This is a genomic window from Blautia sp. MSJ-19, assembly GCF_018918125.1.
Lineage (GTDB): Bacteria > Bacillota > Clostridia > Lachnospirales > Lachnospiraceae > Blautia_A.
In genome coordinates this window covers 57672-114648 of record NZ_JAHLQA010000015.1, presented here as the reverse complement: position 1 = coordinate 114648, position 56977 = coordinate 57672, and the positions used below count along the sequence as shown (strand labels likewise).

Here is a 56977-nt window from a genome sequence, read left to right as displayed (position 1 = left end):
AATGTAAACTTCTTGTGTTGGATGATATCGGAGCTCAGGCAGATAAGGAATGGCAGCGGCAGGAAATGTTCCGGCTGATTAATAAGCGCATGGAGGATGGCAATATCACAATCTATACATCCAACATGAGCACTGACAACCTGAACGTGGATGCCAGAACAAGAGACAGAATCATAAAGACCAGCGTAGAGCTTTGGATGCCGGAAGAGGGAATACGAAAGAAAAAGGCAGCAGGCGAACAGAGACAGTTTCTGGCAAGCGTGATGGGATAAGGAGAATAGCACAGCGTGAATACAATTATTGTACCTTATGAAGAAATAATGGAAGCTCACGAAGTTCATACGAGCGGATTTATTTTTGATAAATTTGTTTTGAGATTAATCCAAGATAAAAAAGCACATGACGTCCTGATACAAATAGACGATTCAAAGTCGTGGTTCACAGGGAATATATGGGCTGCTCCTGTTTTTGGAAAGAAGGAAGATGCTTTTTTATTAGAGCTTGTTTATCAAATAAATGTATCACCGGAAACAGGTGAACCAATTGTTCATATGGCACCATTGGATAAAGATATGACACAAGAAGATTGTAAAAGGTATGTAGAAGCAGGATATGGATATGGAGAATGGGTACTGCGTGCATTACTTACAATAATGGAAGAAATTGAAAACCGGAACAAAGTAATTAAAGAAAGCACGGGAGGCAGAACAACCACCAAAAGAAGTAAAAACGTAAAAAAAACCGAAGACAATAAGGTGTTCCTGCTTGATGATTTGGTCGAATATGTTGTGAAAAATAATATATATCCAAAACATTCAGCACATCACTCGATTCAATGTCCTTGCTGGAGTGTAAGAGGTCATTATAGGACATATAAAAGTGGAAAAACAGTATTTGTAAAGCCTCACCGGAAAGGGAAAAAGCGGGAAACAGCAGAACCAAAAGAAAATATTTATATTGTCTAGGAAAATGATACAAGGAGAATAACATGAATAAAATGCGTGAATACGAGCGAGGTCGCGAAGATGGGCTTGACCTTGCTCTCAGGATAGTGAAGCAGGGGGGGATTGAAGCACTGGAGAAGGAGATAAAGTTCCGAAACATTACAGGTGTGCACACATCTCTTGCAACGAAAGATCTGGACAAGGCATCCCAGAAGATCAAGCAGATGACCTTGGACACATTTACGATTCTTGGAATCGCGGTATTGCATGATACTTTTGGTTTCGGTCAGATACGCTGTCAGAGATTTATGGACGGCATGGACAACAGCGCACCGTATCTTGGAATGATGGCAAGCGAGGGTGGTCAGAGAGAGGAAGCACTGATTGAGCATGGTTGCAATTACTATGGTAAGACTGTGATCCGATCAGCACCGTTCGCGATCTTCATGCGGCAGGACATATTGACACTGGCGTTAGAGATGGAACAATGGTACCACGATCATCTGGAATATTTTGAAAAGAAATTCCATGAGCAGCCGTATGGAAGAAACAAAGATGGAAGCCTTAAGGAATATGTACCAGTAGATTCAATCATTCCAATAATCTACGGGGAAATCCAGGAGGATGATCTGGGGATCCTGAGAACAACAGGAGCACAGCGGACAGGCTGCGAGATGTGTGGTTTCGGAATCCACCTGGAGAAACGTCCGCATCGATTTGACAGGTTAAGGGAAAGAAATCCAAAAGCCTGGGAGTTTTGGATGTACCGCTGTTGCACAGATCCGAAGACCGGAGAGAAATATGGATGGGGCAGAGTACTGGATTATATCGGTGTTGAGTGGGAAGACATTCCACCGGTACAGATGACGATCTTCGATTATCCGGAACTGCTGCCAGAGGAGAAACAAGCATGGAGGAGATAAAATTAAAACCTTGCCCGTTTTGCGGAAAAGAGATAGATACAGAGAAAAACACATATATTCCGGAAAGAGACTGGGCGCCGTCTTTTTACGATCCTGACAGTGGAGGATTACCAGTAAGCATTCGGTGCGAATGTGGATTAGAATTTTGTCCGAGCACATGGGATTGGGAAGAAGCTGTGAAAGCATGGAACAAGAGGAAGGAATGAACCAGTTAATGTTGATCTTGGACACTCCGGAGAATTGCGAATGCTGCTTATGTCTGGGAGGCATCACACTTGCATGTACTGTATGCAGAGCCAAGGGGAGAATTATTGAGGATACTTTCAGTAAGCCGTGGTGGTGTCCACTTATACCATTAAATTCAGAGAAAGAAGGTAAATAAATGAATAGTGTAAAAATGATCAAACTTGAAGACGGGGATTATGCTCCGGAAGAATGCTGTACATTTGGCAGGAACTTCGAGACGGGCGAAATGGAAGTAGATGATGTCAGCCTGCCTTGCGGCGGTGACTGCTCGTGCGGAGGCACTTTTGAGGATCCGTGTAAAAACTGTGTGATCCAGAAGATCATGAATGAGTATGGCGAGCAGGAAGAGAACAGGTGGATTCCAGTCGATGAAAAGTTACCGGATCCAGATGAATATATTTTGGTATCATTTGAGAACTTTTCTGTTCCGATGATTGGTCGATACACAGTTGATGATAAAGACAGCGGCACATTTAGAATGGGTGATGAAAATGATAGTTTTATTGAAAATGATTTGTTTGTCAATGCATGGATGCCGCTTCTGAAACCATACAAGGAGGAAACAGACAATGATTAACTTTGCATTAGGCTTTTTAGTTGGTGTTGTAACCGGAGTTGCTGGGCTTATATGCTTCGCTCTCGCATACAGTAAGAACCATTCGGACGATGAGAACTGATAGCATGAAGATACGGTTGATAGATGTCGACGGTCATAATTTTCCGAATCTTCCGCTGATGAAATTATCAGCGTGGCATAAACAACAAGGTAATGATGTTGATTGGTATAATCCACTGATTGAATGGAAGGACCCTCCGGACAAGGTATACATGAGCAAAGTATTTACTTTTACACCAGATTATCAACATCCCGTCTGTGGAGTAGAAATTGTAAAAGGTGGGACCGGCTATGAATACCCATCAGGAGGGAATTCCTTACCAGAAGAAATCGAGCATATTTACCCTGACTATGAATTGTATCCGCAATATAAAGATACAGCTTACGGCTTCCTGACGCGAGGATGTCCAAGGGGATGCGATTTCTGCATTGTAAAGAGCAAAGAAGGGAAGAAAAGCTATAAAGCAGCTGATTTATCGGAGTTCTGGAATGGTCAAAAGAATATCGTTCTGTTGGATCCCAATATGTTTGCTTGTCGCGAATGGAGAGGATTGAGCCAACAGCTTATTGATAGCGGTGCGTGGATAGATTTCTCACAAGGCTGTGACATTCGGATTATGACTGAAGAAAAGGCAGAATACATCCAACAGATGAAGATTAAGCAGATACATTTCGCTTGGGACCGATATGAGGACAAAGACATAATTCTTCCAAAATTACGGATGTTTCAGGAATTGACCGGATGGGACAGGCGGAAAATGACAGTATATGTTCTGTGCGGGTTTGACACGACGCTCGAACAGGATCTTGACAGAATATATGCGCTAAGAAATTTGCGATATTCGCCATATGTGATGATATACGATAAATACAAATTAAAGAAGCGTGATCCGCTGAAACGGATGCAGAGATGGGTGAATTCCAGATTTGCATTTATGGCGTGCGAACGGTTCGAAGATTATACAGGATAGAGAGGAGAAAGTCATGCTGACAAGGCACAAGCACTTGAGAGATTACGGGATCCCGACAGAAGATATCGAAAAACTGAATAGCATGCTCAAGGATTTCCCGGAAGAATACACAGACATCCTCTATAGTGCCGCCCTGTCAGCCTGCCCTAAAGGGCTTGCGGAGCTGATAAGTTACGGCATCCTACACCAGAAGGGGTACGACGGTATGACACTCGAGAGATATGTTCCGATCAACCGCAGAGACTTTTATGCATACAAGCGGAAGACACTTGCGGAGTTATATGACCAGATGCGATTGTTGGGAATGTGGAAAGGGGAATGAAGATGAGATTAATTGATGCAAACAAGCTGAAAGAAGTAATTCACAAATTATATTCTGATGATTTAGAAATTCTTGAAAAGATTGACGAACAACCAACTGCCTATGATTTGGACAAGGTTGTAAAACAGATTAAGGTCATCAAGGAAAAAGAATGTACAGCTTGCACAGACGAAGACTGCGGATATTGCAAATATTTCAATGATTGCAAAAATGGAGATATGAGTGACAAACTTGCACTGGACAAAGCAATCGAAATTGTGGAAGGCGGTGGAGATGAATGTATAGCACAGGACACTGATACAAATTTCGAAGCAGATACATGGGATGAGCTAAAAAGAGGATGCCCGCTTATGGATTTTCCGGAAAAAGATAATGGAGATTATCCGGCAAATACATTTGACGCTGGACATGCGGAAGGCTAGAACGCTTGCATTGATGAGATTACAGGAGGTGTGGATTAATGGCATGTGCAAAGAAATGCGATAGATGCGGAAAACTATACGAACAGTATAATACCCCAAATAATAGAAAAAATCCTAATGGGATTATGACATTAAATCTGGATAGTCAGAGAAAATACTTTTCGCATGATGCTATGGATTTATGTCCTGAATGCATGAAAGAATTTCAGGACTGGTTCGGGAAGGTGAAGTAGATGGAGAGATTAACAATTGAAAAAGCTATTAAGTATGCCGAAGAAGTAGCACGAAAGAACAGAAAAAATAAAAAAAAGGACACTATTGTTATTCCCAATAGCTTTATCAGCAGCGATGACTGTGCAGAAAAATATGGACAAGTCGCAAAATGGTTGGAAGAGTTGAAAGCATATAAAGACGCAGAAGAACAGGGCTTGCTGGTGAGATTGCCGTGCAAGGAAGCGTATACGCAGTCTGGAGATTACGTTTATCTTATTGATGATTATGAAATCGTTAAATGCGTGCATTGCGGGTTGGGAATTGACCCGTTGAGCGGAAAAGCCTACATTACGCTTGCGACAGATGAAAAGATATTTCCTCGTAGAAGTCCAGACCCAGAACAGGATTTGGAGCCTGCTGATTGGTGCACTAATACAACAGATGCCGAGGTGAGCGAAATTGGCGAAACACTGTTTTGGACTCGTGAGGAAGCTGAGAAGAAGTTGGAGGAGATGAAGAATGAATAATAAAGTCTTATTAGCATTTGCGGTAATCGGAATTATGTTCACAGTGCTTGTGATTGAAGAAATTCTGTCAAACTTATGGACAAAAATCAAGCTCTGGCGTAGAGACGGCTGCAAGATCAAATGCCTTTGCAAGCCACATATATACGAATTTGATTTTTGCTGGCCAAATTCAGGAGAATTGGGACTTAAATGTAAGAAATGCGGTAAACGCAAAAAGCTCTACATTGATACAGAATCATTCAAGGAATCTCACACAGGAAGAGTTTTATGGACGCGAAAGAAGTAATCGAAAGATTAAAAGGACCAGAACTTCCGGACGGATTGGTTATGATCAATACAGAAACTAGGCAGGAAGCTATTAAGGCACTGGAAAAACAGATCCCGAAGGAACCAATCGAAAGATTTACTGGTGATGAATGGATATGTGCCGCAAAAAGTCAATGCTTTGTGCGAATTAATAGATAAACAGCCTACCGCCTATGATGTGGACAAGGTTATCAATGAATTGAAAAGAGACAAATTTATTGACAGCGAATGCATTTTGTCGGATGCCCATCAAGGATATAATGCTGGATTGAGCAAGGCAATTGAAATCGTGAAAGGTGGTGCAGCTGGTCTTGACGAAATAGCAGGAGAAAAAACTCAAAATCAGGAAAAGGATGCAGTTTGTCAGAAAGCAATAGCAACAATTAATGCTTTTATTGCATATCCGGACAGAAATGTATTAACAACTCAGTTTATGGAATACCTGAAAATGGCAAGAGATGCACTTTGCGAGGTGAGCAAATGACATATAAAAACAGTGAAGGATATCCGGATCCGACACCAGGAAAGGCGATCAAGGCAGCAGGGCATATGCCAACACATATTTACAATGCATACACAGTCCTGAATAACACTGCTGGGCTACTGGGATTAGAGATAACCGGTATAAGGGACAAGAAAACTAAGAAGGAATGGAAACGAAACGGATAAATTCCGCCTGTTACTAAAAATAGAAATTGGGCAAGGGAGATGGTGCCGATGGATCAGAAAGTGCGGGAAGAAAATGAGAAGAAAAAAGAATATCTGAAATCTTATCAAAGGGCCGTAAAGAGAGAACAACACATCTTACAGGAAATTCAGAGATTGAGACTTGATAGGATTTTTCCGGGAGTAGTCAATGATGGAATGCCACACGGCAGCAGTCAGACAGATCTATCGGATTACATCATCCTGGTGGACGAGCAGATAGAACTTTTGAAGCAAGAACGTCTTGAAAAGGCCAAAGCCCGAAAAGATATAGAGAGATGCATTAGAGAATTGCAAGACGATGATGAACAGGAAGTATTGAGAATACGCTACATAGATGGTGTGAGCAAATGGGAAGATGTGGCAAAGGAAATGAACTACAGTCTCAGAAAAATTCATAATCTGCACAGCAACGCATTAATTCACATAAAAATCTAAAAAAGAAAAAGTGTGCACACAAATGCACACTCACATGTGCTACGATGATATCGGACGAATTAGAGATATCCAGTTCATCCACCATGCATATTTTCTCATATAAAGGTTTTTGATGAATGCGCCGCAAAGTTGCTTGTGTACTTCGAGGGTAGGAACAATGTTGCAAGCGTAATAAAAAAGGTCAGCAGAAAGCTGATGAAACCTCCGTGCAATCGGTACAAGCGGCGCGTATGGATTGCAATCTCCCCATGGAAAAGGTTAATGCTTATCCTGATGACTGCAGGGTGGTCCGAAAAGCATATTCCGGAACATAGCTCAATGGTAGAGCAATGGAATGCAAATCCTCATATGGTGGTTCGAACCCATCTGTTCCGATGTGTCTGCTTTTGGTACTCCATCCAGACGTTCCAGGCACGAAAAAGCACCCTCAAATATAGTGAGGGTGCACGTAAAAAAAAATATGATTAGCACTCACCTCTTGACAGTGCTAACAATAAATGCTATTCTTAATTGTAAGAAGACACGTAAAAATAGGAATGTCAAGGGAGAAGATGAAATGGGATATTATGTTTTTGTTGATAATTCAAATGTATGGATTGAGGGCAAATTTCTTTCGGCAGTGAAGAATGGAAGGGCAGAGAATATATTAGATGCACATCAAAATAAAGTTTCTGATGCAACATGGAAGATGGATTTTGGAAAGTTATTAGAATGTGTAGTTGATGGAAAACTAGAAGAAGTAAAAGAGGCTGTTATCGTAGGTTCTAAACCGACTCAGAAAGATAGTTTATGGAAAGCTATGGAAAGAGCAGGATTTAAGGTTGAGACGCAACAAAGAAATGCTTCTAACAGAGAAAAGAAAATTGACACTGGAATCGTACAAAAGATAAATCGTAAGCTTTATAAAGAGTCAGAAGAGGGAGACACATTTGTTTTAGTACTCGGAGATAGCGATTATGTGCCAGTGATTGAAGATATAAAAGAAGAAAAGAGAAAAGTGAAAGTAGCATTTTGGAATAATGCGGCAGGAGAAATAATATCTGCAGCAGATGAGTATATGGACTTAAATGACAGTTTTGAGAAGATAACATTATGATACTTTAATATACAGACAGGCACCCTTCGGGGTGCTTTTCTAATGCCAATTTTCATACAGCGTGCACAGCACCAGCACCTACATACCTTAGGCATAGGATTCACTGTATGTAAGTGTTTGCACCTCCTTTCGTCACGGTAGCAATCGGCTGTCGTGTATGGTGCTGGCAGGACTGTATTTTTGATAGAAAGAAGGTGGGCCTGATGGCAAAAGGAAAATACGAATATTGGTTGACACCGGAGGGCTTGCTTAAACTGGAAGGATGGGCCAGAGATGGATTAACGGATGAACAAATTTCGGAAAAAATGGGAATTCGCAGAGAAACACTATATGCATGGTGTAAAAAGTATCCTAACATTTCTAACACCCTAAAAAAAGGAAAAGAAGTTGTTGATTTGCAGGTGGAAAATGCTTTGCTGAAACGTGCTCTTGGTTATGAATATGAAGAGGTATCCGAAAAATACGAATCAGGAACACTGACTGAAAAGAAAGTAACCAAAAAGCAAGTAATTCCGGATACTACGGCACAGATCTTTTGGCTTAAGAATCGAAGACCTGGCAAATGGAAAGACAAACAAGATGTTCAGGTATCTGGTGAACTTAAAGCAGAAAAGACGAAGCTTGATGATCTGATAAAACAGATGCGTGGTGGTGGATAGTGAGTACTGAACGTCTGGTACTTTCGGATAAATATAAAGCATTTCTGAGATGTGATGCGCCGGTTGAATTTCTGGAAGGAACCACTGCCGCAGGAAAAACGACCGTCGGCTTGTTCAAGTTTATGTGCAAGGTTGCAGAATCACCAAAGAAACTGCATATCCTGGCAGCAGACGATACCGGAGCGGCAGAGAAGAACATCATCAATAAAGATCTTGGTATCTTGGATGATTTCGGAATACTGGCAGAGTATAAGGGAAATGGATCCGGAGAATATAAGATGCCACACATCCTGTTCCATACATCTTCCGGAGACAAGATCATTTTCGTAGTTGGCTATGGAAACAAGAGCAAGTGGAAGGATGCTCTCGGAGGTCAGTATGGATGCCTGTATATTGATGAGATCAACACTGCAAACATAGAATTTGTCCGTGAGGCATCCATGCGCTGCGATTATCTGATAGCAACACTTAATCCGGATGATCCGAGCTTGGATGTGTACAAAGAGTATATCAACTGTAGCAGACCGCTTCCTGAGTGGGCGGACAGCACTCCGCAAGAAATTAAAGATGAGCTGAAGGAAGAACCAAAACCCGGCTGGGTTCATTGGTTCTTTTCTTTTGATGATAATGCCGGTCTTCCAGAAGAAAAGAAACAGAGGATCCTGCAGAACACACCAAAGGGCACTAAGATCTGGAAAAATAAGATCGAGGGACTGAGAGGAAAGGCAACCGGTCTGGTATTCCCGAATTTTGTTAGGAAGAAGCATGTTGTTTCCGAGAAATGGGTTAGATCTCAGATGGCAGCAGGGAAGATTCGATTCAAGAAGTTTACCTGTGGCTTGGATACTTCCTATTCGTCAAAGTCTCCGGATACGATCGCAATGATCTTCCAGGGAATCACAGAAGACCGCAAGTTAATCACACTTGCCGAGAAGGTATACAGCAATAAAGATCTGGATCAGCCGCTTGCCCCATCAGACACAGCGGTGAAATTTATAGAGTTTCTGGAAAGATGCCGCAAAGACTGGGGATTTGCGAAGGATACGTTTGTTGATTGTGCAGATGCAGCGACAATCACAGAACTACGGAAGTATAAGCGATTGCACAGCTGCTTATACAATTTCGTGGAATCCTATAAGAAAGTAGAGATACTGGACAGAATTAAACTGCAGTTAGGCTGGATTCAGCAAGACTGTTATTTGGTAGTAGATACATGTACCGATCATATCTCTGAGATGGAGAAGTATTCCTGGGACGATGAAAAAGACGTTCCAGAAGACAAAAACGATCATACGATTAACGCACAGCAGTATGGATGGATCCCATTCCGGAATATGATTGGATTCGAGGCGGAGGAACAGAAAAGGTGAAATGGATGGAAAGATTAAATGAAAACATGAAAAAGACTGTCAGGAGTTGGCTGAATGTGCAGCCGGCAAATCCTTTTAATTTTCAGATCAATGAGATGATGGATTTTGAAGGATATGCCATCTTGAACCGTATCTGGTACCGCGGCGATGGTAATGAACTGGAACAGATTTATCAACAGAATGCAGAGATTGCAGATAAGTATAAGTTCTGGGCAAGTAAATCAACACCTGGTATGGAGATGAGAAAGATTCATATAGGATTACCAGGAGCGACAGTTAGAGCTCTTTCTTCTGCGGTCCTTCCGGATATGAACGACTTTGAATTTAAACAGCCGGCACAGGAACAACTGTGGAAAAAAATTGCAAAGGATAATAAATTTCATAAAAAGATAAAAAGTGCCCTCAAAGAAACGTTATACATTGGAGATGGGGCTTTTAAAGTTGCTATTGATACATCTATCAGTGAATACCCGATATTGGAATGGTATCCGGGAGACAGAGTAGAATTTGTTTATCAGAGAGACCGACTTCGAGAACTTGTATTTAAAACACCATACAAAGAAAAAGGTAAAACATATGTGCTAAATGAGAGATATGGCTATGGATATATTATCAATGAGCTGTATTTGGGCAATAAGCTGATAGATATAAAAACAATCAGAACCACAGAAAATCTAGTAAATATAGAATTTGATAAGTCGGTGATGCTTGCTGTGCCGCTGATGATTTATGAATCAGCTAAGTACGAAGGTCGAGGCGGAAGCATCTTTGATGGCAAACTAGACAGCTATGATTCACTGGATGAGACATGGTCTCAGTGGATGGATGCTTTAAGAGCTGGCAGAGCCAAAACCTATATTCCTGAGTGCTTGATCCCTCATGATCCAGAGACAGGCACACTGGTTACACCTAATCCGTTTGATAACAGGTATTTCGCATCGGATGGAGATATGAGAGAAGGCCAGAAGAATCAGGTCATTACTGATCAACCAACAATTCCTCATGACAGTTATATGGCATCTTATATTACAGCTCTTGATTTGTGCCTACAGGGAGTTATCAGCCCGTCTACATTGGGAATCGATACAAAGAAACTGGATAATGCAGAAGCCCAGAGAGAAAAAGAAAAAACAACTTTGTACACAAGAAATGCAATCGTAGAGGCTTTGCAGGAAACTCTTCCGGAAGTTGTTGCAATGTGTATCAATGCTAACAACATTTTACATAATCAGGCAATAGAAGAGGTAGAAGTCAATGTTCCATTTGGAGAATATGCGAATCCGTCTTTTGAGAGTCAGGTTGAGACAGTCGCCAAGGCAAAACAGGGTGGAATCATGAGCATTGAACGATGTGTAGAAGAACTGTATGGAGACACATTAGATGAGCATTGCAAGGAAGAGGAGATTGCCCGCTTAAAGGCGGAACAGGGTATACAGGACATGGAAGAACCGGCAGTTAATATGGATGCCGGTAATTTTCGTGTAGATTTGGAAGGCGGTGAAGGCGATGAGGGTAAAGGTAGGACCAAGAATGTACCGGATGAACCGGAAGGAGTACCAGGGACTGCTCAAAATAGCAAAGGAGCAGGTACCAATGGGAATCTACGCAGTGGAGAAAGCTGATTATGCGGAGCTCCGAAGAGATAAATGCGAAAGTGTTACAAAGTTGAAGGAGCTGACGAGACAGTTTAGACAGCAGGGCTTCAAGGTATGGTCAAATGGCAAAGATAAATGATGAATATGATATCGGTGCTGCTTTTGAAGCGATTGAAAATGAGCTGATCGCATCCATGATTCGGAACTTTGAGAATCATAAGCAGGAAGAGACTGACGAAAAGAAACGTTGGTCCATGTGGCAGACGGAAATGCTAAAATCTCTGGAAAAGTACAAGCGTGACAACCAGAAGAAATACGGAAAGCAGTTCAAGGACATCAATAAAAAGATTGAAGTTCTGATCAGTCTTGCCAGATCCGAGGGCGGCATGAACCAGGAGAAACGGATCCTGGAGGAGATCAAAAACGGATTTCCGGCGAAACGCATATCTAAAGGTGGCACTGCAGAGTTCTTCAAAGTCAATGACCGTAAGTTGGATGCACTGATCCAGGCAACCACAGCGGATATGCAGAAAGCAGAGGCAGCAGTCTTACGCATGGCAAATGACCAGTATCGTAAGATCATATACAATGCTCAGGTATATGCAAACACAGGAGCAGGGACATATGAAAAAGCCGTAGATATGGCAACAAAAGATTTTCTTTCAGCAGGTCTGAATTGTATTGAGTATGTCAATGGAGCACGTCATACGATTGCGGATTATGCAGATATGGCGATTCGAACAGCAAGCAAAAGAGCTTACCTGCAGGGAGAAGGCGAGATGCGGCGGCAGTGGGGACTACATCTTGTAATTATGAATAAACGAGGATCCCCGTGTCCGAAGTGTCTTCCGTTTGTGGGGAAAATCCTGATTGACGATGTTTGGAGCGGTGGCAGCAGGAAAGACGGCAAGTATCCACTGATGTCCAGTGCAATGGCAGCAGGCTTATATCATCCCCGCTGCAAGGATTCTCATACAACATATTTCCCAGGCATCACGAAAATAGATCCGAAATATAACAAGCAAGAGATATCTGATCTGGAAAATCGGGCACAGCAGGAAGCCAGACAGCAATATGCCGAGCGTCAGGAGAAGAAATTTAAAAGACTGGCAGATTTCTCACTGGATTCAGAAAACCAGAAGAGATATGAGCAGAAACAAAAAGAATGGAAAACGGTTGCTGCTGGTTTATCAGTAGGTGAAAGCGCAAATATTGAAAATCTGCGAAATGGAAACAATAAAGTTCCATTTTCGTATATTAATACAGAGATTTATAGACGAAAATTTAATCAAATCACAGGTAACACTTCCGTGAATGATGCATTACGAAAATATAGTAAAGCAATGTTGACGCATAGAAATGGAACTGACGGAGAAGATTTATATATAATAAGTGCAAAAACCGGAAAGCGACTATTTTCAAAAATAACAGGCACCAATGAACTTGGTGTAGAATTGAACAAAGACGAAATCCAAAATATTAAGCGACTTGCAAAAGATGAAGGCATCATAGCGATACATAATCATCCAACTAATCTACTCCCTACAGGAAGTGATTTTGTTTCGGCTGGTGCACGCGGTTATGATTTTGGACTGGTAGCAACTCACGATGGAAGGGTATTTTGGTACAAATCTGGAAGTAAGCCTTTTAGAAGTGAATATTTCAACAGGACTGTTGACAAATACGTATCAGAACCATACAATTATGACATAGAAAAAGCACAGGTTAAAACATTGACTGAGTTTGAAAAGGAGTTTGGAATTGAATGGAGAGAACTGAATTAAAGGGCAAAGATGTTATCGTTCACAAAGATATGACGCTTGAGTCCAGAGAAAAAGAGCTTAAAGAGCTCAAAGAGGAAAGCGAAAAATTAAAAGAATGGAAAGAGTAAACACCACTAGTCAGAAATGGCCGGTGGTATTTTTATACCCATTTTTAAGAAAGAGAGGTTATAAAAACATGAAAAAGAAAATTGCAGCAGTAATTGCACTGATGCTCCTGATTTGTATTACAGCTACAGGATGTGCCGAGGCAGATCAGGTGAGTTACAACATTTCCAAAGCGGCAGATAACTTCAATGTGACCAGGAAACTCACGGTACTAAATGCCAGAACAGATACCATTCTTCTGGAATTGACCGGAACATTTGCATTGAAGAATAATTCTGACAATGAACTGGAAGTGATCATTGAGACAGCGGAGAACAACTATCAGAAAGATTATGTGTATCTGAACGACTACACCATGTATGTAGTTGAAGATATTTCCGGATCAGCTGTAGATAAATATCATTACGAGATCAATTTCCTTCCGGAATTTGGATTAAAAGCAACACACAGTGATTAAGGAGGTGAGAACAGTGAAAATCAGAGTGATCCATGATTTCTACGATAAGGAGAACAACCTGGAACTTAGAACTGTCGGAGAAACCATGACGGTAAAAAAGGAACGGGCAGAGTATCTGGTAAAGATGAAAATAGCAGAAATTGTCAAGGAGAAAGATACTGATCCGGAATCTCCCATTGAGACGCAGGGTTAAGCGTCTTATTTTTATGCCCGAAGGCATTAAACTACGCGGAGACACCGGGATAACAACTGTTTTGTGAGACACACGTAAAACTGTAAGTGCAGACAGCACGGAAAAAAACTGTAAAGGAGCATATAGGTATGCTTAAGAGATTTAGATGTAAATTACCAATGAACCTGCAGACATTTGCAGAAGGCGGAGAAGGGGGAACTGGCGCTTCGGGAGGTGAAGGCAGCACACCACCAGCGGGAGCACAGACACCACAGTTTGACTATGACAAACTGGCTAGCCTGATTGCAGGGAAACAGACTGTGGCAGAAGATACAGTCTTGAAAGGGTATTTCAGGCAGCAGGGACTGTCGAAAGAAGAGATGGACCAGGCCATCAAGGCATACAAACAGCAGCAGGCAGCTAATCGGCCAGATGTAGCCGGTATGCAGGACCAGATTACAGAAACACAGGCACAGCTTGCTGCAGCACAGAAAGAGGCTCAGATGGCACATGTAGAGAATGCTGCTACTATGATGGCTGTATCGCTTGGCATCGACGCAAAGACAATTCCGTACGTCCTTAAAATGGCAGATTTTAGTCAGGTAGTAGGCCAGGATGGAAAAATCAATGAGGAGTCACTGAAAACAGCAGTGAATAAAGTACTGGAAGACGTTCCGGCACTGAAACCACAGACGGATGGAAAGACTGGCTTCATGCAGATTGGAACAGGCGGCAATCCGGCGCAGAATCCTCAGCAGACCACAGCGAATCAGCCCATAGTACCAACAAAACGTTGGAATCGTTTTAATAATTAACCAATGTGTCCGATTCGGACACCACAAAAAAGAAAGAAGGTATAAGATATGGCATTAAACTATGCAGAACAGTGGAGTCCAGAACTCCTCGAAATCCTGATGCAGGGAACCCTGACATCTCCGTTTGTAACCAGTAATGTAAGATGGCTGGATGCAAAGACGTTTCATTTCACACAGATGAGCACATCTGGATATAAAAACCATAATCGTAAAGGTGGATGGAATGAGGGAACTTATGACCAGAAGGACATTCCGTATACACTGGAACATGACCGAGATATTGAATTTCTGGTAGATAAAGCTGATGTTGATGAAACAAATGCTACAGCCTCTATCCAGAATATCTCTCGCGTATTTGAACAGACATGGGTTGTTCCGGAAACAGATGCACTGTTCTTCTCTAAAGTTGCTCAGGCGGCACAGAAAGAAGAAGGATATCATGGATCTACGGCAACATCTGCCTATACAAAGGCAAAAGTGTTCAGTATGTTGAAAACTATCCTTGCAAAAGGAAAACTCAGAAGATACAAAACAAATGGATCTCTGATCATGTATGTGCGTAGCGAAATCATGGACGCACTGGAACAGTCTACAGAGTTTACTCGTAAGATCGAGATGACCCAGATTGCAGAAGGCGGCATGGGAATCGAGACCAGAGTAACAGACATTGACGGTGTACCGATCATGGAAGTTATTGACGATGAACGATTTTATGATGCGTTTGACTGGGAACCGGAAAAGGGTGGTTTTGAACCACTGAAAAAGGTTACAGCAGATTCGGAACATAGTGTCGAAACTGTGACGGGAGCACACAAGATTAACGTACTGGTAGCTTGCGGTCAGACATGCAAGACAGTTCCGAAGATTAATAGCATCTATTATTTTGCACCGGGTACACATACAAAAGGAGATGGGTATCTGTATCAGAACAGATCTTTTTCTGACGTATTCGTGTTCCCGAATGGCCGTGATGGCAAGATCGACAGTATCTATGTTGACGTGGATACTGAGGAATATGCAGGAGAAGAGTGATTCGAGGTGGACACATGGCTTACAAATCATATGTAACCGAAGATTATTACACAGACCAGTATGAGGGTGACACTATCCCCGGAGATGATCTGCAAAAAGCACTGAAACAGGCATCCAGGCATATTGATTCCCTGACCTACAACCGCATTGTGGGTCGGGGATTTTCCAATCTTACAGCATACCAGCAGGAGATCATCAGGGAAGTTGTATGCATGCAGGCTGATTTCGAATATGAGAATGCAGATGAGATCAACAGTGTACTGTCTTCATACAGCATCAATGGGGTGTCTGTGCAGTTCGGCAGCAGCTGGAACGTATTTACGGATAAAGGTGTGGCAATGAAGCGTGATGTGTACGCACTGTTACAGCAGACCGGTTTATGCTGCATGTTAGCGAGGTGATCACATGAGATATCCATGTTTAGTCCCGAAACGGCTCTGCAAGACAGATATCGCCTGCAGTTTTGAGAGAGAAGGTTTGAACGAGTACGGAGAACCACTTAAAATCATAGAGTATTCCGGAAAGTGCAATTACCAGGACAAAGCAAGAACGGTCCTGACAGCAGAGAAAAAACTGGTACAGATTACCGGTACAGCGATGTTTCCGGGAGATATCTGCCCAGAACTGCCGGTTATCTCTGGCGGATCCGCTGTGATCTTCGGAGTGAAGAGGCGAATTGAGCAGGGAACAAAGGCAAGGAATCCGGATGGATCCGTGAATTATACTGAGGTGATGCTGATATGAGCAATCTGATCAACGTGAATTCTGTGATAAAACTAAATCTACCCAAGATTCGACAGTTGACAGACGCACAGATAACGGCTCTGGAACAGACTGCAGAAGCACTACATACAGATGTTGTGCAGGAGCAGGTATTTCCACGAGATACCGGTAATCTGCAGAATGAGAGCACATTTCTGGACAGATCAGAAAGCAAGCACGGAAAAGTATCAATCGTGTCTAGTACACCATATGCCCGCCGCCTGTACTTCCATCCAGAATATCATTTCCAGACAGGAGAAAACCCGAATGCTCGCGGCAAATGGTATACAGACTGGCTTCCGGGAGGTAAAGAAGCTGATTTTGCGGCCAAGGCATTTAAAGAGATCTATAGGAGGTTGACGGGCGTATGATGTTGGCAGACGTAAGAGATTATATTGCATCTCTCGGCATGGCAGAACAGGTGTATATGGGGAAACTTCCGGACAAGGAGGACAAGTCTATTGGTGTATACAACAGCAAACACCAGTACCCGTATCACACAGCTCTCGGAGGGCCATCCCTGGAAGGCTACGGCGAGAAATACGTAACTGTTTTAGTGCACTGGAATAAATCTCCAAGAGACACAGAAAAAGCGGCTACAGAGCTGTTTGAGCATTTGAGGGCCATGAGAGATGTAATGGTCAACGATGAAACAATTAAGTTTTTTCAGCCCCTTTATCCAATTCAGGATGTTGGCACAGATGATGCCGGCATTTACGAAATGGTCATTGAAGGGACTTTTATTTTTGAAAAGAAAGAAGGTAAAAAGACATGAAAGTGAATCTTCAGAAGTTTGCCGGGAAAACAACGAATGTATTCCCTGTATCAGCCAATCAGTTTAAGCTTGGTGCAGCTAAAGAATCCGCTACGACCGTAGCAGATCTGGAAACCTTCTCACCATCTTTTTCCAATGGCGTAGAAACATGGACTCCAATGGATACAGAAGGATGGCAGAGAGCGTTAATGACAGCCAAAGCCCTTACCATTACGCTTAACGGTAAGAGAAACATCGGCGATACCGGAAATGACTTTGTGGCAGGTAAACAGTTCAAGAATGGACATGATGCAGAAGGCTATTTTGAATGGATCTTTCCAGATGGCACGAGTGTATCCTGGACCAATGCTGTGTTTGATGTAAAGAATTGCGGTGGTGGCGATGCAACTAATGTAGGAGCCCTGGAATTTGACGTAATCAGCAATGGTAAGCCAACTGTAGTACCAGCAGCGTGAAAAAAAGAGAGGTAGAAAATGGCAAAGAGAATCAACATTACAAATAAACTGAGTTTTGAATCCAATCCGGTCATCGTGATCGGAGATCTGGAAGTGGAAGTAAGATCGGATGCAGAGACGATGCTCCGCCTGATGGGAGTATTCGCAGAGAATTCCGAACTGCAGGCTGTAGGAGAAGCGTTAGATCTTATCTTTTATCCAGAAGATGTAGAGAAGATCTGCAAGATGGAAAAAGACGGAAAGAAACTTTCAGCAAATTCCCTGATGACTATTATTCAGTCCGCCGTGGAACTGGTAATGGGGGAAAACGAGGGAGAGCAGTGACCCGTACTATGATCTGATAGATGACTTTGATCTGATCATATCATCTTTTCAGTCACAGTACGGGATTCGTTTGTCCAGAGAGCTTCCGGAAGGAATGAAATGGGAAGAATTTAGAGATTTTCTCGTTGGCATTGCTCCGGATACAGCTCTTGGAAGGATTGTTTCTGTCCGTGCGGAAGACCGGAAAGAGTATCTGGAGAATTTTACACCGGAACAGCATCGGATCCGCAATGAATGGAAATCAAGGCATGCGGAATTTGTCAAAAATCATACATCGAAAGAACAGATGGATGCGCAGCTTGATGCGATGAAAATGGCATTTATGCGTATGGCGGGCCTTGGAGGTGATTAAAAATTGAAAGATTAAAAGTAAAATGCCCTTTTTGCGGACATGAGCAGAAAGTGCAGTATGCCCCGGATGCAAGATGCCGGGGCGTCTTTTTTAAGTGTCAGGCAAGGCACTGCAAGAAAGAATTTGAAATAAAGATAAACCAGGACAAGTAGTGCCACTGTGCCGATGTCCTCGTGACAGAGGCAGGTGGTATATATGTCAGCTACAAGTGTTGGACAGATCGGGCTTGATCTGGTTGTAAATAAAAATCAATTCGAGAGTCAGATGACCGGAATAACCGGTCTGGCAAAAAAAGCAGGTGCCACAATTGCGGCGGCTTTTGGCATTAAAAAGCTGGTCGATTTCGGTAAGCAGTGCCTGGAACTTGGCTCTGATCTTGCGGAGGTCCAGAACGTTGTAGACGTTACTTTTCCGCATATGACCTCGGAGGTCGATAAATTCGCAAAGAGCGCTGCACAGAGCTTTGGCCTGTCAGAGACCATGGCGAAACAGTATACCGGTACATTCGGAGCCATGGCAAAGGCTTTCGGCTTTTCCGAAAAACAGGCCTATGACATGGGAACGACCCTGACTGGTCTGGCGGGTGATGTAGCATCTTTTTACAACTTATCGCAGGATGAGGCCTACACCAAAATAAAATCGGTCTTCACCGGTGAGACGGAATCATTAAAAGATCTCGGTGTCGTAATGACACAGACAGCTCTTGATTCCTATGCTCTGGCGAATGGCTTTGGTAAGACGACATCGGCGATGACCGAGGCAGAAAAGGTGGCCCTACGATATCAATTTGTTCAGGATCAGTTATCTGCAGCGCAGGGCGATTTTGCCCGTACTTCCGATTCGTGGGCCAACCAGTGCAGGATCCTGAGTCTGCAGACGCAATCTTTAATGGCTACGATCGGTCAGGGACTGATCAATCTGTTTACCCCGGTAATCAAGGTGATCAACATTGCGATTGGAAAACTTGCTACGCTGGCGAATGCATTTAAGGCATTCACAGAACTTATTACCGGGAATAAATCCAGTGGAGCAGATAGCGGCGGAGTAGCGGCAATTGCCGGGGCAGCAAGTGAGGCAGATGAGGGGCTGGAGAATGCATCTGATTCAGCTTCAAATCTGGCATCCAACACGAATAAGGCTGGACAGGCGGCCCAGAATGCGGCGAAAAAGATGAAAGCTCTCATGGGATTCGACAAGATTAATAAACTGGATTCACAGTCGGATTCAAGCACTGGTAGTTCTTCCTCACCGTCAGGCGGGACAGGAGGCACCGGAGCACTTGGAAGCGCAGTTGATTTCGGAAATCTTGCAGATGGCGATACAGTTCTCGACAAGACAGACGAGAAGTTATCTGCTCTGCAGAAGCGTTGTCAGGAACTTGCAAAACTGTTCAAGAAAGGCTTTCGGATTGGCTTTGGTGATTCTCAGAAAAAGATAGATTCCATCAATAAATCTGTAAGGAATATTGGCAAGAATCTGAAAGAGATCTTCACAGATACAGCAGTTGTAAATGCGGCAAATCGATGCGCAAATAATATTGCTCTTGCTTTTGGCAAGCTTACCGGTTCTACAGCCAGAATCGGACTTACACTGGCAGATAATCTTGTTGGTGGCGTTGATAAATACCTTGCAAAAAGCAAAGGTTATATCAAAAAGCGCATTGTTTCGTTGTTTGACGCGACTGGTGAGATTGCGAAACTCTCAGGAGATTTCAGCGTTGCTCTGGCGGATATCTTTGATGTCTTTTCTGGCGATGATGCCAAGGTAATCACTGCAGATATCATCCAGGTATTTGCAGATGGCTTTCTTGGAGTGGCAGATCTGGCGGTTAAGTTCAAAAGAGATTGCGTATCGCTCATTACTGTCCCGGTCGTTCAGAACACAAGTAAGATCTCCGAAACTTTGGAGAATATGCTTGGTCGGTGGAGAAGTGCATTTGATACTCTTTCACAGAGCGTTACAGATACATTTGACAAACTCAATTCGGTTTACGACCAGTATTTCAAGCCTTTTGTAAATTCCATCACACAGGGCATCTCAGATATCCTTGGGACATTCCTTGATGCTTACAATACATATCTTTCCCCTGTTCTGGATTATCTGGCTGATAAGTTCAGCACCGTATGGGCAGAACACGTCCAGCCGGCATTGGACGGAATCCTCGAACTGCTTGGAAAAGTGTTTGAGAATCTAAAAGCATTATGGGAAACGGCATTAGTTCCATGCATCGAATGGATTATCAACAACATAATGCCGGTCCTCGGACCGATCATTGCAGAACTCGGAGATTTGCTATTAGATCTTCTGGCAGTTGCTGGAGATGTGATTAAGGGAATCACAGATATTCTTGGAGGGTTCCTTGATTTTTGCACAGGTGTATTTACAGGAGATTTCAGCAAGTGCTGGCAGGGAATTGAAGAGATTCTGCAGGGATTCAAGACGATCGCAACATCAATCTTTGATTTTGTGAAGAAATATATCCTTCAGCCATTTATTGATTACGTGAAAGGAATCTTCCGGACGGACTGGTCACAGAGCTTTGGCATGCTGGGAACAGTCCTGAACACTTTTCTGGCATCCGTGAAACGTATCTGGGGGGATATTAAGACGGTCTTTAACGGAATCATAACTTTCATCAAAGGTACATTTCATGGAAACTGGAAACAGGCATGGGAAGGAATCAAAGATATCTTTAGAGGAATTTTCGATTCCCTTGTAACATTGGCAAAGACCCCGCTAAATGCAGTGATTGATATCATCAACAATCTGATGAACAAACTCAATTCCGGATTGTCTGCAATCGAAAGTGCATTTTCTTTCAGCTATGATTTTACGAATCCTATTACCGGAACAAGACATTATGGCCATTATGGAATGTCCCTTCCTAGGGTTCCGACCATTCCACATCTGGCGGATGGCGGTTATGTGAAGCCGAATACCCCGCAGTTGGCTATGATCGGCGATAACCTGCATCAGGGCGAAGTGGTGGCTCCAGAAGATAAACTGAAAAAGATGGCAATTGAAGCAGCACTGGCAGCAGGCGGAACTGGTGTAAGCAAAGCAGAATTGGAAGCGATCATAAACCGTGCCGTGATGCGGATCGTTGCGGCACTGACTGATATGGGATTTTACCTGGACTCCACACAGATTGCAAAAGCAACACAGGAAGCAAAAGCGGCCATGGATATCAGATACAACTCAGTGGAGGTGAAGTGATATGGCAAAGAAAATATTATGGTCTGGGAGCACAACGCTTCCGGCTCCTACATCCCTGAGCGTAAATGATGAGATCATATGGACATCTGATACCGGCCGTACACTGTCGGGACTGATGGTTGGGGCGGTGGTTGCGCAGAAGAAAAATCTGAGCATTAAATGGGAATTCCTGACAGAAGCACAAGTGAAAATGATCAAGAATACGCTGATCCCGGGATTCTTTCCGCTTTCATTTTGTGATGATGGAATTGATATCACGATACAAAGCTACCGAGGAACGCTAAGCAAAGAGCATCTGGGAGATATCGGGGACGGGCTGTATTGGTACAGATCTGTCTCCGTAGACATTATACAGAGGTGACAGGATGATAAAGACAACTGCAGCTTATAAAGAAGCTTTAAAAGAAAAAGGAATATTTCACCACAAAGTGATCATTAATTTCCCGGACGGAAGCAACGACACCGTGGAAGACCTGGATATCTATACATTTCAGATATCCGAAGGCACCTCAAACACAAGCAGCTTCGACCTTGGCGCGGCGATAGCGCAGCAGTTAACGCTGAAGCTAAACAATATTGATGGAAGATTTGATGAGCATGACTTCAACGGTGCCGTAATAACTGCACAAGTAGGTTTGGAATTATTGAATGGGTCTGTTGAGTGGCTGGATAAAGGTAAATTCACAGCGGAACCGGGGGAAGAGTCGGGAAATTCGGTATCTGTAAAGGCTTTTGATGATATGACTAAGTTTGACCGGCCGTATTCGCTTAGTGAGCTTGTATATCCGGCAACTCTTGGAGCCATAGTAAGGGATGCCTGCAGTTGCTGTGGAGTTACCCTGGCATCAGATACAGCAGCTTTCGACAACGATAATTTTGTTGTACAGAACCGGCCGGATGATTCTGCACTGACATTTCGGCAGGTGTTACAGTGGGCAGGGCAGATTGCCTGCAAATTTTTTAGGATCAACAGATTTGGAAAATTATCTGCACAGTGGTACGACACAGAACTTCTGGAATCAACCTGGATCCGAAAAGAAAATACGATCTGGACCGATATTGATGGAAATGCGATATTGGATATGAATGGACAGGAAATCCGTATAGATGCGGGAAAAGTGCTAAAAAATGGCAACTCAAATACTGTAGATGTCGATGCAACAGAGAAGATACTGAAAATAGATGATCTTTTATCAGGATCAACGATCCAGACAGATGATGTAGTAATTACCGGAATTCGTGTGATGGAGGAAGGGGAAGAAGGCACAGAGGAGATAACCTATCAGTCAGGTGCAGACGGTTATGTTTTGGAAATTTCTGGGAATAAGCTGATCCAAAAAAGCAGCGGCGCAACCGTGGCTGCATATTTAGGCGAACGCTTAAATGGAGTACAGTTTCGGCCGATGTCGGTCAGCACACCTGCAGATCCTGCAAGGGAAGCAGGCGATATTGGGCTCGTGATCGATGCAAAAAAACGGTACCACAAAACAATCTTCACAAATGTGGAATATACAGCTCATACATCGCAGAATCTGATATCTGGAGCTGAAGCACCTACGCGTCTTTCGAGCACGAGATACAGTCAGGCTACTCAGGTCTACAAAGAATTACGTGCAAACATGAAGAGACAGAAAACAGAGTGGGACACTGCATTTGGCAATTTGCAGGATGCAATGAAAACAAAGAATGGTCTTTTTCCGATTCATGAAACAATGGGAGATGGAAGCACCATTCTTTATTTTTGCGACAAACCGGAATTATCCGATGCTACGATTGTTGTGAAATTCAGTGCTGCAGGCTGGGGAATGTCGACGGACGGTGGGAAGACCTGGAATTCCGGATGGCTAGTTGACGGTACCATGATCGCTACAATACTGAATGTGATTGGTATCAATGCAAAATGGATCAATGCTGGAGCGTTGGCAGTAAAGGATTCCAATGGAAAACTTATTTTTGAGGTGGACATGGATAAAAAGTCCGTGTACATGGATCCTGATACGCTGACCATAGGTGGAATGTCACTGTCAAAAAAACTGCAATCCATGGACGAGAATATCGCATCTGCCAGGAATATGACCCTGCAGCTGTCGAATGACATGCAGACGATCACATCTGATTCAGACGGCAATATTCCGGTATTCCCGTCAGTATCTACAAGAGCGACCGTAATGTATGGCACGCAGGACATTACCGGAGATTGTAGCTTTACGGTCACAGTATCCGAAAGCATTTCTGGCTCCTGGAATGAAGCAACTCATACATACACAGTCAAAGGATTAACTGCCGATGATGGCTGGGTGGATATCAAGGCAACGTATTTGAGCAATCTATCCATTACGAAGAGATTTACCATCTCGAAGCAACGATCAGGCAAACCGGGCTCCGCTGGAAAAGGAATCAAAGGCACTCCAAAAAGTCAATATCAGGTGTCCGAATCGGGCACAACTGCTCCGACTGGTGCATGGTCAGATACAATCCCGACTGTACCTGAAGGAAAATATCTATGGACAAAGACCGTTACTGAATATACAGACGGAACAAGCACAACTGGATATTCGGTCTCTCATATCGGCAAAAATGGAGCCGAGGGAAATGGTGTGACCGGAACAGAAGTGGCATATCAGGCATCAGACAATGGCACAACTCCACCAACGGGAGAATGGAGCAAGAATCCTCCGGAAAGCAAGCCAGGCCAGTATATCTGGACCAGAGTTACAACCACATACAGCAAAGGCGATCCTGTGATATCTTATTCGGTTGGAAAAATCGGTGAAAACGGGAAACAGCTCTATACATGGAGAAAATATGCATTAAGACCAGACGGAATGGACATGACAGATAGTCCTGAGTATACGGTTCTATTGGATACGGCGGACACCCCATTGCTTGATGCGGCAGGACAAAAAATATATGCATACGCAGAAGCGGTATATGTTGGAATCGCAGACAATAAAACTACGGAAACACCGTCTGATAATCCAAAAGATTATATATGGAGTCGCTTCCGAGGAGAAGATGGAGCTGATGGCATTGGCATTCCAGGGGAGAATGGAGAAACCTCTTACATCCATACCGCTTACGCAAATAGTCCTGATGGTATAAAAGATTTTTCGACAACCAACTCTGATAGAATATATATTGGCCATTATACCGATTTCGAAAAACCGGACAGCTCCGATCCTGGAAAATATACATGGGCAAGAATGCGAGGAGAAGATGGTGTTCCGGGAAGAACATATTATCTTAGAGCCAACGCAGAAATATTGTTGATGGGTCAGAACAAAAAAGTCAGTCCAAATAAACTTAGTGTCAATGCATATTATCGCGATGGACAGGGACCGGAAAAAGAGTTTGCGGGATGGTGGAAAGCGGAAAGAAGCTCTGATTCGGGAGAAACCTGGACAACGATTACGCTTAATCAGACAAAAGCTACAAGCACATGCTCAATAACTTCTTCCCTTCAGATGATTGGTTCTCGTGGAGTAATCAGAGTGACTTGTTATCTTGACGAATCCAAAACAAGCATCGCTGATATGCAGACTTATTCAGTTGCTCTTGATGTTGCAGCATTAACACAGGAACAGATTGTTGAGATATTGTCCAATGACGGCGAATGGAAAGGGCTTTATTACCTAAAAGGTCATCTGTACATCAGCCTGGATGCATTGCTGGGAAATTGTGCAACATTGGGTGGAAAGAAAAACGGAAACGGATACCTCAAAATACAGGATGACAAGGGCATAGTCAAAGGCCTTATTGATTACTCCGGATATACTGTTTTTACAAATTATGAAGAAAATTCAGAGTACATGAAATACACAGGAGTCCAGTTTTCAAGCGATGGAATATTACCTGTTGATTTCACGAAATATTTTGGAAGTAATCTGGATATTGAAGTCGCTGCCACTGATTGGGGAATCAGTTGGGACAACGGAGAGCTGATTGTAGAAGCTTCGGAAGTGTCGGCTGGCACAGGTGAATTCAAAGATTTGACAGCAACAGAAAGCTTGACTGCTAAAAAATGCGATTTGGAGATCGCTAATATGAAGGTATCGGGGCCGTGTACTTTTGATGATGAAGAAAATGAGCCATTGTTCAAACAAAGTTTTAGGGTTCAAGGATTTGGGTTTACGACAGCCGGATGGAATGCCTGGATTTCAAACACTGATTACAGGCTTCGGGCATATGGTTCTTCGTCCGAAAGATACAAGATTCTTGGAGCTTCGTTATCAGAAGAATTTATCGAGAATCTGTACAACATTGAACCAATAATGGCAAGGTACAGAGACGGATACCTTGAAGAACACGATGAACGTGCAGGAGTTTATTTCCCGATGTTCCGTGCGGAAGATGTAGACAAATATTTTCCGTTGGCGGTCGATCACATAGACGGAAAAGCAGAGAACTGGAATGAACGTATTATGATCCCGGCTATGTTTGCGATGCTTAAGCAGCAGAAACGGGAAATCGAGAAACTGAAACGCAGCATTCGGACATTGAAAGGAGAATGACATGAAAAGATGGTTCGGACTTCCACCATAGAGAGGGAAGGATACTTATTGACTAATTATTGCAGAAAGGAAGAAAAAATGGCAGTAAAAACAGTACAGGCCGTTGTAAATGGCCAGACCTATACACTTACATTAAACAGCAGTACAGGAAAATACGAAGCAACAATCACGGCACCGATAAGATCCAGTTACAACCTGAGCGGGCACTATTATCCAGTGACGGTCAAGGCAACTGATGATGCAGGGAATGTAACGACAAAAGATGCAACTGATTCCACACTCGGAACGTCATTGCAGTTAAAAGTAAAAGAAAAAACTGCTCCAAAGATTGAGATTACATCACCGACTGCAGGAAGCTATATTACTAATAGCAAGCCTACGATTACGTTTACTGTTAAAGATGATGACTCAGGAGTTAATACTGCAACTATTGGAATTACGATCGATTCTGGCTCCAAGATTACTGGTGATGCTATTACCAAGAAGGCAACTACAAGTGGATACGAATGCACATATACACCAACTTCGGCATTGTCTGATGGATCACATACAGTCAAGATCGATGTGTCTGATAATGATGGAAATGCTGCTACCCAGGCATCAGTTACCTTTAAGGTAGATACTGTTCCGCCGACCCTGAGCATTATGACACCGTCAAATGGACTTGTAACTAATCAGGCAGCATGCACCGTCAAAGGTACGACCAACGATGCTACATCCAGTCCGGTTAAGGTTACTATCAAACACAATGTCGGTGCAGCAGAGAGCGTTGAAGTCGGAACTGATGGCAGCTTCTCCAAGGCTCTTACCCTGGTGACAGGTACCAATACAATCACTGTTGTGGCTACCGACTCTGCTGGCAAGACCACAACTGTTGTCAGAACCGTCAAACTGGATACGACTGCACCAACGATCAAGAGCGTTACCCTCAATCCGAACCCGGTAGACGCAGGAAGGACATTCGTTATCAGCGTAGAAGTCACAGACTGATATGGTTGAGCGGGTATACGGAAAGGCAAACGGCACGGATGTGATCTTCTCCCGTGCCAGCAACGCAACATGGGAGATTGCCGTACCGTGGGAGGATGACGGAAAGTATACAGCAGAGATCTTTGCAGAGGATGAGGCGGGTAATACGTCTCATCTCTGCACGATGTTATTTGTTATTTCTGGACACGAGCTGCAGGCTTGTATTGTGCTGGATGACGAGAAACAGGTCAGCGTGGATGAGAAGAAATACTACGTAGAAGTCCGGGAATGCAACAAGACGATAGAAATACAGGAAGGGGGCTATCAGGTTGAGCGTATCATATGTGGGACAACCGGTACAGTATGATCTGCCGGAGGCGAGATATCTGAGAGCGGAGGTCAAACCAAAATGCGACACAGAACTGCCCTTCGTAATCGACAGTGCCAGATGGGAGCTGTATTACAAAGGTGATGACGGGGATGTCCTGGAAGCTTCTGGAGACTGCAACATTAAGGCTCATGAAATCTCTGCCTATATACAGCCGAAAAAAGAAGGCACATATCGATTCAAGTATATTTACGAGATAGCAGGAGAAACATGGGTGGATAATATTAAGATAAAGGCGGGGTGATTGCATGATTCAGTTTTTTGGAGCAAGCATATCACCGAATCCAGTAGACGCAGGAAAGACATATAAGATATCTGTGGATGTCGATGATGTCTTTTCTGTTTTTACGGATATCTCGGGGAATCTGATATGTGACACAGATGGAAAGACGATATATGTGTCAGTCGATGAGACGCTGAAATTGATGAAAGATACTGCCGGCAATCCGATCAGGGATACCACCGGCGAGACAATAGAGCTTGAATTATAGAGAGGATGAAAAAAATGGGAAAGTGGTCAGATTATACTACCAAGGCAGCTCCTGCAGATACAGATGACATTATGATCTATGATGCGACTGGAAAGGCGAATAAGAGAGTGACGTTTACTGGATTGTGGAACTGGATCATCGACAAACTGACAAATGCGGTGATCGGTAAACTGGAAACTGACAATAAAACGATCGTTGGAGCGATTAACGGACTGAATGCAGCCAGATATCCGTTTTTATCCAAAGGTACAGTAGTTACCAGCGAAAACCTGAATACTGCGACAGCGTCAGGACTCCAGGACAAGATCTACGGGAAAGCCTGCACCAATAGTCCAGGATTCGGATGCTTCGTCCTGAACGTTAAAGAGTCATCCACGAATGCAATATTCCAGATTGCACTGGGATACCAGAATTCGAATATAGCAGTGAGAACCGGAAATAATGCAGGAACATGGACCGCTTGGATAAAGATCTACGAAGAAAAGTGAGGAAGCAGATGGAAACGATTATCTCATCCTGCATTAGTGCAGCAGTAACACTCATTGTGTGCCTGATCAGCAACCACAGCCAGTCGGAGAAGACCAGAGCCCTGATGGAGTATAAGCTGGAAGAACTGACAAAGCGAGTGGACAAGCACAACAATGTTGTAGAAAGAACATATATCCTGGAAAAGGAAATGGAAGTCCAGGAAGAGCAGATTAAAGCAGCAAATCATAGGATAGAAGATCTGGAACATAAAGGAGAATGAACATGGACATTAACGTAATGATGCAGTATGTAACTTATGGACTGGCAGCACTGGGGGCACTTGCCTTCCTGGTATCGATCATCGTGCAGGTGATCAAGGAAATGCCTGGCCTTAATAAGATTCCAACAAGTATCGTGGCATTGATCACATCACTGATTCTGTGCCCGATTGCTCTAATCATCTTATGTACATATTATAAGGTGACAATTATCTGGTATTATATTGTAGCTTCTGTAGTCGGTGCATTTATTGTATATCTTGTTGCAACCGGCGGATGGGAGCGGGTAAAAGAAATTTGGGACAGAACAAAATACAAAGACTCAGAGGGCGAGTGATCGTCCTCTTGCTTATTATATAGCAGGAGGGATGAACATGGAATTAAAAGGAATTGATGTCTCTGCACACCAGGGAAAAATCAACTGGGATAAGGTAGCTGCTTACGGTATGGATTTCGTGATGCTCCGCATTACCGAAATGGGAAATGTCGTAGATTCATATTTCGAGACCAACTATGCAGCATGCAACAAGTACAATATTCCGGTCGGAGTATACAAATACTCTTATGCAATGACGATTACAGAGATCCAGAGCGAAGCTCGGAAGGTAGTCTCTACACTCAACGGACGCAAGATCCAGTATCCGGTGTGGCTTGATCTGGAATATCACAACCAGAGGACACTTGGAGCAGAGAGTATCCACAAGATGGCTGATGCATTCCGGGAAATTGTAGAGGCAGCAGGCTATAAGTTTGGGATTTACTGTAACCTGGACTGGTACACAAACATGATCTGTAGTCATCTGAAAAAATACGATTTCTGGATTGCCCGTTATCCAACCAATGACAACGGCACTCTTCAGGAAAGATTGCGACCGGATTTCGGAGTGGGCTGGCAGTATTCCAGTAAAGCAACAATTCCGGGCATCAGTACAAAAGTAGACCGCAATATATTTTATAAGAACTATGTAGAAGAACAGAAGAAGGAGGAAACAGCAGTGGCGACAACAGACAAACTGAAAGAATTTACAGATCTTGGTGATCTTTATGCTGGTGAGGAAACTGGTAAACCGTATCTGGAAAAAGCTACACTTGCATATTTGGATGATTTTCAGAAAAATGCTGGGTATAATAATTACACGAAGTTCGCCCGTGATGTCAACAGCTGGGGACAGCCGGGATGCCAGGGACAGCCATGGTGTGCTGTTTATCAGTTCTGGAAACTGGTCAAAGTATTTGGACTGACGAAAGCGCTGCAGATCATGGGAGGCGGTTTTTATAACTGCCAGAGTGTGACCCGGCATGCAAAACAGAAAGGAACATGGAAAAAGACACCGAAGAAAGGTGCACTGATCATCTTCCGGAACGGTTCACATATTGGATCTGTGCGGACATATGATACAAAATATGTGTACACCAATGAGGGAAACACTTCCAGTGCAGCAGGTGTAGTTGCCAACGGCGGCGCATGCCGGAATAAAAAGTACAAACTTACGGATTCTGCGATTGATGGCTATGTGTGGATCGATTATGGAACAAAGACAGATCAGGCATCCACAGAGACGGCAAAGACCCTGAATACAAAACCGAAATTCGTTGGCAAGGTCACAGCAACAGAACTCAATGTCCGTTCCTGGGCAGGAGCAGAAAATCCGAAGATTAAGAAGTGGCCACTCCTGAAAAAAGGAAATCTGGTAGATGTTTGTGATACCGTCAAGGCTGCTGATGGGTCAGACTGGTACTATATCAGGATTGATGGTAAGTACTATGGATTCGTTGCAGCTCGATATATCCAGAAGCAGTAATATATAATAAGAAGAAATCCCGGCAGGTACCCACTGCCGGGAGAATATTGTATCATCTTAAAAATGTCAAATTTTTGTATTATAGGGTATTGAAGTCCGGTCCACCATACTGACTCATGATGAACTGTGCAATTTTGGCATTTGGAGTTTTTATATTTACCGGATATTGAAGCCTTTTTTCATAATTCCACATAAACTACCTGCAACCTCCTTCCGTTTCCCATGGAAATGGCTGCTGTACCCATTTCCATGTATCACCGCCGGATTCCAGAGCAGCATCTACGGTCAGCGGTCCATAGCACTGTGCATATTCTTTTATCAACTTCTGACGTTCCTGTTCACATTCCTGATAAAAAGAAAGTGCCTCTTCACAACATGGATGCGTATCCAGATAAAGCAGGACGTCATTCACTGCAAAACTGACTTCGTTGATACGATTCATCAACTTTTCACGGGCAGTACACTGGTTACGATACATCATCTCTGAGCACCTCGCTTTCCACAGAACGGTTTACAAAGCTGAGGAAAAACAGTGCCGACTTTCAGAGCATATCCAAGATCATATGTGGTTGTGAATTTCTGGCACGGAACATATGCCATGGCCGGTTCCATCTGATCGATATGCGTATACATTTCCGCATCTCTCGTTTTTGCATCTGGAAGATGGCAGGGACACGGGGCTGGACGGGATGGCTGATTTCGGGAGTTGTTCCGACAGGAACACTGCTGCCCGGACATCATCTCTTTTGCCATTCCACAGGTTGCGTTATATGGGCGGCCACATGGACGATTCATCTGATAATTTTCCATGAGCGAATCCTTTCTGTCACAAAAAATGTGTCTCTATATTTTATGACATAAATGTAGAAAGGTGCGCATAGGAGAAAGATTCATAAAAACTGGATGTGCGGGCTGCAGGAAGAGGTTATGTGATCGTTCTTATTTTACAATTCTGCTGATCCATGCTATTATGATAAAACATTAAAACACGAAAGGAAAAGCAGTATGGAATTTCTGACGTTGGGAATCTTTTGCACATTGCTCATTGTATGCATCATCACGGGAAAATCTATTTTATATGCTCTTTCGGCGGGGCTGATCCTGTTCAGTCTGTATGGGAAACAGCAGGGGTATACCTGGAAAGAGATAGGCAGAATGGCACTGCAGGGAGTAGGAAAAGTAAAAAATATTCTTGTTACATTTGTTCTGATTGGAATATTGACGGCACTCTGGCGGCAGGCAGGAACGATTTCGGCAATCATCTGCTATACAGTGCATCTGATAAGACCGTCTACTTTTTTACTTATGACGTTCCTTTTGAATTGCCTGGTTTCAGTACTGACGGGAACTGCATTGGGAACAGCAGCAACCATTGGTGTTGTGTGTGCCACAATGGGAACTGCACTTGGAATCAGTTCGTGGATGATCGGTGGGGCGATTCTGTCAGGCGTGTATTTTGGTGATCGATGTTCACCGGTATCTACAAGCGCTTTGCTGGTAGCAGAACTGACAGAAACAAGTGTTTACGAAAATATAAAAAATATGATAAAAAGTGCAGTGTTTCCATTTGTGTTTACCTGCATCGTATATTTTACAGTCAGTATGCAGCTTCATGGCAAAGCAGAAATCCCGGATCTGGCATATATTTTCAAATCTGAATTCTGGATCAGCTGGATTACACTTCTCCCGGCAGTTGTGATACTGGTACTCTCTGTGATGAAGGCGGGGGTTAAAGCAGCCATGTCTGCGAGTATTGTTACCGCAATCCCAATCTGCATTGCGGTGCAGCATATGCCGGTACAGAAATTACCAGGATTGTTACTAATGGGATACCATTCAGCAGATCTGACGATTGCCGGAATGCTGAATGGAGGGGGGATTGCATCTATGTTGAAAGTTGGAGCGATCGTCTGTATTTCTTCATCCTATTCCGGTATTTTTCAAAAGACCGGAATTCTCGACGGACTCCAGAAAATGGTATATACGCTTGCTGAAAAAACGCAACCATATTTTGCTGTTCTTGTGACTGCGATTCTGACCAGTGTAATTGCATGCAATCAGACGCTTGCGATCATGCTGACAGATCAGCTCTGCAGCAAAACAGAATCAGATAATCTGCGATTTGCAAACTTTCTGGAAGACAGTGCAGTGATCGTAGCGCCTTTGGTTCCGTGGTCGATTGCATGTGCAGTTCCACTGACTGCGGCAGGAGCACCGGGATACAGTATTTTATTTGCACTGTTTCTTTACCTGCTTCCGGTATGGGATCTGCTGATGTTCAGGAAAAGAAAAATATGATCGGTGATCTGGGGCGGCATATACAGCGAGAGATTTCCCTGCAAAAAAGTGCATGCCCTATTGTAAAATTGCAAAAATAGTGGTATTCTGTAAGAAATTGAATAATAAAAATAACAGGTGCTGGTGTTATAGTATTAAATAATCATCAGTTAAAAGGGAAACAGGTGTAAGTCCTGTACGATCTCGTCACTGTATGCAGGGAATGCGGAATCATGTGTATGTGCACAGTCACTGGGAAACTGGGAAGACGATTTCAGCGTGATGATCTGTGAGTCAGGAAACCTGCCTGCTATTGGTACGGGGATTTTATATTCCGGATCACGAGTCATTGGTTGTACCATAATCCAGAAACTCTTAGCCCGGTGCAGGAGTTTTTTTATTGTGAAGGGCTGCCCGCCCTTGAAAAATAAAAACGCTGCCCGGCACTGTCCGTACTTTGTTATTCATTTTAAAATTTCATGAAAAGACAAGTACAGGAGGAAACAAACATGAAAAACAAAATCGTAAAAGCACTTGCACTGGCAATGACTGTAGCAACTGTTACAATGATGGGTTCTGCAAGTATTTATGCCGCAGATGATGCTGCTGAAACAGCAACAGAAGAGACAGCAGACGATGCAGAAGCAGCAGACGGAGAAGAGGCTTCTGATGATCAGGCAGCAGCAGACAATGTTGCAGCGCTGATCGACAAGATCTATGTTCAGGAAAGAAACGACACAACAGATGAAGACTGTAAGGCAGCCAAAGAAGCATGGGATGCACTGACAGATGCACAGAAAGAACTGGTAGAAGGCGAAGAAGCAAGCCCGGAATATTTCGGACGTGACACAGGCGATGCTTCTCAGGATGATCCGCGTAATCAGGATGAGATTGGCGAGAATGAACTTCTGGTTGTAAGCTTTGGTACATCTTTCAACGACAGCCGTGCACAGGACATCAAAGGAATTGAAGATGCTCTGGCAGCAGCTTATCCGGACTGGTCTGTAAGACGTGCATTTACAGCTCAGATCATCATCAACCATGTAGAAGCAAGAGATGATGAAGCAATCGACAATATGGATCAGGCTCTTGACCGCGCAGTAGCAAACGGAGTTAAGAATCTTGTTGTTCAGCCTACACATCTGATGCATGGCGCTGAATACGATGAAATGGTAGAAGCAATCGACAACTACAAAGATAAATTTGAATCTGTGGCAATCGCAGAGCCAATGCTTGGTGAAGTTGGTGATGATGCTACAGTGATCAATGATGACAAAAAAGCAGTTGCACAGGCTATCACAGATGAAGCTTGCAAGGTAGCAGGATATGACAGCATGGAAGCAGCCGCTGAAGACGGAACAGCATTCGTATTCATGGGACATGGTACTTCTCATACAGCAAATGTAACATACGATCAGATGCAGACACAGATGGAAGACCTTGGATTCACAAACGCTTTCATCGGAACTGTTGAAGGTGAACCGGAAGACACAGCATGCGAAGAAGTTATCGCAAAAGTCAAAGACGCAGGTTTCAAGAAAGTTGTTCTTCGTCCGCTTATGGTTGTTGCTGGTGACCATGCAAACAACGATATGGCTGGTGATGATGAAGATTCCTGGAAGAGCCAGTTCGAGGCATCCGGAGCATTTGACAGCGTTGACTGCCAGATCGAAGGTCTTGGAAGAATCGCTGCAGTTGAAGATCTGTATGTAGCACATACAAAAGCAGCAATTGATTCTCTTGGCACAACGGAAGAAGCAACAGATGATACAGAAGAAGCTTCCGATGATGCAGCAGAGGAAGTGACGGATGATGCAGCTGATACCACAGAAGAAGCAGAATAATAAATAATACATAATTTATGTAAGATAATGGGACTGCCCGGAAGGCTGAATGGTCTTCCGGGCATTTCCTGTAAAAACAGGAGGATTTTATATTATGAAACGTTCAGTGGCAATGATGGCATGTGTATTAAGCGGAGCACTTATGATTGGTGGTTACAGTCCGGTTCTGGCAGATTCAGAAGCCAAAGAAGTGGCTGCGACGGCGACAGATCCACAGGAGGCGGAAGAAAACAGCAAAGGAGAGGTCCTGGAAGATGGTATCTACAGTGCTGAATTTGATACCGACAGCTCTATGTTTCATGTAAATGAAGCAAATGATGGAAAAGGAACGCTGACTGTTAAAGATGGGAAGATGACCATCCATGTAAGCCTGAATTCCAAGAAGATTGTAAATCTGTTTGTCGGAACAGCAGAAGATGCACAGAAGGACGGTGCAGAAATTCTTGAGCCTACGACAGACACAGTCACATACAGCGATGGAATGACAGATGAAGTTTACGGGTTTGATATTCCGGTGCCGGCCATTGATGAAGAATTTGATGTTGCCCTGATCGGAACGAAGAATAAATGGTATGATCACAAAGTTAAAGTGACAAATCCTCAGAAAGAAGCCGACTCTGCAGAAACAGATACCAAAAAAGTAACAGCAGAAGATCTCAAATTAGAAGATGGTGATTATACTGCGGACGTAAAGCTGGAAGGCGGATCCGGTAAGGCAACGGTAACTTCACCTGCAGCATTTACAGTAAAAGATGGCGAAGTAACTGCTTCTGTAGAATGGAGCAGCCCATATTATGATTACATGCTGATCGGTGACGACAAATATGAACCGGTCAATGAGGACGGTAATTCAGTATTCGAGATTCCGGTAGATGGTTTTGATTATCCGATGGAAGTTGTGGCGGATACAGTTGCAATGAGTACCCCTCATGAGATTGAATATACCTTACAGTTTGATTCTGCAAGTATTAAAGAGGCTGAAAAGTAAAAATGAGAAAAAAGTTACGGATGTTTTTGTGTGCAGCACTGAGTACATCTATGCTGATGGTAACACCGGTTTTTGTGCAGGCAGCCGGGGAAACAGAAAAAGTAGAAGAAATAAACAAAACAAACAGCGCAGATCTGGCAGGGCTGAAATATGATCATAGTCTGGAACTGCAGTATGCAGATCAGTTTTCTGTGGATTATTATGAAGGCGGATATGCCCTGATCACAATCGAGGGAGACGGACAGTTTCTGCTGGTGCCGGAGGGAAAAGAGGCACCAGATGGACTAGACAGTGATATTGCAGTGATCAGACAGCCATTGCAGAATATCTATCTGGTAGCAACATCTGCAATGGATCTTTTCTGTGCGCTGGATGGACTGGACAGTATCAGTCTTTCAGGCACGAATGCAGACGGATGGTATATTGATGAAGCAAAGAAAGCACTGGAAGACGGAAGTATTTCTTTTGCCGGAAAATACAGTGCACCGGATTATGAACTGATCTTGTCAAAGAACTGTGATCTGGCAATTGAGTCTACGATGATCTACCACAAACCAGAAGTGAAAGAAAAACTGGAACAGTTTGGAATTCCTGTTCTGGTTGAGCATTCCAGCTACGAAAGTCATCCCCTTGGACGTACAGAATGGTTGAAATTATATGGAGTTCTTCTTGGAAAAGAAGATCTTGCAGATAAATTATTTCAGGAGCAGGTAGATAAACTGAAAGCGATAGAAGACAGTGAGTCTACCGAAAAAACAGTGGCTTTCTTCTATATTAATTCTGTCGGTGCGGCAAATGTCCGCAAGTCCGGGGATTATGTGTCAAAGATGATCGAACTTGCCGGTGGAAAATATATTTTCAATGATCTTGGCGAGGAGGAAGACAATTCTCTTTCTACTATGAACATGCAAATGGAAGAATTTTATGCCGGAGCAAAAGATGCAGACTATATTATCTATAACAGCACGATCGACGGAGAACTGACAGATATCAGTCAGATGTTGGAGAAGAGTTCGCTCCTGGCTGATTTCAAGGCAGTCAAAGATGGAAATGTCTGGTGCACGAATCAGAATCTGTTTCAGGAGACAATGGAGCTGGGAACTATGATTGAAGATATCCATACGATGCTCACTTCAGATGATCCACAGCTGGATACATTGACATATATGCATAAATTGAAATAAAGGAAGGAAGTAACATGCGGAAGAAATTACATTTCAGATACTGGCTGTCTTTTGCCATTCTGATCATACTCCTTCTGGTGCTGGTATTCTGGAATATCAATTCAGGAAGCATTTCTATTTCGCTGAAGGATATTCTGCAGATTCTGCTTCAGAAAAAAGGAGACGAGACAGCTTACAATATTGTCTGGGAGATCCGGCTTCCCAGAATACTGGCAGCCGTGATTCTGGGAGGAGCACTTTCTGTGTCCGGGTTTCTTCTGCAGACTTTTTTTGGAAATCCGATCGCAGGTCCTTTTGTGCTGGGGATTTCGTCCGGCGCAAAATTGATCGTTGCGCTGACAATGATCTATCTGCTGGGAAAATCCATGGTGGCAACATCTGCCGTGATGATTCTTGCCGCATTTGCCGGATCACTGATCTCAATGGGATTTGTCCTGTTGATTTCACGAAAAGTAAAACAGATGTCGATGCTGGTCGTAAGTGGTATTATGATTGGTTATATCTGCTCTGCAGTAACTGATTTCGTTGTTACTTTTGCAGACGACTCCAATATTGTCAATCTTCATAACTGGTCGCTCGGAAGTTTTTCAGGGACAAGCTGGGAGAATGTTTCTGTGATGGCAGTAGTGGTATTTGTCTCACTTTTCATTACTTTTCTGATGTCAAAGCCGATCAGCGCGTATCAGTTAGGAGAAGGATATGCACAGAATATGGGAGTGAATATCAAGGCTTTTCGTGTTGCCCTGATTCTGCTTTCCAGTATTCTGTCGGCCTGTGTGACTGCATTTGCCGGTCCGATATCTTTTGTAGGAATTGCGGTACCGCATCTGGTAAAAAGTCTGATGAAGACTTCAAAACCGATCCTGATAATTCCGGGATGTTTCCTGGGAGGGGCTGTGTTCTGTCTGTTCTGTGACCTGATTGCCAGAACTGCATTTGCACCTACGGAGTTGAGCATCAGTTCTGTGACAGCAGTATTTGGCGCTCCGGTTGTGATTTACATTATGATTCGAAGAAAGAGGATGGCATAATGGGAGAATATTTTGTTCATTCTGAGCAGATGACGGTAGGATATGACGGAAAACCACTGATCCGGGATATTGAGATCAGGCTGAACCGTGGAGAGATCCTGACGTTGATCGGGCCAAATGGAGCAGGAAAGTCTACAATTCTCAAAAGCCTGACCAGACAGCTGAAACTGGTCGGAGGTACGGTGTACCTGGACCAGAAACTGATGAGTCAGATGTCTGGCAGAGAGGTTGCAAAGAAACTGGCGGTTGTGACGACGGAGAGAATACGTCCGGAACTGATGACGTGCGAAGATATCGTGGCGACAGGAAGGTATCCGTATACCGGAGCTTTGGGAATCCTTTCAGAAGAAGACTGGAAAAAAGTACATAAAGCAATGGAAATGGTCCATGCACTGGATTTTAAAGACAGAGATTTTACTGCAATCAGTGATGGACAGAGACAGAGGATCCTTCTGGCAAGAGCAATCTGTCAGGAACCGGAGATCATTGTGCTGGACGAGCCGACTTCTTTTCTTGATATCCGTCACAAACTGGAACTTCTTTCTATATTAAAAAAGATGGTACTGGAACATCATACTGCTGTGCTGATGTCTTTGCATGAACTGGATCTGGCACAGAAAATATCGGATTCCGTAATCTGTGTGCATGGTGACCGAATTGAAAAATATGGAACACCGGAAGAAATCTTTACTTCTGAGTATATACATCATCTTTATGGAATTACAACAGGAAGCTATAATGCAGCGTTTGGATGCCTGGAAATGGGAGCACCGGCGGGAGAGCCGAAGGTGTTTGTTATTGGCGGAAACGGACAGGGAATTCCTGTATACCGGAAACTGCAACGAGCCGGAATTCCTTTTGTGGCCGGTGTGATTCACAGAAATGACGTGGACTATGAAGTGGCAAGAGCACTGGCGGCAGAAGTGGTCACGGAGGAACCGTTTGAGGTGATAACAGAAGAAAATATAACAAAAGCAAAAATACTTATGGATACCTGTGCAGAAGTTGTTTGCTGTGTGGATAAATTTGGTACCATGAATGAAGGAAATCGCCGGCTGGTGGAAAAAGCGCAGAGAGATGGAAAATTAAAGAAACAGTAAAAAACAGAGCTGACCCAAAGAAAGGTACAGCTCTGTTTTAGTCTGGACAGGCAGCAGATGTGCTTTTTTTATAACTGGAAAGAATTCCATCAATAGACCTGTGAAGATAAGGCATGTATTCTTCAAGGGGAACCGGCTGTTGATAGAGGATGCAGTTGTAACATGTAGAACTGGCAAGCTCTATGACAGAAAAGAGCATCAGATCAGGATGCTCATATGCCTGATGGTCTTCGCTGATCAGCTGCAGGTACTTATCATAAAAATTGACATCTCTGTCGGGCATCTGTTCTTCAAGAGCTGCCTGAAAAACGTTCCAGGAGAGATTTTTGGAAACAAAGATCAGAAGCTGGGAATCGTTTCGGAGGGAATCCAGAATATGATCTATCATAAAATGAAGCTGTGCCGGAAATCCGATGATCTGGTTCTGACGTACGGCCTGATAGGCAGTATAAAAAAGGTCTTTTGTTTTATGTGAGGCGAGTTTGTTTCTTATATCATATTTATCTTTAAAATACAGATAAAAAGTACCTTTTGCTACCCCTGCTTTTTCAACAATATCGGAGATGGTGGTTTTGTTTGTGCCCTTTGTTGTAAAAAGTTCAAAAGCAGTATTGTACAAAGCATCTTCTTTTTTCTTTTTATTTAATTCCAGTTTGCCCATTCAAAAACCTCCTCCGCATAGGGTTGTCGCCATTTATTATAATCAAAACTGACCGAAAGTCAATATTCTGAATCGGTATATGAGCAAATGCATATAGAAAGTGTTGATTTTTGGACACATTGGCAAAAACGTATATTGACTAATGGTCAGTTTTGGTATATAACACTTAATGAGTAAAAAGTGACTAACAGTCATAAATGAGAAAGAAAGTCAATAAGGAGGATATGATGATTAAGGTTGGAAAATGGATCGCGAAGCACAAAGTGCTGATTGTTATTATCAGTATGATTTTGCTGATCCCGTCATTCCTGGGAATGGCAGCGACAAGAGTCAACTATGATATCTTGAGTTACCTGCCGGATTCTCTGGAGACCGTAGAAGGTCAGGACATCATGGTGGATGAATTTGGAATGGGTGCTTTCTCCATGGTAGTCATAGAAGATATGGACCTGAAAGATGTGGCAGCGTTAAAAGAAAAATTTCAGGATGTAGAACACGTAAAGGATGTGCTGTGGTATGACAGCGTAGCCGATCTGAGTATTCCGGTCAGCATGATTCCGGACAAATTTAAAGATGCATTCTTTAATGGGGATGCTACGATGATGATCGCTTTGTTTGACAATACGACTTCATCTGACGCAGCAATGGAAGCAGTTACAGACATGCGTGCGATTGCAAATGAACAGTGTTTTATCAGTGGTATGTCCGGTGTCGTAACAGATATCAAAAACATTGCACTGGAAGAGATGCCGATCTACGTTGTGATTGCAGCCTGCCTCTCTTTACTGGTATTGCTTCTGGCAATGGATTCACTGGTTATTCCGGTATTGTTCCTGCTTAGTGTAGGGCTTGCAGTAGTATACAATCTGGGAAGTAATATTTTTCTCGGTCAGGTATGCTACATTACAAAGTCACTGACAGCAGTTCTTCAGCTTGGTGTAACAATGGATTATTCCATTTTCCTTCTGAACTCTTTCGAAGCATATAAGAAAAAGTACGATGACAAAGAACGCGCGATGGCACATGCGATTGGAGATACATTCAAATCTGTAGCGGGAAGTTCCGTTACAACGATTGCCGGTTTCCTTGCACTGTGTGTTATGACTTTTGCCCTTGGACGTGATATGGGTATCGTTATGGCAAAAGGTGTAGTCATTGGTGTAATCTGTTGTGTCACAGTACTTCCGGCAATGATCCTTGTATTTGACGGGGCGATTGAAAAGACAAAACATAAAGCTCTGCTTCCGAATATGGATAAGGCTTCAGGATTTATTACAAAGCACTATAAAGTATGGCTGCTTGTTTTTCTGATCCTTCTGTATCCGGCAGTCTATGGAAATAATCATACACAGATTTATTACAACATCGACAAATCTCTTCCGGCAACTCTGGACAGTAACGTATCCAATGAGAAACTGAAAGAAGATTTTGATATGAGTACCGTACACATGATACTTCTGAAAAACGGACTGGACAGCAAACAGAAAACACAGATGCTGGATCAGATCGATGAAGTGGATGGAGTGAAATGGTCACTGGGTATGAATTCTCTGATCGGACCGACCTTCCCGGAATCCATGATCCCTTCCAATATCAGAGAGATGCTGGAATCCGATAATTATGAAGTACAGTTTGTATGCTCAGAATATTCATCTGCAACAGATGAGTGTAATGCACAGCTGGCTGCGATTCAGGATATCGTCAAGAAATACAGTCCGGAATCCATGGTCATCGGTGAGGCACCATTGATGAAGGATCTTCAGGATACTACAGATGTCGATCTGCAAAGAGTAAATATTATTTCCATGGCAGCGATCTTTGTGATCATTCTGTTTGTGTTTAAATCCATCTCACTGCCGTTCATTCTTCTGGCCGTCATTGAGTTTGCGATTTTTGTTAATATGGCAATCCCATATTATCAGGGAGTTACCCTTCCATTTGTGGCAAGTATCGTTATCGGTGCGATCCAGCTTGGAGCAACGGTAGATTATGCGATCCTGATGACAAGTAACTATCAGAAACAGCGTCATCTCGGTAAGACAAAAAAAGAATCTATTTCCATTGCACATAAATTCTCTATGAAGTCTATTATTGTAAGTGGATGCAGTTTCTTTGCAGCAACCTTTGGTGTAGCACTTTATTCACAGGTAGATATGATCGGTTCGATCTGTACACTGCTTGCCAGAGGTGCCGTGATCAGTACAGTTGTCGTACTTCTCGTGCTGCCGGCGATGTTTATGGTATTTGATCCGATCATCGTTCATACATCAAAAGGCTTTCTGCCGGATAAGAAAAATTGAAACCAACATATAAATATAAATCAAGCCAAAGGCTGGAAAAGGAGTCGTAAAACATGAACAGAAACAGAAAAAAAGCAGTGGCAGCTTCTGTGGCAGTAGGAATGACCATGGTAATGGGAGTCAGCCCGGTTCTGGCAGCAAATACAGACATTTCAAAAGAAGAGACTGTATATGTAAATGCTGCAGCAGATGGTACACCGGAAGAGATCACAGTTTCTGACTGGCTGAAAAATTCAGCATCTGCAGGAAATCTGAGTGATGTCTCTGATCTGAAAGACATCAAGAATGTCAAAGGCGATGAGACTTTCGAACAGGATGGAGATAAGCTGACCTGGAATACAGAAGATAAAGATATCTATTATCAGGGAACTACAACAAAAGAACTTCCTGTTTCCATGGAGATTAAGTATTATCTGAATGGCGCACAGATCAATCCGGATGACCTGGGAGGAAAGAGCGGTCATCTCAAGATTGAAGTTAATTACAAAAACAATACAAAGAACAAAACAAAAGTCGGAAAGAAAAATACAGAGATGTATTCTCCGTTTGTCATGGTAACAGCAATGATTCTTCCTACTGACAACTTCACAAATGTTACCATAGACAATGGAAAAGTTCTTTCTGATGGTCAGAGAAATATCGCAATCGGTATTGGTCTGCCGGGACTGGCTGACAGCCTGGATCTCAAGAGTGTGGATAAGGATATCGATCTGGATATTCCTGAGAGCTTTACGATGGAGGCTGATGTCACAGATTTCAGTATGAGTTCTACCTTTACTTTTGCACTGACCGATATGTTGGATTCTCTGGATCTGGATGATATAGACGGACTGGATGATCTGAAGGATTCCATGGATGAACTGACAGATGCGGCAACACAGCTGGTAGATGGAAGTAAGGAGCTGTCTGACGGAGCTTCTACACTGGATGAAAAATATCAGGAATTTGATTCCGGAATCAGTACACTGACAAGTGGAATCAGCAGCTTGAACAGCGGAGCTGCTTCCCTTAAGAGTGGTATTGCTTCCTATACATCCGGAGCAGATTCTCTTGCATCTGGTGTCAATCAGTATGCCTCCGGTGTCGGTACACTGACAAAGTCACTTGGTGAATACAATACCGGTGTCAACAAAGTGGCGAAAGGTGTACAGGATTATATAAAGGGAAGCAACAATCTGACTACCGGTGTTAAGGCATATGTTGCAGGTGTTTCTACTCTGAAATCCGGGCTGGAAACTTATGTGGACGGTGTAGGACAGATCGGAGATGGCATTGATGAAGAAGCTGATGGTCTGAATCAGCTCAAGAGTTCAGTAGATACGATCGTGACTGCGATCAAAGCAAAACTTCCGGAACTGCAGAGTTCACTTACCAGTATTGTTCAGTTTGCAGAAAGTGCAAAAGAATATGCAGCAGGAACTGGACAGTTTGCTGACGGTGTGATCAACTATGTGGGAAAAGTCGGAGATGTAAAAACTGCTGCAGATCAGCTTAATGCACTGGTCAATCCATCTGATGGAAGTAATACACCAACGGAAGGAACCGAACAGATTGAAAATGGTCTGGAGACCGCACAGGCAGCAGCGGAATCTGTAGAAGCCGTATCAGGTTCTTCAGCAGCGGCACAGCTGGAATCAGCAGCAAGTGCAGTTAATGCAGCAGCAGGAACGGGAGATGCACTGCAGGGAGATGCCGGAACAATTTCAGCAGGTCTGGACAGTGCAAGCTCTGCAATCGATATTCTGTATGGAATTGATACTTCCTCTATGGATGAAGCAACAGCAGCTGCAGTCAACAGCGCAGTACAGAGTGCGATCGGAGCTATCTCCGGTGGCGTGGCGACCGCACAGGGCGGTGTAGCCAGCCTGGAAGCACATGCAGATCAGGTTTCCGGACTGTATGATCAGGCAGCACAGGTACAGGCGGCAGCTGATGAAGTCAGTGCGCAGGGAGATCAGGCGGCAGCAGTCAGCAATGCGGCAGCACAGCTTCAGGAAGGACTCTCTCAGATTGAGAATGGTCTTGCAGTACTGAATGACGAAAATGATCAGAATGCAGATGCAGCAACACAGGTACAGGCAGCAATCAAACAGCTTACGGCAGGTATTGATGATGCACTTACACAGCTCACAGAGAGTGAAGATGTGCAGACTATGGTGGCAACTGCAAATGTACTTAAGAATAAAGGAACAGCAGAAGGAACAACTGCAGAGGATATGTCTCTTACGCAGGGAGCGGATGCTGTGGAAGCAGGAATCCAGGAACTGCAGAAAACAATGCAGACCTATCTTGGAGAAAAAATGGATGGTGAAGCACTGGATACACTGACTGATGGAGTGGATGCTCTGGTATCAGGTATTGAACAGCTCCAGGCAGGTATGGACCAGCTTGATTCAGGCTCAGACAGTCTGCTTTCAGGTGCTTCCGAGCTCACAAGCAAAAATTCAACGATCACCAGTGGAGCAAACACTCTGGAAAGCAGTGGAAAGACGCTTACCAGCGGAGCAAAACAGCTTACCAGTGCAAGTAAACAGCTTACCAGTGGTACTTCTCAGATCACCAGTGCAACCAGTCAGCTTACCAGTGGAGCAAATAAACTGTCTGCAAACAGTGGAACACTCAACAGTGGAGCGAGCCAGCTTGCATCTGGTACCCAGCAGCTTGTAAGTGGTTCAGCGACTCTTGGCAGCGGAAGCAAGCAGGTGAAAAAAGGAATCAAAGATCTGTCAGAAGGCGCAAAGAAACTTTCAGATGGAACAAAAGAATTTGATGAAGAGGGAATCCAGAAACTTTCTGATATCGTAGAGGATGATCTTCAGGATATCCTGGATCGCCTGGATGCACTTCGTTCTGATGATAATGCTTATGATTCCTTTACAGGAAAAACTGATAATATGGATGGAAATGTCAAATTTGTCATTGAGACAGCAGCCATCGATAATGACAGTGATAAATAATAATGGACTGTTTAAACAGGGAAACGGATTATTTGCCGTTTCCCTGTTTTTTCTTGCGGATGAGAAAGGAGTCTGCTATACTGTACACTATGAGCAGAGAAAAAAAGACAGTAAAAAAAACAGCAAAAAAATCTAATAGAAAAAAGCACACAGATTACTATGATTACAGCCTGGTTGCTGTCATTATCCTGCTGACCTGTTTTGGTCTGGTCATGCTTTACAGTACCAGTTCCTATATGGCAGAGGTGAATTACGGCGATGATATGTATTATTTTAAGAAGCAGGCGGCTATCAGTCTGGTATGTATCATAGCAGCTCTCGGAATTTCGCGGATCGATTACCATATTCTTACACGATTTGTAGGGGTTCTGTATGGGATGGCAGCAATTCTGATGATGCTGGTTAAGACACCGCTTGGACGAACTGCCAATGGTGCACGCCGCTGGCTGAATCTGGGACCGCTTTCTTTTCAGCCATCAGAGATTGCAAAGATCGCTGTCATTGTGTGCCTGTCATATATGGCGGTTCATATGGGCAAAAAGATAAATACGCTGAAGGGACTTATGATGATGGGAGGCAGTGGAACCGCACTGGCATTTCTGGCATATGCATTTACAGAAAACCTCAGTACGGCAATCATCATTTTCTGTATCACTGTAGGAATCTTTTTTATTGCACACCCGAAAACAAAGCCGTTTCTGATCGCAGCAGCGGTTGTGATCGTGCTGGCGGTAATCTTTGTTCTGACCTTGAATGCTTCCATGGATACAAGTTCCAGTTTCCGTCTGAGACGTATTCTGGTATGGCTGCATCCGGAGGATTATGCATCCGGAGACGGATATCAGACGATTCAGGCATTGTATGCGATTGGTTCAGGTGGCTTTCTGGGGCGTGGACTTGGTAACAGCATCCAGAAGCTTGGAAGTGTGCCGGAGGCTCAGAACGATATGATTTTTTCTATTGTATGCGAGGAACTGGGAATACTCGGTGGGGTAATCGTTCTGTTGTTGTTTGCATATCTTCTGTACAGGCTGTTCTTTATTGCACAGAATGCACCGGATATGTTTGGCTCTCTGATGGTAAGCGGCATATTTATACATATTGCATTACAGGTGATCTTTAATATCGCCGTTGTGGTAAATCTGATGCCGAATACGGGTGTCACCTTGCCGTTTATCAGCTATGGTGGTACGTCAATCCTGTTCCTGATGGCGGAGATGGGACTGGCTTTGAGTGTGTCCCGGCAGATTAAATTCAAGGAGCCGGAAAGGCTTCTCTAAAATGGGCAAAATCTATTGACAAATAGGTTTCCAGAATATATACTTTGCACATCAAAGTAGAGTAAAAGTGTTACTTGATAAAGGAGAAATGGCAATGTTAGAAGAAATGAGAAAAATGATCGCAGAACAGTTAAACTGCGAAGAAAGCGAAATTACAACAGACACTTCTTTTAAAGATGATCTTGGAGCAGATTCACTGGATCTTTTTGAACTGGTAATGGCTCTGGAAGATGAGTACAATATTGAAATCCCTGCAGAAGAGCTGACAGAGCTGGCAACAGTGGGAGATGTGATCGAGTATCTTAGAGGCAGAGGTATTGAAGCATAGTAGCTGATGGACAGGTACTATTTGCGAGGCATAATTTAGCAGAAAACATTCCCTGAGGCAGCAATGTCTCAGGGGTTTTACATTTTTGAAAGGCAGGAAAGAGAACATGACAAAGATCAGAACAAGATTTGCACCGAGTCCGACAGGAAGAATGCATGTAGGAAATCTTCGTACAGCACTCTATGCATATCTTATCGCAAAACATGAGGACGGAGATTTTATTCTTAGAATTGAAGATACCGACCAGGAACGTTATGTAGAAGGGGCTGTAGACATCATCTATCGTACGATGGCGGGTACAGGCCTTATTCATGACGAAGGTCCGGACAAAGACAAAGGATTTGGACCGTATGTACAGAGCGAGAGACAGGCATCCGGACTGTATCTGAAATATGCACAGCAGCTGATTGAACAGGGAGATGCATACTATTGCTTCTGTGGAGCCGAAGAGCTGGAATCCATGAAGCGTGTAGTGGCAGGAAAAGAGATTTCCATTTATGATAAGAGATGTCTGCATCTGTCAAAAGAAGAAGTACAGAGACGTCTTGATGCAGGGGAGCCGCACGTAATCCGTTTTAATATGCCGACAGAAGGAACTACTACATTCCATGATGTGATCTATGGTGATATCACTGTCAATAATGAGGAGATGGAAGACCTGATCCTGATCAAATCTGACGGATATCCGACTTATAACTTTGCAAATGTAATAGATGACCATCTTATGGGAATCACACATGTAGTCAGAGGAAATGAATATCTTTCTTCAGCACCAAAATATAATCGTATCTATGAAGCATTCGGATGGGAGATTCCGGTGTATGTGCACTGTCCGCTGATCACAAATGAAGAACATCAGAAACTGTCCAAACGTTCTGGGCATTCTTCTTATGAGGATCTTCTGGATCAGGGCTTTGTTACAGAAGCAATCGTAAACTTTGTAGCATTGCTTGGATGGAGCCCGCAGGACAACTGTGAGATCTTTTCTCTTCCGGAACTGGTAAAGGCATTTGATTATCACCATATCAGCAAATCACCGGCAGTCTTTGATATTACCAAACTTCGCTGGATGAATGGAGAATATATCAAAAAAATGGATCCGGAAGAATTTTATGAGAGAGCACTTCCATATATGAAGAAGGTTCTTAAAAAAGATTATAACTTCCGCAAGATCGCAGGTATGGTGCAGACAAGAATCGAAACATTCCCGGACATTCCGGCACTGATTGATTTCTTTGAAGAAGTTCCGGAATATGATTCTGCAATGTACTGTCATAAAAAGATGAAAACAAACGAAGAGACTTCTCTTGCAGTACTGAAGGAAGTACTTCCGGTACTGGAGGCACAGGAAGATTATACCAATGATCCACTGTTTGCATCTTTAAGTGCATTTGTCAAAGAAAAAGGATATAAAAATGGTTATGTTATGTGGCCGCTCCGTACAGCTGTATCCGGCAAACAGATGACACCGGCTGGTGCAACTGAGATCATGGAGATCATTGGCAAAGAAGAAACACTGAAACGTGTAAAGGCTGCAATCGAAAAACTCAGCTGAGAGTAATCAATGATAAAAAGAAATCCATCTCAACAAAGGGCAATCGCCCACCTGTCAGGTCCAATGATGGTCCTGGCAGGCCCCGGTTCGGGGAAAACTTCCGTTATAGTAGAGAGAACTGCATATATGACAGAAGAGGGAGGAATCTCGCCTTCCAATATTCTGGTGGTGACATTTTCGAGAGCGGCGGCAAAAGAAATGAAGGAACGTTTCCTGAGTTTTACGGAGCAGTCGTATACACCGGTCACATTTGGGACTTTTCACGGAGTGTTTTATGGAATATTAAAACAGGCATATGGCTTCACTGCGGCAAATATTCTTTCGGAAGAAGAAAAGACGGGGATCCTTCAGGAACTGGCATTGAATTTTGGCGGTGAACTGGCAGAAGAAGGAGATTTTTCAGAAGAAATTGCCAAAGAGATCAGTGTAGTCAAAGGTAATCGGATCTCACTGGAACATTATTATTCTTCCTGCTGTCCGGATGAGGTATTCCGTCAGATCTATCAGGGATATCGTGAAGCATGTCGGAACAGGCGCAAGCTGGATTTTGATGACATGCTGTTGTATTGCTATGAATTGTTTGAACAACGCAAAGACATTCTGGCAGCCTGGCAGAATAAATTTCAATATATTCTGGTGGATGAGTTTCAGGATATCAATCAGCTTCAGTATGAGATTGTACGTATGCTGGCAAAACCACAGGATAATCTCTTTATTGTGGGAGATGATGATCAGTCAATCTATCATTTTCGGGGAGCAAGACCGGAGATCATGTTGAATTTTAACAGAGATTATCCGGAAGCTGAGACAGTAACGCTGAATGTAAACTATCGCTGCAGTGGCAGGATCCTTTCGTCGGCGATGCAGGTGATAGGGCAGAATCAGAATCGTTTCTTTAAAAGACTGTCTACGCCGAATGAGTCGGGAGAAGCGGTCCGGATCAGGGAATTCCAGAATCCGCGCGAGGAATATCTGACAGTCGTGTCAGAACTTAGAGACCGACTGGAGAGGGGCGAATGTCTGGAAGACACGGCGATACTTCTGAGAACAAATCAGGAAGCAGAAGGCCTTGTGGGGGCATTGATGGAGAGACAGGTTCCCTTTAACATGAAAGAGAAGCTTCCAAATCTGTTTCATCATTGGATCTGTCGAAACCTGTTGGCATATATGCGATTTGCAGCAGGTGACAGAAGCAGGAAAAATTTTCTGGAATTTATGAATCGTCCCAACAGATACATTGGCAGGGATGCAGTGACAATATCAGCGGAAATATCTTTTGAGCAGCTGAAGGATTTTTATAAAGAAAAAGACTGGATGTGTGACCGGCTCACAACATTGGAGACACATCTTCGGATACTGAAGGGACTGGCACCATATGCAGCGATAAATTTTATCCGTAAGGGAATGGGATACGAAGAATACTTGCATGAATATGCAGAGTATCGTAAAATAAAGCCAGAAGAGTTAAGCGAGATTCTGGACAGGCTGACAGAGAGCACCAGAGGGATGAACAGTCTCGAAGAATGGGAAAACTACATACAGGACTATACAGAAAGACTGGACGAGCAGGCTCGAAAGGCAGAACAGGAGCGGGAGGGTGTTCTGATTTCCACGCTTCATGGTGTAAAAGGGCTGGAATATGATAAGGTATATATCCTCAATGTAAATGAGGGGAGCATGCCCTACAGAAAAGCTGTACTGGAACCTGCGATCGAAGAAGAACGAAGGCTGTTCTATGTTGGAATGACCCGTGCCAGAAAACGGCTGACTTTGTGTTACGTGAGACAGCAATATGAAAAGAAACGAGATCCGTCCCGGTTCTTAAAGGAGGCTGGAGTATGAATGCAGTTATTTATTTTACAGAGATCCCACAGCAGTATGAGCACAAAAATATGGAACATATGATAGGGGAAAAGCTTTTGGCGGCAGGGCTGTACAGAGAGTATGGACTGAAACTGTCTTTTGAGCCAAGAGCAACAGGAGAACATGGCAAGCCGTTTCTCACCCTTCAGCCAAAAATTCATTACAATATCACGCATTCCGGGAAATATGTGATGTGTATCATTGCAGGACAGGAAGTCGGAATTGATGTGCAGATTCACAAAAAGGTCAATTATGAGCGAATGCTGGAGCGGATGGTTCCGGCAGAGATGATCAGAGAAATCCTGGACAGTGATGAGCCGGAAAAAGCCTTTTTTGCACAATGGGTATTACGTGAGGCTTATATCAAATGGACAGGGGAAGGTCTGTCCAGAGATCTTCGGACGATTTCGATGGATGACGGATCTTATATTATGCTGGAACTCGGAGAAGAGTACAGCGGAGCGGTGTGGGCGCGCAAACCGATGGAATTGCGTTGGGAACATATGGAAGTTCAACTCCCGTAGCGAAAGCTGCGGGAGTTTTTTTCGTACTAAATTCGGTAACGGCACATATATTAATGTAAAAGAGGTGAGGACGATCAGAGCAGGACAGATTCCGAATTTATTTGCCGGGAATATCCGGAAACTTCTGGAGGAAGAATGCCCGGATTATGAAAAACTGTATGAGATCAGACTTCGGACAGGCAGACCAGTATTTCTGCATTCACAAGAGGGGGAACATTGTCTTCGAAACAGAAACGGACTTCCTTATCTTGCCACAAAACAGGACCTCAAAGAGACACTGGAATATATCAGTGGATATTCGCTGTATGCCTATGAGGATGAACTGAGACAGGGATATCTGAGTGTACAGGGAGGGCATCGAATAGGAGTAACGGGAAAAGTTGTTCTGGATGGAACACGAATCAGGGGAATGAGATACATTTCCGGAATCAATGTACGGCTTGCGCATCAGATAAAGGGATGTGCCGATAATGTGATGCCTTTTATCTGCGAAAAAAAGCAGATCTGTCATACATTGCTGATCGCACCTCCGGGATGTGGAAAGACAACATTACTTCGTGATATGATCCGGCAGATCAGTAATGGGACAGCATATATGCATGGAATGACGGTTGGAGTGGTAGATGAACGAAGTGAGCTGGCAGGCTGCTATCAGGGAGTGCCGCAAAATGATCTGGGAATGCGTACAGATGTGCTGGATGCCTGTCCAAAGGCGGAAGGGATGCAGATGCTGCTACGATCCATGTCACCGGATGTGGTGGCAGTAGATGAGCTGGGAAAAAAAGAAGATTTCTGTGCAGTAGAGTCGGTCATTCATTGTGGGTGCAAACTGCTGGCAACTGCACATGGAAATTCACTGGAAGATATCCTGTGTCAGCCTTTTTTCAGAGAGTTAAAAGAAATGAAGGTTTTTGAGCGCTATATCGTTCTGGGAAAAAAAGGACATGCCGGGAGTATAGAAAAAATTTATGACGGGAAGGGGAAAACATGCGGAAACTGATCGGCGCGGCAATGATTATTCTGGCATCCGTTGGAATCGGATATTCAAAAAGCCGGGAGCTTACCCTGAGGGAGAAGAATCTTGAGGAATTCTTACAGGCGGTATTGTATCTGAAGGGAGAAATCCGTTGCGGAAACAGTGGACTGTCGGATGCATTCCGGAATACGGCTGCACGATGCGGGGAAAATTATGCGGATTTTTTCAGGGGAGCAGCAGACTGTATGGATACAAATACAGAGGAAAGCCTGCATTTGATTGTTGAAAAGTGTGCGGAGCAGTATCTGCCAAAACTCAGCCTGGAAGAAGGGGAGAAAAACAGGATTCGTATGTTGGGAAAGCGACTGGGATATCTGGACCGGGAGATGCAGCTTCGGCAGCTTGAACTGTATGAGGAAGATTTTCAGCATTTTCTGGAGACGCTGCGAAAGGACAAGGCAGAAAAAAAGAAGCTGTATCGTAGTCTGGGAACTATGGGAGGCATTATGCTGGCCGTGTTATTCTGGTAAGATCCGGGGAAAGGAGTGGAAATGGAAGTTACCATTATCTTTAAGATCGCGGCAGTGGGGATTCTGGTTTCCATTCTTTCACAGGTACTGAAACACAGTGGGAGAGAAGAACAGGCTTTTATGGTAAGTCTGGCAGGATTGCTGATCGTGTTGTTTTGGATCGTTCCGTATATTTATGAATTGTTTCAGAGTATCCAGAAACTGTTTGTAGTCTGAAACGGGAGGAGTTATGGACATTGTCAGAATTTCACTGTTGGGAATCAGCGGAGTTGTACTGGGATTTTTCCTCAAAAATACAAGACCGGAATATGTATCCTTTATTACGATGGGGATAGGAGTCCTTATTCTTGGGTTTGCGGTGGAAAAACTGCAGTATCTTTTTGAGACGCTTGGAAAGATACAGGAAGACCTGGCTATCAGCCAGGAATATTTTTTTACCTTGATCAAGATGGTGGGGATTACCTATATCGGGCAATTTTCTGCGGGAATCTGTAAGGATGCCGGGCATCAGGCGACAGCTGCACAGATTGAACTTTTCTGTAAACTTTCTGTAATGGTGCTGAGTGTTCCGATACTCATGGCATTACTGGAAACGATTCAGGAGTTTCTGGGATGAAGAGAGGTCTGATAAGTCTGGCAGTCCTTTTTCTTCTGTTACTGTCTTGTCGGACGGAGAAATGTCTGGCAGCAGAATGGACAGCAGAAGAGACAACAGAGAAGACAGACACAGAAAACGCAGCAGGAACAGATACAGGGACGGAAACGGCAGATCGTCTTCTGGACGAGCTGGAGCTTTCCCAGGTACAGGGGATGCTGGATGAAATGCTTGGAGAACAGAGCTTTTCGATGAAAGAGACCCTGGCAAAGCTGGTGAAAGGAGAGAAGGTTCTTTCTGGTGAGAGCATCCGGGAACTTCTGTACAGATGTTTTTTTGCACAGATGGAAAAAGAAAAAGGCCTTTTTGTCAGACTGTTGCTACTGGTATTACTTGCTGCGATATTTGCTGATTTTGCGGCTGCTTTTGACAGTGGACAGATTGGAGATATCTGTTTTTATCTTGTTTATCTGTTGCTTTTTATACTTCTTATGGACGCATTTACAGATATGAGCCTGTCTCTGCAGCAGACACTTTCGTGGATGACAGAATTTATGAGGGGGCTTGCACCGGCATATTTTCTTACAGTCAGTGTATCTGCAGGTACAGCGACCGCTTCTGTATTTTATGAAGGAGTACTGATCCTGACCTGGATGATCCAGTGCCTGATCAGACAGATCTTTTTGCCGGGAGCAGGACTTTATGTAATGTTGTCGTTGGTGAACCATCTTTCCAGAGAAGAGATGCTTGGGAAAATGGCAGAACTGATTGATACGGCAGTCAGATGGGGACTGAAGACTCTGCTGGGGGCGGCCGTAGGATTGCAGGTCATACGAAATCTTGTGGCACCTGTAATGGATACGTTGAAAAGAGGGATGCTTGGAAGGGCTGCCGGTGCATTGCCGGGAGTGGGAAATGCGGTAAATATGGTGACAGAGCTGGTACTGACAAGCGCAGTACTTGTACGGAACAGTCTTGGCGTAGTGATACTGCTGGCATTTGTGGCAATTGGAGCCGGACCAGTGCTGCACTATGGAATTCTGTCACTGGCGTATCGTTTTCTGGCGGCGGTAGCACAGCCTGTTTCAGATAAAAGAATCGTAGAATCTCTGACTGCGATGGGAGAAGGCTGCGTGCTTCTTTTGAAAGTCATTTTTACAGCAGAAATTCTGTGCATGCTGGATTTCCTGATTTTGATGACGGGACTGGGAGGAAAGGTATGAAAGCAGAAATTTATCAGTGGATCCGAACACTTGCGGTATTTTATATTGTATTTTCCATGGTTCTGCATCTGGTGCCGGATCTGAAATATGAGAGGTATATTCGTCTGTTTATGGGACTTCTTCTGATCTACATTCTGTGTGCGGCCATGCTGACCCTGTTTGGACGCGGTCAGGAGATGGTGGAGACTTTTCACAGCAATTATCAAAAAGAGCTTGCCGGGATGGAGATAAAAAATATGCAGAATCTGCAGAGTCTTTATATCAGAGATGGATTTGAGGAAGAACTTGAAAAAGAAATTATGGAAGAATGTGACAGAACAGGAATAAAAGCAGGGAAGGTTGTCGTACATATAAACAGTAAGAAAATCACGACAGTACTGTACCTGAAAGAGGAACCGGACAGAGAACAGGAAAGGAGAATGTATGATGTGCTCGCGCAGAACTTCGGAATTCAGGAAAAAGACTGTCAGTTCATTGTTGGGAACGATGGGGAAACGGCAATGGCTGGTGATTCTGCTTCTGGGACTGCTTTTGATGGTAGCGGCACTTCCGGTTTCCGGAACGGACAGTAAAAAGAAAACAGAAACAATTTCTGAAAGCATCGCGGAGAGTACTGCTGCAGCAGAAACCAAAACAGAACTGGAGGGAAAACTGGAAACACTGCTGGAACATGCAGAAGGTGTGGGAAGAGTAAAAGTGATGCTGATGACGGATGGTGGACAGGGATTGTATGACTCAGGAGAGACACAGGTAACGGGAGTGCTGATCGTTGCAGAGGGAGCAGATAATTCTGTTACAGTACAGAAAATACAGCAGGCGGTTATGGCATTATTTCAGATAGAGGCTCATAAAATTAAAATAATGAAAATGAAATGAGGAGTGAAAAGGTGAAAAAAATATTCAGGAAAAATCAGGTGATCATTACCTCACTGGCAATTCTTATTGCGGTAGCCGGGTATCTGAATTTTGCAGATGTGGATCTGCTTCCGGGAGACAAAGAAGCCAGTACGGACAGTGCCAGTATTCTGGACCAGGTGGAGTATGACCTGAGTGATCAGACAGTCGCAGAGAACGAAAATGCAGGAGATGTTACAGAAACTGCAGAAATTCCGGATGCGGGAAGTACGCCTGGAGAAGCGGTGCTGACCGGTGCGTCCGATTTTGCTGCACAGGCAAAGCTTTCCAGAGAACAGGTGCGCTCTCAGAACAAGGCAGATTTGCAGGAAATCCTGAATAATACAGAAGTTGGAGAGGATCAGAAACAGGAAGCAGTAAATACCATGGTGCAGATGACAGAGATATCTGAAAAAGAAGCAGCTGCGGAAATGCTTCTGGAGGCAAAAGGGTTCGAAAATGCAGTGGTCAATCTGACGGGGGAAACAGCAGATGTGGTCGTGCCTCAGACAGATCTGGAGGATGCACAGCGTGCACAGATTGAGGATATTGTAAAACGTAAGACAGGGATCGCACCGGAGAATATCGTGATCACCCCATTAAATGAAAGCGAAGAGGATGCAGCTGCGGATACAGAACAGGACAGTCAGCAGGAAGAGACGGATACATATGAAGAGCAGGAGACAGCAGGAGAAGATATCGTAACCGAAGGAATTTATGACTGAAGTGCGTCTGCCCGGATTTTTTGATCCGGGCAGTTGTGCTGTCTTTTTTTAGACAGAGCTTTTTCTTGACATCAGGGTATTTCATATACTAGAATAAAAAGTTGTATAGAAATTAGAAAATTGAAAAATGGATCATAGACAGGAGGCAAAACGTGTCTAAGTATGCGAAAGAAATAGAAAAAAGAAGAACCTTTGCCATTATCTCCCACCCGGATGCAGGTAAGACAACTCTGACTGAGAAATTCCTGCTGTATGGAGGTGCCATTAATCTGGCAGGCAGTGTTAAGGGTAAAGCCACAGCCCGCCATGCAGTATCTGACTGGATGGAAATAGAAAAAGAGAGAGGTATTTCCGTAACTTCTTCTGTACTACAGTTTCATTATGACGGCTATTGTATCAATATTCTGGATACACCGGGACATCAGGATTTCTCTGAAGATACTTACCGTACCCTGATGGCTGCGGATTCAGCAGTCATGGTCATTGACGGAAGCAAAGGTGTGGAGGCACAGACCAGAAAACTGTTTAAAGTCTGTGTTATGCGTCACATTCCTATTTTTACGTTTATCAACAAAATGGACAGAGATGCAAATGATACGTTTGATCTTCTGGACGAAATAGAAAAAGAACTCGGAATCGCAACGTGTCCGATCAACTGGCCGATCGGCTCAGGCAAAAAATTCCGTGGAGTTTATGACCGGAATACACATAAGGTCCTGACATTCTCTGATACACAGAAGGGAACCAAAGAAGGCGTGATCGAGGAAATCGATATTGATGATGAGCGTCTGAATGAGATCGTGGATCCGGATCAGAGAGAACAGCTGATGGAAGAAATCGAACTTCTGGATGGAGCAAGCGTGGATTTTGATCAGGAGCAGGTAAGTAAGGGAAATATGACACCGGTATTTTTTGGTTCTGCACTGACCAACTTCGGAGTGGAAACTTTTCTGGAACATTTCCTCAAGATGACAACTTCTCCGCTTCCGAGAGTGTCAGATGAGGGAGAGATCGATCCGATGTCTGATGATTTCTCTGCTTTTGTATTCAAGATCCAGGCAAATATGAATAAGGCCCATCGAGACAGAATTGCGTTTATGCGTATTTGTTCCGGTAAATTTGATGCGTCTCAGGAAGTGTATCATGTGCAGGGTGAAAAGAAGATGCGTCTTCTCCAGCCACAGCAGATGATGGCGGAATCCCGTCATGTGGTAGACGAGGCATATGCCGGAGACATCATAGGAGTGTTTGATCCGGGTATCTTCTCCATCGGTGATACGATCTGTTCACCAGGCAATAAATTTGCATTTGAGGGTATTCCGACATTTGCACCGGAACATTTTGCAAGGGTTCGTCAGATCGATACTATGAAACGTAAGCAGTTTGTGAAGGGAATCAATCAGATCGCGCAGGAGGGTGCAATCCAGATTTTCCAGGAATTCAATACTGGTATGGAAGAAATCATCGTGGGTGTTGTAGGTGTCCTGCAGTTTGACGTTCTGAAATATCGTCTGGAAAATGAATACAATGTAGAAATCCGTCTGGAAAATCTGCCTTATGAGCATATCCGCTGGATCGCAAACAAGGAAGAAGTGGATGTTTCCAAGATTACCGGAACTTCTGATATGAAAAA

Annotated in this window: 68 protein-coding genes, 1 tRNA gene, 2 pseudogenes and 1 riboswitch (2 of these 72 only partly in view); of the genes and pseudogenes, 67 read left to right on the top strand and 4 right to left on the bottom strand. The window is 43.6% G+C overall.

Features of this window, described 5'->3' with window-relative positions; genetic code table 11:
* The 45 genes and pseudogenes from KQI91_RS06765 to KQI91_RS06550 all read left to right on the top strand — a co-directional run.
* Window positions 1–272 carry the 3' portion of an ATP-binding protein gene (locus KQI91_RS06765; RefSeq protein ID WP_216392088.1) on the top strand. Its footprint begins 493 nt before the window's first position, so the window shows 272 of its 765 coding nt (coding positions 494–765); its start codon lies off the left edge, out of view; its stop codon occupies window positions 270–272.
* 15 nt (window positions 273–287) lie between these two features.
* Window positions 288–965 carry a hypothetical protein gene (locus KQI91_RS06760; protein WP_216392087.1) on the top strand — a complete coding sequence of 226 codons (678 nt, stop codon included), beginning with the start codon at window positions 288–290 and terminating at the stop codon, window positions 963–965.
* Between the two features lie 305 nt (window positions 966–1270).
* Window positions 1271–1867: pseudogene (locus KQI91_RS06755) on the top strand (hypothetical protein); the annotation flags it as partial.
* Window positions 1855–2073 (top strand): Lar family restriction alleviation protein, encoded by a 219-nt coding sequence (locus KQI91_RS06750; RefSeq protein ID WP_216392086.1) that lies wholly within the window; start codon window positions 1855–1857, stop codon window positions 2071–2073. The pseudogene KQI91_RS06755 and the gene KQI91_RS06750, both read left to right, overlap by 13 nt.
* A 176-nt stretch (window positions 2074–2249) precedes the next feature.
* Entirely contained in the window at window positions 2250–2690 is a 441-nt protein-coding gene (locus KQI91_RS06745) for a DUF551 domain-containing protein (protein WP_216392085.1), read from the top strand.
* Between the two features lie 104 nt (window positions 2691–2794).
* Window positions 2795–3700: a radical SAM protein gene (locus KQI91_RS06740; protein ID WP_216392084.1), complete on the top strand. Its 906-nt coding sequence runs from the start codon at window positions 2795–2797 to the stop codon at window positions 3698–3700.
* 13 nt (window positions 3701–3713) lie between these two features.
* Window positions 3714–4022, top strand: coding sequence for a hypothetical protein (locus KQI91_RS06735; protein ID WP_216392083.1), 309 nt, complete (start codon window positions 3714–3716; stop codon window positions 4020–4022).
* A gap of 2 nt (window positions 4023–4024) precedes the next feature.
* Window positions 4025–4444, top strand: coding sequence for a hypothetical protein (locus tag KQI91_RS06730; RefSeq protein ID WP_216392082.1), 420 nt, complete (start codon window positions 4025–4027; stop codon window positions 4442–4444).
* A gap of 38 nt (window positions 4445–4482) precedes the next feature.
* Window positions 4483–4677, top strand: coding sequence for a hypothetical protein (locus tag KQI91_RS06725; protein ID WP_216392081.1), 195 nt, complete (start codon window positions 4483–4485; stop codon window positions 4675–4677).
* The gene (locus tag KQI91_RS06720) at window positions 4678–5184 is read left to right on the top strand and encodes a hypothetical protein (protein ID WP_216392080.1); all 507 of its coding nucleotides are present in this window, start codon (window positions 4678–4680) and stop codon (window positions 5182–5184) included. It begins immediately after the preceding gene.
* Window positions 5177–5470: a hypothetical protein gene (locus KQI91_RS06715; protein ID WP_216392079.1), complete on the top strand. Its 294-nt coding sequence runs from the start codon at window positions 5177–5179 to the stop codon at window positions 5468–5470. The genes KQI91_RS06720 and KQI91_RS06715 overlap by 8 nt, the downstream gene beginning before the upstream one ends.
* Entirely contained in the window at window positions 5452–5649 is a 198-nt protein-coding gene (locus KQI91_RS06710; protein ID WP_216392078.1) for a hypothetical protein, read from the top strand. Before KQI91_RS06715 ends, KQI91_RS06710 begins: the two co-directional genes overlap by 19 nt.
* The gene (locus KQI91_RS06705; RefSeq protein WP_216392077.1) at window positions 5597–5974 is read left to right on the top strand and encodes a hypothetical protein; all 378 of its coding nucleotides are present in this window, start codon (window positions 5597–5599) and stop codon (window positions 5972–5974) included. Before KQI91_RS06710 ends, KQI91_RS06705 begins: the two co-directional genes overlap by 53 nt.
* On the top strand, window positions 5971–6159 hold the full coding sequence (locus tag KQI91_RS06700) for a hypothetical protein (RefSeq protein ID WP_216392076.1): 189 nt from the start codon (window positions 5971–5973) through the stop codon (window positions 6157–6159). The genes KQI91_RS06705 and KQI91_RS06700 overlap by 4 nt, the downstream gene beginning before the upstream one ends.
* Window positions 6160–6207: 48 nt before the next feature.
* On the top strand, window positions 6208–6633 hold the full coding sequence (locus KQI91_RS06695) for a DUF1492 domain-containing protein (protein WP_216392075.1): 426 nt from the start codon (window positions 6208–6210) through the stop codon (window positions 6631–6633).
* A gap of 304 nt (window positions 6634–6937) precedes the next feature.
* Window positions 6938–7008: transfer RNA gene (locus tag KQI91_RS06690), tRNA-Cys, on the top strand.
* A 181-nt stretch (window positions 7009–7189) separates the two neighbouring features.
* Window positions 7190–7729: an NYN domain-containing protein gene (locus tag KQI91_RS06685; protein ID WP_216392074.1), complete on the top strand. Its 540-nt coding sequence runs from the start codon at window positions 7190–7192 to the stop codon at window positions 7727–7729.
* A 203-nt stretch (window positions 7730–7932) separates the two neighbouring features.
* Window positions 7933–8388: a helix-turn-helix domain-containing protein gene (locus KQI91_RS06680; protein WP_216392073.1), complete on the top strand. Its 456-nt coding sequence runs from the start codon at window positions 7933–7935 to the stop codon at window positions 8386–8388.
* The gene (locus KQI91_RS06675) at window positions 8388–9758 is read left to right on the top strand and encodes a terminase (protein ID WP_216392072.1); all 1371 of its coding nucleotides are present in this window, start codon (window positions 8388–8390) and stop codon (window positions 9756–9758) included. Before KQI91_RS06680 ends, KQI91_RS06675 begins: the two co-directional genes overlap by 1 nt.
* Window positions 9755–11380: a capsid protein gene (locus tag KQI91_RS06670; RefSeq protein ID WP_216392071.1), complete on the top strand. Its 1626-nt coding sequence runs from the start codon at window positions 9755–9757 to the stop codon at window positions 11378–11380. The genes KQI91_RS06675 and KQI91_RS06670 overlap by 4 nt, the downstream gene beginning before the upstream one ends.
* Window positions 11352–11492, top strand: a complete 141-nt coding sequence (locus tag KQI91_RS06665) for a hypothetical protein (RefSeq protein WP_216392095.1) — start codon at window positions 11352–11354, stop codon at window positions 11490–11492. Before KQI91_RS06670 ends, KQI91_RS06665 begins: the two co-directional genes overlap by 29 nt.
* Complete coding sequence (locus KQI91_RS06660; RefSeq protein ID WP_216392070.1) at window positions 11476–13137, top strand: phage minor capsid protein; 1662 nt, start codon at window positions 11476–11478, stop codon at window positions 13135–13137. Before KQI91_RS06665 ends, KQI91_RS06660 begins: the two co-directional genes overlap by 17 nt.
* On the top strand, window positions 13119–13244 hold the full coding sequence (locus KQI91_RS16175) for a hypothetical protein (protein WP_256444072.1): 126 nt from the start codon (window positions 13119–13121) through the stop codon (window positions 13242–13244). The genes KQI91_RS06660 and KQI91_RS16175 overlap by 19 nt, the downstream gene beginning before the upstream one ends.
* A gap of 68 nt (window positions 13245–13312) precedes the next feature.
* A complete protein-coding gene (locus KQI91_RS06655; protein ID WP_216392069.1) occupies window positions 13313–13699 on the top strand; it encodes a beta-sandwich lipoprotein in 387 nt (128 codons plus the stop codon).
* Window positions 13700–13712: 13 nt separating this feature from the next.
* Window positions 13713–13892: a hypothetical protein gene (locus KQI91_RS06650; protein WP_216392068.1), complete on the top strand. Its 180-nt coding sequence runs from the start codon at window positions 13713–13715 to the stop codon at window positions 13890–13892.
* Window positions 13893–14020: 128 nt separating this feature from the next.
* The gene (locus KQI91_RS06645; RefSeq protein WP_216392067.1) at window positions 14021–14686 is read left to right on the top strand and encodes a hypothetical protein; all 666 of its coding nucleotides are present in this window, start codon (window positions 14021–14023) and stop codon (window positions 14684–14686) included.
* Window positions 14687–14734: 48 nt separating this feature from the next.
* A complete protein-coding gene (locus KQI91_RS06640) occupies window positions 14735–15718 on the top strand; it encodes a phage capsid protein (protein ID WP_216392066.1) in 984 nt (327 codons plus the stop codon).
* Window positions 15719–15732: 14 nt separating this feature from the next.
* Window positions 15733–16119 carry a hypothetical protein gene (locus KQI91_RS06635; protein WP_216392065.1) on the top strand — a complete coding sequence of 129 codons (387 nt, stop codon included), beginning with the start codon at window positions 15733–15735 and terminating at the stop codon, window positions 16117–16119.
* Window positions 16120–16123: 4 nt separating this feature from the next.
* A complete protein-coding gene (locus KQI91_RS06630) occupies window positions 16124–16462 on the top strand; it encodes a hypothetical protein (RefSeq protein ID WP_216392064.1) in 339 nt (112 codons plus the stop codon).
* Window positions 16459–16851, top strand: coding sequence for a hypothetical protein (locus tag KQI91_RS06625; protein ID WP_253288390.1), 393 nt, complete (start codon window positions 16459–16461; stop codon window positions 16849–16851). The genes KQI91_RS06630 and KQI91_RS06625 overlap by 4 nt, the downstream gene beginning before the upstream one ends.
* Window positions 16848–17255 (top strand): minor capsid protein, encoded by a 408-nt coding sequence (locus tag KQI91_RS06620; protein WP_216392063.1) that lies wholly within the window; start codon window positions 16848–16850, stop codon window positions 17253–17255. The genes KQI91_RS06625 and KQI91_RS06620 overlap by 4 nt, the downstream gene beginning before the upstream one ends.
* A complete protein-coding gene (locus KQI91_RS06615) occupies window positions 17252–17710 on the top strand; it encodes a phage tail tube protein (RefSeq protein ID WP_216392062.1) in 459 nt (152 codons plus the stop codon). The genes KQI91_RS06620 and KQI91_RS06615 overlap by 4 nt, the downstream gene beginning before the upstream one ends.
* An 18-nt stretch (window positions 17711–17728) precedes the next feature.
* On the top strand, window positions 17729–18034 hold the full coding sequence (locus tag KQI91_RS06610; RefSeq protein ID WP_216392061.1) for a hypothetical protein: 306 nt from the start codon (window positions 17729–17731) through the stop codon (window positions 18032–18034).
* A 13-nt stretch (window positions 18035–18047) separates the two neighbouring features.
* Window positions 18048–18386: a Gp15 family bacteriophage protein gene (locus KQI91_RS06605; RefSeq protein WP_216392093.1), complete on the top strand. Its 339-nt coding sequence runs from the start codon at window positions 18048–18050 to the stop codon at window positions 18384–18386.
* 195 nt (window positions 18387–18581) lie between these two features.
* On the top strand, window positions 18582–21602 hold the full coding sequence (locus tag KQI91_RS06600; RefSeq protein WP_216392060.1) for a phage tail protein: 3021 nt from the start codon (window positions 18582–18584) through the stop codon (window positions 21600–21602).
* 1 nt (window position 21603) lies between these two features.
* Entirely contained in the window at window positions 21604–21963 is a 360-nt protein-coding gene (locus KQI91_RS06595) for a hypothetical protein (RefSeq protein ID WP_216392059.1), read from the top strand.
* A gap of 4 nt (window positions 21964–21967) precedes the next feature.
* Window positions 21968–26113 carry a hypothetical protein gene (locus KQI91_RS06590; RefSeq protein ID WP_216392058.1) on the top strand — a complete coding sequence of 1382 codons (4146 nt, stop codon included), beginning with the start codon at window positions 21968–21970 and terminating at the stop codon, window positions 26111–26113.
* 78 nt (window positions 26114–26191) lie between these two features.
* On the top strand, window positions 26192–27103 hold the full coding sequence (locus KQI91_RS06585) for an Ig-like domain-containing protein (RefSeq protein WP_216392057.1): 912 nt from the start codon (window positions 26192–26194) through the stop codon (window positions 27101–27103).
* 1 nt (window position 27104) lies between these two features.
* On the top strand, window positions 27105–27449 hold the full coding sequence (locus KQI91_RS06580) for a PF13754 domain-containing protein (RefSeq protein WP_216392056.1): 345 nt from the start codon (window positions 27105–27107) through the stop codon (window positions 27447–27449).
* A complete protein-coding gene (locus KQI91_RS06575; protein WP_216392055.1) occupies window positions 27412–27714 on the top strand; it encodes a hypothetical protein in 303 nt (100 codons plus the stop codon). The genes KQI91_RS06580 and KQI91_RS06575 overlap by 38 nt, the downstream gene beginning before the upstream one ends.
* Before the next feature lie 4 nt (window positions 27715–27718).
* Window positions 27719–27961, top strand: a complete 243-nt coding sequence (locus KQI91_RS06570) for a hypothetical protein (protein ID WP_216392054.1) — start codon at window positions 27719–27721, stop codon at window positions 27959–27961.
* Between the two features lie 14 nt (window positions 27962–27975).
* Window positions 27976–28449, top strand: coding sequence for a pyocin knob domain-containing protein (locus KQI91_RS06565; protein ID WP_216392053.1), 474 nt, complete (start codon window positions 27976–27978; stop codon window positions 28447–28449).
* Window positions 28450–28457: 8 nt separating this feature from the next.
* Window positions 28458–28709, top strand: coding sequence for a hypothetical protein (locus tag KQI91_RS06560; RefSeq protein ID WP_216392052.1), 252 nt, complete (start codon window positions 28458–28460; stop codon window positions 28707–28709).
* A gap of 2 nt (window positions 28710–28711) precedes the next feature.
* Entirely contained in the window at window positions 28712–29044 is a 333-nt protein-coding gene (locus tag KQI91_RS06555) for a ribonuclease (RefSeq protein WP_216392051.1), read from the top strand.
* 37 nt (window positions 29045–29081) lie between these two features.
* The gene (locus KQI91_RS06550; RefSeq protein ID WP_253288389.1) at window positions 29082–30509 is read left to right on the top strand and encodes a GH25 family lysozyme; all 1428 of its coding nucleotides are present in this window, start codon (window positions 29082–29084) and stop codon (window positions 30507–30509) included.
* Window positions 30510–30603: 94 nt separating this feature from the next.
* Here the strand turns inward: KQI91_RS06550 and KQI91_RS06545 are convergent.
* The 3 genes and pseudogenes from KQI91_RS06545 to KQI91_RS16065 form a co-directional block, all read right to left on the bottom strand.
* Window positions 30604–30702: pseudogene (locus tag KQI91_RS06545) on the bottom strand (manganese catalase family protein); the annotation flags it as partial.
* 3 nt (window positions 30703–30705) lie between these two features.
* Window positions 30706–30990, bottom strand: coding sequence for a spore coat protein CotJB (locus KQI91_RS06540; RefSeq protein ID WP_216392050.1), 285 nt, complete (start codon window positions 30988–30990; stop codon window positions 30706–30708).
* A complete protein-coding gene (locus KQI91_RS16065) occupies window positions 30987–31319 on the bottom strand; it encodes a spore coat associated protein CotJA (protein ID WP_253288388.1) in 333 nt (110 codons plus the stop codon). Before KQI91_RS16065 ends, KQI91_RS06540 begins: the two co-directional genes overlap by 4 nt.
* 195 nt (window positions 31320–31514) lie before the next feature.
* Between KQI91_RS16065 and KQI91_RS06530 the strand changes: the two genes are divergently transcribed.
* The 6 genes from KQI91_RS06530 (at window position 31515) to KQI91_RS06505 (ending at window position 38933) form a co-directional block, all read left to right on the top strand.
* The gene (locus tag KQI91_RS06530; RefSeq protein ID WP_216392049.1) at window positions 31515–32807 is read left to right on the top strand and encodes a Na+/H+ antiporter NhaC family protein; all 1293 of its coding nucleotides are present in this window, start codon (window positions 31515–31517) and stop codon (window positions 32805–32807) included.
* Window positions 32808–32905: 98 nt separating this feature from the next.
* Window positions 32906–33111: riboswitch (cobalamin riboswitch) on the top strand.
* 184 nt (window positions 33112–33295) lie between these two features.
* Window positions 33296–34630: a sirohydrochlorin cobaltochelatase gene (locus tag KQI91_RS06525; RefSeq protein ID WP_216392048.1), complete on the top strand. Its 1335-nt coding sequence runs from the start codon at window positions 33296–33298 to the stop codon at window positions 34628–34630.
* Between the two features lie 94 nt (window positions 34631–34724).
* Window positions 34725–35618, top strand: a complete 894-nt coding sequence (locus KQI91_RS06520) for a hypothetical protein (RefSeq protein ID WP_216392047.1) — start codon at window positions 34725–34727, stop codon at window positions 35616–35618.
* A gap of 2 nt (window positions 35619–35620) precedes the next feature.
* Window positions 35621–36802, top strand: a complete 1182-nt coding sequence (locus KQI91_RS06515; RefSeq protein ID WP_253288387.1) for an ABC transporter substrate-binding protein — start codon at window positions 35621–35623, stop codon at window positions 36800–36802.
* Between the two features lie 14 nt (window positions 36803–36816).
* Window positions 36817–37833: a FecCD family ABC transporter permease gene (locus KQI91_RS06510; RefSeq protein WP_216392046.1), complete on the top strand. Its 1017-nt coding sequence runs from the start codon at window positions 36817–36819 to the stop codon at window positions 37831–37833.
* Entirely contained in the window at window positions 37833–38933 is a 1101-nt protein-coding gene (locus KQI91_RS06505; protein ID WP_216392045.1) for an ABC transporter ATP-binding protein, read from the top strand. The genes KQI91_RS06510 and KQI91_RS06505 overlap by 1 nt, the downstream gene beginning before the upstream one ends.
* A gap of 37 nt (window positions 38934–38970) precedes the next feature.
* Here the strand turns inward: KQI91_RS06505 and KQI91_RS06500 are convergent, their stop codons facing one another.
* Complete coding sequence (locus KQI91_RS06500; RefSeq protein ID WP_216392044.1) at window positions 38971–39594, bottom strand: TetR/AcrR family transcriptional regulator; 624 nt, start codon at window positions 39592–39594, stop codon at window positions 38971–38973.
* A gap of 227 nt (window positions 39595–39821) precedes the next feature.
* Here KQI91_RS06500 and KQI91_RS06495 point away from each other — a divergent pair, with 227 nt between their 5' ends.
* The 16 genes from KQI91_RS06495 to KQI91_RS06420 form a co-directional block, all read left to right on the top strand.
* Window positions 39822–41894 (top strand): efflux RND transporter permease subunit, encoded by a 2073-nt coding sequence (locus tag KQI91_RS06495; RefSeq protein ID WP_216392090.1) that lies wholly within the window; start codon window positions 39822–39824, stop codon window positions 41892–41894.
* A gap of 53 nt (window positions 41895–41947) precedes the next feature.
* A complete protein-coding gene (locus KQI91_RS06490; protein WP_216392043.1) occupies window positions 41948–44851 on the top strand; it encodes a hypothetical protein in 2904 nt (967 codons plus the stop codon).
* An 89-nt stretch (window positions 44852–44940) separates the two neighbouring features.
* The gene (locus KQI91_RS06485) at window positions 44941–46131 is read left to right on the top strand and encodes an FtsW/RodA/SpoVE family cell cycle protein (RefSeq protein WP_216392042.1); all 1191 of its coding nucleotides are present in this window, start codon (window positions 44941–44943) and stop codon (window positions 46129–46131) included.
* Between the two features lie 94 nt (window positions 46132–46225).
* Window positions 46226–46459, top strand: a complete 234-nt coding sequence (gene acpP / locus KQI91_RS06480) for an acyl carrier protein (RefSeq protein ID WP_305855863.1) — start codon at window positions 46226–46228, stop codon at window positions 46457–46459.
* A gap of 106 nt (window positions 46460–46565) precedes the next feature.
* A complete protein-coding gene (gene gltX / locus KQI91_RS06475) occupies window positions 46566–48014 on the top strand; it encodes a glutamate--tRNA ligase (protein ID WP_216392040.1) in 1449 nt (482 codons plus the stop codon).
* A 12-nt stretch (window positions 48015–48026) separates the two neighbouring features.
* On the top strand, window positions 48027–49856 hold the full coding sequence (locus KQI91_RS06470; protein ID WP_216392089.1) for an ATP-dependent helicase: 1830 nt from the start codon (window positions 48027–48029) through the stop codon (window positions 49854–49856).
* Window positions 49853–50401, top strand: coding sequence for a 4'-phosphopantetheinyl transferase family protein (locus tag KQI91_RS06465; RefSeq protein ID WP_216392039.1), 549 nt, complete (start codon window positions 49853–49855; stop codon window positions 50399–50401). The genes KQI91_RS06470 and KQI91_RS06465 overlap by 4 nt, the downstream gene beginning before the upstream one ends.
* A gap of 64 nt (window positions 50402–50465) precedes the next feature.
* A complete protein-coding gene (spoIIIAA, locus tag KQI91_RS06460; protein WP_216392038.1) occupies window positions 50466–51401 on the top strand; it encodes a stage III sporulation protein AA in 936 nt (311 codons plus the stop codon).
* Window positions 51389–51907: a stage III sporulation protein AB gene (locus tag KQI91_RS06455; RefSeq protein ID WP_216392037.1), complete on the top strand. Its 519-nt coding sequence runs from the start codon at window positions 51389–51391 to the stop codon at window positions 51905–51907. Before spoIIIAA ends, KQI91_RS06455 begins: the two co-directional genes overlap by 13 nt.
* 21 nt (window positions 51908–51928) lie before the next feature.
* On the top strand, window positions 51929–52123 hold the full coding sequence (gene spoIIIAC, locus KQI91_RS06450; RefSeq protein WP_216392036.1) for a stage III sporulation protein AC: 195 nt from the start codon (window positions 51929–51931) through the stop codon (window positions 52121–52123).
* Between the two features lie 13 nt (window positions 52124–52136).
* Window positions 52137–52523, top strand: a complete 387-nt coding sequence (locus KQI91_RS06445; protein ID WP_216392035.1) for a SpoIIIAC/SpoIIIAD family protein — start codon at window positions 52137–52139, stop codon at window positions 52521–52523.
* Window positions 52520–53725, top strand: a complete 1206-nt coding sequence (locus tag KQI91_RS06440) for a stage III sporulation protein AE (protein ID WP_216392034.1) — start codon at window positions 52520–52522, stop codon at window positions 53723–53725. Before KQI91_RS06445 ends, KQI91_RS06440 begins: the two co-directional genes overlap by 4 nt.
* Window positions 53722–54297, top strand: coding sequence for a stage III sporulation protein AF (locus KQI91_RS06435; RefSeq protein WP_216392033.1), 576 nt, complete (start codon window positions 53722–53724; stop codon window positions 54295–54297). The genes KQI91_RS06440 and KQI91_RS06435 overlap by 4 nt, the downstream gene beginning before the upstream one ends.
* Entirely contained in the window at window positions 54260–54601 is a 342-nt protein-coding gene (locus KQI91_RS06430) for a hypothetical protein (RefSeq protein WP_216392032.1), read from the top strand. Before KQI91_RS06435 ends, KQI91_RS06430 begins: the two co-directional genes overlap by 38 nt.
* Window positions 54602–54612: 11 nt before the next feature.
* Complete coding sequence (locus KQI91_RS06425) at window positions 54613–55344, top strand: SpoIIIAH-like family protein (protein WP_216392031.1); 732 nt, start codon at window positions 54613–54615, stop codon at window positions 55342–55344.
* A gap of 152 nt (window positions 55345–55496) precedes the next feature.
* Window positions 55497–56977, top strand: the 5' portion of a protein-coding gene (locus KQI91_RS06420; RefSeq protein ID WP_216392030.1) for a peptide chain release factor 3. The gene runs 109 nt beyond the window's last position; only the first 1481 of its 1590 coding nucleotides appear in the window; its start codon is at window positions 55497–55499; its stop codon lies off the right edge, out of view.

Excerpts from the sequence above, each read along its gene's own strand:
- KQI91_RS06750 (WP_216392086.1), top strand. The coding sequence starts at position 1,855 with ATGGAGGAGATAAAATTAAAACCTTGCCCGTTTTGCGGAAAAGAGATA.
- KQI91_RS06745 (WP_216392085.1), top strand. The coding sequence starts at position 2,250 with ATGAATAGTGTAAAAATGATCAAACTTGAAGACGGGGATTATGCTCCG.
- KQI91_RS06740 (WP_216392084.1), top strand. The coding sequence starts at position 2,795 with ATGAAGATACGGTTGATAGATGTCGACGGTCATAATTTTCCGAATCTT.
- KQI91_RS06735 (WP_216392083.1), top strand. The coding sequence starts at position 3,714 with ATGCTGACAAGGCACAAGCACTTGAGAGATTACGGGATCCCGACAGAA.
- KQI91_RS06730 (WP_216392082.1), top strand. The coding sequence starts at position 4,025 with ATGAGATTAATTGATGCAAACAAGCTGAAAGAAGTAATTCACAAATTA.
- KQI91_RS06725 (WP_216392081.1), top strand. The coding sequence starts at position 4,483 with ATGGCATGTGCAAAGAAATGCGATAGATGCGGAAAACTATACGAACAG.
- KQI91_RS06720 (WP_216392080.1), top strand. The coding sequence starts at position 4,678 with ATGGAGAGATTAACAATTGAAAAAGCTATTAAGTATGCCGAAGAAGTA.
- KQI91_RS06715 (WP_216392079.1), top strand. The coding sequence starts at position 5,177 with ATGAATAATAAAGTCTTATTAGCATTTGCGGTAATCGGAATTATGTTC.
- KQI91_RS06710 (WP_216392078.1), top strand. The coding sequence starts at position 5,452 with ATGGACGCGAAAGAAGTAATCGAAAGATTAAAAGGACCAGAACTTCCG.
- KQI91_RS06705 (WP_216392077.1), top strand. The coding sequence starts at position 5,597 with ATGAATGGATATGTGCCGCAAAAAGTCAATGCTTTGTGCGAATTAATA.
- KQI91_RS06700 (WP_216392076.1), top strand. The coding sequence starts at position 5,971 with ATGACATATAAAAACAGTGAAGGATATCCGGATCCGACACCAGGAAAG.
- KQI91_RS06695 (WP_216392075.1), top strand. The coding sequence starts at position 6,208 with ATGGATCAGAAAGTGCGGGAAGAAAATGAGAAGAAAAAAGAATATCTG.
- KQI91_RS06685 (WP_216392074.1), top strand. The coding sequence starts at position 7,190 with ATGGGATATTATGTTTTTGTTGATAATTCAAATGTATGGATTGAGGGC.
- KQI91_RS06680 (WP_216392073.1), top strand. The coding sequence starts at position 7,933 with ATGGCAAAAGGAAAATACGAATATTGGTTGACACCGGAGGGCTTGCTT.
- KQI91_RS06665 (WP_216392095.1), top strand. The coding sequence starts at position 11,352 with ATGGGAATCTACGCAGTGGAGAAAGCTGATTATGCGGAGCTCCGAAGA.
- KQI91_RS06660 (WP_216392070.1), top strand. The coding sequence starts at position 11,476 with ATGGCAAAGATAAATGATGAATATGATATCGGTGCTGCTTTTGAAGCG.
- KQI91_RS16175 (WP_256444072.1), top strand. The coding sequence starts at position 13,119 with ATGGAGAGAACTGAATTAAAGGGCAAAGATGTTATCGTTCACAAAGAT.
- KQI91_RS06655 (WP_216392069.1), top strand. The coding sequence starts at position 13,313 with ATGAAAAAGAAAATTGCAGCAGTAATTGCACTGATGCTCCTGATTTGT.
- KQI91_RS06645 (WP_216392067.1), top strand. The coding sequence starts at position 14,021 with ATGCTTAAGAGATTTAGATGTAAATTACCAATGAACCTGCAGACATTT.
- KQI91_RS06640 (WP_216392066.1), top strand. The coding sequence starts at position 14,735 with ATGGCATTAAACTATGCAGAACAGTGGAGTCCAGAACTCCTCGAAATC.
- KQI91_RS06635 (WP_216392065.1), top strand. The coding sequence starts at position 15,733 with ATGGCTTACAAATCATATGTAACCGAAGATTATTACACAGACCAGTAT.
- KQI91_RS06630 (WP_216392064.1), top strand. The coding sequence starts at position 16,124 with ATGAGATATCCATGTTTAGTCCCGAAACGGCTCTGCAAGACAGATATC.
- KQI91_RS06625 (WP_253288390.1), top strand. The coding sequence starts at position 16,459 with ATGAGCAATCTGATCAACGTGAATTCTGTGATAAAACTAAATCTACCC.
- KQI91_RS06620 (WP_216392063.1), top strand. The coding sequence starts at position 16,848 with ATGATGTTGGCAGACGTAAGAGATTATATTGCATCTCTCGGCATGGCA.
- KQI91_RS06615 (WP_216392062.1), top strand. The coding sequence starts at position 17,252 with ATGAAAGTGAATCTTCAGAAGTTTGCCGGGAAAACAACGAATGTATTC.
- KQI91_RS06610 (WP_216392061.1), top strand. The coding sequence starts at position 17,729 with ATGGCAAAGAGAATCAACATTACAAATAAACTGAGTTTTGAATCCAAT.
- KQI91_RS06600 (WP_216392060.1), top strand. The coding sequence starts at position 18,582 with ATGTCAGCTACAAGTGTTGGACAGATCGGGCTTGATCTGGTTGTAAAT.
- KQI91_RS06595 (WP_216392059.1), top strand. The coding sequence starts at position 21,604 with ATGGCAAAGAAAATATTATGGTCTGGGAGCACAACGCTTCCGGCTCCT.
- KQI91_RS06590 (WP_216392058.1), top strand. The coding sequence starts at position 21,968 with ATGATAAAGACAACTGCAGCTTATAAAGAAGCTTTAAAAGAAAAAGGA.
- KQI91_RS06585 (WP_216392057.1), top strand. The coding sequence starts at position 26,192 with ATGGCAGTAAAAACAGTACAGGCCGTTGTAAATGGCCAGACCTATACA.
- KQI91_RS06580 (WP_216392056.1), top strand. The coding sequence starts at position 27,105 with ATGGTTGAGCGGGTATACGGAAAGGCAAACGGCACGGATGTGATCTTC.
- KQI91_RS06570 (WP_216392054.1), top strand. The coding sequence starts at position 27,719 with ATGATTCAGTTTTTTGGAGCAAGCATATCACCGAATCCAGTAGACGCA.
- KQI91_RS06565 (WP_216392053.1), top strand. The coding sequence starts at position 27,976 with ATGGGAAAGTGGTCAGATTATACTACCAAGGCAGCTCCTGCAGATACA.
- KQI91_RS06560 (WP_216392052.1), top strand. The coding sequence starts at position 28,458 with ATGGAAACGATTATCTCATCCTGCATTAGTGCAGCAGTAACACTCATT.
- KQI91_RS06555 (WP_216392051.1), top strand. The coding sequence starts at position 28,712 with ATGGACATTAACGTAATGATGCAGTATGTAACTTATGGACTGGCAGCA.
- KQI91_RS06550 (WP_253288389.1), top strand. The coding sequence starts at position 29,082 with ATGGAATTAAAAGGAATTGATGTCTCTGCACACCAGGGAAAAATCAAC.
- KQI91_RS06540 (WP_216392050.1), bottom strand. The coding sequence starts at position 30,990 with ATGATGTATCGTAACCAGTGTACTGCCCGTGAAAAGTTGATGAATCGT.
- KQI91_RS16065 (WP_253288388.1), bottom strand. The coding sequence starts at position 31,319 with ATGGAAAATTATCAGATGAATCGTCCATGTGGCCGCCCATATAACGCA.
- KQI91_RS06530 (WP_216392049.1), top strand. The coding sequence starts at position 31,515 with ATGGAATTTCTGACGTTGGGAATCTTTTGCACATTGCTCATTGTATGC.
- KQI91_RS06525 (WP_216392048.1), top strand. The coding sequence starts at position 33,296 with ATGAAAAACAAAATCGTAAAAGCACTTGCACTGGCAATGACTGTAGCA.
- KQI91_RS06520 (WP_216392047.1), top strand. The coding sequence starts at position 34,725 with ATGAAACGTTCAGTGGCAATGATGGCATGTGTATTAAGCGGAGCACTT.
- KQI91_RS06515 (WP_253288387.1), top strand. The coding sequence starts at position 35,621 with ATGAGAAAAAAGTTACGGATGTTTTTGTGTGCAGCACTGAGTACATCT.
- KQI91_RS06510 (WP_216392046.1), top strand. The coding sequence starts at position 36,817 with ATGCGGAAGAAATTACATTTCAGATACTGGCTGTCTTTTGCCATTCTG.
- KQI91_RS06505 (WP_216392045.1), top strand. The coding sequence starts at position 37,833 with ATGGGAGAATATTTTGTTCATTCTGAGCAGATGACGGTAGGATATGAC.
- KQI91_RS06500 (WP_216392044.1), bottom strand. The coding sequence starts at position 39,594 with ATGGGCAAACTGGAATTAAATAAAAAGAAAAAAGAAGATGCTTTGTAC.
- KQI91_RS06495 (WP_216392090.1), top strand. The coding sequence starts at position 39,822 with ATGATTAAGGTTGGAAAATGGATCGCGAAGCACAAAGTGCTGATTGTT.
- KQI91_RS06490 (WP_216392043.1), top strand. The coding sequence starts at position 41,948 with ATGAACAGAAACAGAAAAAAAGCAGTGGCAGCTTCTGTGGCAGTAGGA.
- KQI91_RS06485 (WP_216392042.1), top strand. The coding sequence starts at position 44,941 with ATGAGCAGAGAAAAAAAGACAGTAAAAAAAACAGCAAAAAAATCTAAT.
- acpP (WP_305855863.1), top strand. The coding sequence starts at position 46,226 with ATGTTAGAAGAAATGAGAAAAATGATCGCAGAACAGTTAAACTGCGAA.
- gltX (WP_216392040.1), top strand. The coding sequence starts at position 46,566 with ATGACAAAGATCAGAACAAGATTTGCACCGAGTCCGACAGGAAGAATG.
- KQI91_RS06465 (WP_216392039.1), top strand. The coding sequence starts at position 49,853 with ATGAATGCAGTTATTTATTTTACAGAGATCCCACAGCAGTATGAGCAC.
- KQI91_RS06455 (WP_216392037.1), top strand. The coding sequence starts at position 51,389 with ATGCGGAAACTGATCGGCGCGGCAATGATTATTCTGGCATCCGTTGGA.
- spoIIIAC (WP_216392036.1), top strand. The coding sequence starts at position 51,929 with ATGGAAGTTACCATTATCTTTAAGATCGCGGCAGTGGGGATTCTGGTT.
- KQI91_RS06445 (WP_216392035.1), top strand. The coding sequence starts at position 52,137 with ATGGACATTGTCAGAATTTCACTGTTGGGAATCAGCGGAGTTGTACTG.
- KQI91_RS06440 (WP_216392034.1), top strand. The coding sequence starts at position 52,520 with ATGAAGAGAGGTCTGATAAGTCTGGCAGTCCTTTTTCTTCTGTTACTG.
- KQI91_RS06435 (WP_216392033.1), top strand. The coding sequence starts at position 53,722 with ATGAAAGCAGAAATTTATCAGTGGATCCGAACACTTGCGGTATTTTAT.
- KQI91_RS06430 (WP_216392032.1), top strand. The coding sequence starts at position 54,260 with ATGGTAGCGGCACTTCCGGTTTCCGGAACGGACAGTAAAAAGAAAACA.